The organism is uncultured Roseibium sp., assembly GCF_963675095.2.
GTDB lineage: Bacteria > Pseudomonadota > Alphaproteobacteria > Rhizobiales > Stappiaceae > Roseibium.
This window is the reverse complement of record NZ_CAXXSJ010000028.1, coordinates 1-55,906: the sequence shown is the minus strand read 5'-3', so window position 1 is coordinate 55,906 and position 55,906 is coordinate 1. Positions and strand designations below refer to the sequence as shown.

The following is a 55,906-nucleotide window of genomic DNA, read 5'->3' as shown; positions in this document are numbered from 1 at the left end:
TGACAGGTATGCCGTTGTAGCTTGCCTCCAGTGCCGGATTCGGCACCCTCGGATTTGGAGACTGGGACATCATGCAGGACAGGATTACCTTCTATTATTCACCGCAGACCCGCGCCCGCAGCGTCATGGTCCTTCTGGGCGAACTGAAAGCGCCGTACGATCTGCACATCCTGAACATGAAGGCCGGAGAGCAGCGGCAGCCGGAGTTTTTAGCCGTAAACCCGCTCGGCAAGGTGCCGACGATCCGTCACGGGGAGGCTGTCGTGACCGAGCAGGCCGCCATTCACATCTATCTGGGTGATCTCTTTCCGGAGGCCGGGCTGACACCTGCCATCGAAGATCCGCTGCGCGGTCCCTATCTGCGCTGGATGGTTTATTACCCGGCCTGTTTTGAACCGGCGGTGGTCGATCGGTTCATGAAACGGGAGCCGGCACCGGAGAGCCAGTCGCCCTATGGCACCTATGACCAGGTGATGGACGTCCTCCGCGACCAGCTTGCCAAGGGGCCTTACCTGCTGGGGGACAAGATGACCGTGGCGGATGTCCTGTGGGGGGCCGCGCTTTCCTGGACGCTGCAGTTCGGCATCGTGCCCGACTATCCCGAGTTCAAGGACTATGCCGCCCGCATGAGCGAGCGGCCGGCCTTCAAGCGCGCCGCGGAAAAGGATGCGGCGATCGCGGCCGAGCATGAGGCCGCGGTGGCGGGGAAAGGATGAGGGGATATAGCTTCTGTAGAATACAGAGCGTTTGAAACCCCTCATCCGGAGCTTCGCTCCGACCTCTCCCAATGGGAGAGGTAATTCGGCGTGTGACGCCTCTTCGTTAATTGAGCCCGACCATCAGTGTGGTTGGCGTTAGCCCAACGCCGCCCGGATCTTGTCCGCATTGGCGGCAAGCACGTCGTTGTCGGCCATCTCGCCGGTGTGCGGGCGCAGCTTGACGCCGTCGAAGCGGGGGATCACGTGGACGTGGGTGTGGAACACCACCTGGCCGCCGGCGGGTTCGGAAAACTGCTGGATAGTGGTGCCATCCGCGTTGAAGGCCTTGACCACTGCGGCGGCCATCTTCTTCACCGTTGCCATGACGGCGAAAAGGTCGTCCTCAGCAATGTCGAAGATGTTGCGCGAAGGCGCCTTGGGGATCACCAGAATATGGCCGTCGCCACGAGGCATGATGTCCATGATCACCGCGGTCTTGTCGTCCTCGTAGATCTTGTGGCTCGGCAGTTCGCCGCGCAGGATTTTCGCGAATACGTTCTGGTCGTCATAGGCAGGTGCAGACATTTCCGTCCCCAAATAAGAAAGCTTTGGATCGGAGACTATCGACTGGAACGGTTCTCCCGCAAGGGGCGATTGCCGCCGAGTCAGAGCGCTCACATATTGATTCAAGGAAAGTTCGGAAATCGATTCAACGCCGGGTTCACAAACTGATTCAACTTCCGCATTTGCCGGTTCATGTGGTGACGGAAACGCGAGTTAAAAGAATCGGTTGGACTCGGCGGTTGAAGACGTGATTCAGCTGCTGTCCGGCTGATCCCATTTCTCAAGTTCTTCAATACGGTATGAGTCCCAGCCCTAATAGCACTCGATGAAGTGGGTAATGGCGGTCAGCCGGGTCGCAATGGCTTCCGGGGAGAGTGGGGCTTTCGGGGCGGCGGTTTTTGGAGTGATACCGTTCTGATGGAGGAACAGCTTGGCCATCGATCCGCGCACGGCGAAGTTCACGTTCTGGGGGATGTCGCCGATGGCGTCGGCGACCCGCTGGGCGTCCAGTTTGGCGGCGACGACGCCGACCACATGGCCGTAGGCGTTCATGGCCGGGCCGCCGGAATTGCCCGGCTGCACGGGCGCGGAGATCTGCATCCGGGTGCTGTCGCCGCCGATGCCCTTCATTGCGGTGACCGATCCCCGGGTGACGTTCAGTCCGCTCAACAAGCCCGATAGGGGGTAACCGGCGACGGTGATGTCGGAATTGAGCGGCGCCGGCGATTCTGCAAACGTGGCGAAGTCTTCATTCCGGAGCGCTGGGACTTGCAGCAGCGCGAGGTCGAAGGTCTCGTCCGTTGCCATCAGGCTCGCTTTATGACCGTCGACCGTCAGCCTGCTGCAATCGCCGGCGACATGATTGTTGGTCAGCAGGTCGCCGTTGGCGGATACGGCAAAGCCGGTTCCGGAGGAGGCGGTTTTCGGGGCCGATCCTTTGGCGAGGGGCGGGGTATCTGTATCAGGCGTTGAAGCGCTTCCTTCATCGGGAAGGCGGGTGTCTGGATTGCCAATATCTTCTGCTGCTTGCTTTTTACGCTCTCGTTCCCTCAGGACCTGTCTGGCAGCATCTATTCCTTTGCGAAGATAACCGTCCCCGAGACGTAATTGGGGCATTTCCCTTGGTGTTATGCTTCCTGCGACCGCTGCAAGGGCGCCGGCATCGGAATCCAGTGACGAAACAATTATGGTCGTCCAAGAGCCGCCAATAAAATCTGAGCGAACATAAAACGTCACTTCCTTTTGATTTCTTGCAGATGTAATCCATAACTTTCTTTTTCGTACCGTATAAGGTTTTGTTCCTTTTTTTCGAGCATCTATAAGCAAGTCGTGAGACATATTTTTATATTTATGGTTCTCTCTGGTAATTCTGTATCTTAATGTGGTTTTTTCGTCGTTGAAGGCGTAGAAGCTTCCCTTCATTCCATCAAATTTTATATTCCTTTCAGGTATCAGAACGGAAATTTTGTATGTGTTCAGATACTCATAGTTCCAGTCTTTCTTTAAGAGGATGTTTTCCGTTATCCCTGCAATCCAAAAGGCGGGCAGGGCAAGAATTTTATTTTCAGGTGTCTTTGAAAAGTTCAATTTTTCAGAGAAGCGTTCGAGTGCTTCCTGGCTGCCGGGGCCCCAAACGCCATCGATTTGCCCCTTGTACAATTCTTTGAAGGCGAGGCCGGCTTGCAAAAACTTCTTTTCTTGAAACGTGAGTCGATCGGGGTCGAATTCCTCGTACAGTCCGGCTGCTTCCAGCTCGCTGTCGTCATATGCCGATGCCGGATGAAAGAGGCAGAGCAGGACAAAGGGCAGGAGCAAGAGCAGACGCATGGCTGGACCTGAGGTTCAATCGGGCTGGGTCTACTCTATTGTTATGGCGACGCTTTTGCCAAGATTCGTGCGCCGGTTTTGTTCTGGGAAAATGCAACTTTTCCTCCGGGAAGGTAAACGCGGAGGGCGGGTCAGTCCCCTAGTCCCCCTTACGGAACGGACCGTGCTCGGTGAGGGCCTCGTTCTCCCGTTCCACGGCTTCGCGCTCATGCTCCAGGTAATCGGCGACCGCGTCGCGCAGGCCCGGGTGGACGATCCAGTGGGCGGAGCGGGTGGTGACGGGGAGATAGCCGCGGGCGAGCTTGTGGGCACCCTGGGCGCCGGCTTCCACGCGCTTCAAGCCCTTCTCGATGGCGAAGTCGATGGCCTGGTAATAACAGAGCTCGAAATGCAGGAACGGGTGGTGTTCCGTGCAGCCCCAGTTGCGGCCGAACAGGGTGTCTGAGCCGATGAAGTTGAGGGCGCCGGCAATGTAGCGGCCCTCGCGCTTGGCCATGACCAGGAGGATGCGTTCCGCCAGGCGTTCGCTGACGAGGGAGAAGAACTCCCGGTTCAGATAGGGGCGGCCCCATTTGCGCGAGCCGGTGTCCTCATAGAAGCGGTAGAAGGCGTCCCAGTGGGCGTCGGTCAGATCGGCGCCGGTGACCCATTCGATTTCGATCCCGGCGCTGACTGCCTCGCGCCGTTCCTTCTTGATCGCTTTGCGTTTGCGCGAGGCAAGGTCGCTCAGGAAGTCGTCAAAGCTTCCGTAATCCCTGTTCTCCCAGTGGAACTGCTGGTCGGTACGCTGCAGGTAGCCCATCTCGCCGAGGGTATCCCACTCGTGCTTCGTCAGGAAGGTGATGTGTGCGGAGGAGGCGCCGCTGCGCTGGCAGACCTGCACCAGGCCGGAGGCAAGAGCCTGCAGGCCCGTCTGCCAGTCGATCCGAGGCGAAACGAAAAGTCGACGCCCGGTCGCCGGAGTGAAGGGGACGGAGATCTGGAGCTTAGGATAATACTCGCCGCCGGCCCGGTAAAACGCGTCGGCCCAGCCGTGGTCGAAGACATATTCGCCCTGGGAATGAGACTTCAGATAAGCAGGGGCTGCGCCCCATATTTCCCCTGTTGCGGACTGGAGAAGCAGGTGGCGGGGCAGCCATCCTGTTTCTCCGGTGGCACAGCCGGTCTCTTCAAGGCTTGAGAGAAACTCGTGTGAAATGAAGGGGTTGAAGGCGGTCTCTTCAGAAACTGATTCTTCCCGCTCAGAGAGCGATTCAAGGAGCTGATAATCCGATTCAAAGGCAGGATCGCGCGTGAGGCGACCGCCCGGCCCAAGCAGCCAGCCCGGATTGGCGACGCTGTTCCAGCCCTCCGCCGAGACATCTTCCATGCCGGAAAGAATGCGCAGCGTCGCGGCCTGTTCGTCCGCATGTTCCTGTTCGGACATGACCTCAACCCTGCTCGATGAGAATGCTCATACCTTAAGTGTAGGATCTCGATGCTGCACTGCAAGGGGTTTTGCATGTGGGGCCTTCGATAGCACCGGCAGATGAGGCCAGCGGAAAGGCAAGGTCCTGCCATTTGCGCCCCTCTCCCCCCTTGAGGGGGAGATGTCCGTGTCAACGGACAGAGGGGGGTATCAGCCTAGCGGGCATTTCAGAATCGGAGTGCGAAGCTACCGTCGCCACCCCCCTCTGTCACTTTTAGTGACATCTCCCCCTCAAGGGGGGAGAGGGGAGCAAGGCGGAAGGTTGTGCCTTATCGATAGTTAATTCGTCTTGCATGCTCAGGGCAATTCAGTCGTTTGGGCCGCGGGGCTTACCCTGCGTTGGGGTCGAAGCCCTCGAAGACGATCTGGTCGGCATAGCGGGCGGCGCGGTCGCGTTGGTCTCGGGTGCGCACGGTCCAGGTCATGACGGGCAGGCCCAGCACTTTGCGGCAAAAGGACGGAGCAGAAGCCGGCAGACTGCGAATGCCATAGGAGATGAAGTGAGGCCGGGTCCTGGGCAGATGCAGCATGTTGCTCAGAATGAAGCGTTCCATCCGCGTCATGCGCATATATTCGCCTTCCGGCCGCATGGCTTCCGAGACGATGCCACGCAGGACGTGAGGTCTGTGGGCTTTCGCAATGGAGAGCATGTCCGGGTCGAAGGACTTGATGGCGGCAGGCCCCTTGTAGGCCGCGACCTGGTCGACAACGTTTCGGACGAAATCCGCCTGGGCGCCCGGGCGCATCAGGGACTTAATCTCGATGACGAGCGGCACCTTGCCGTCCACGAGGTCGAACAGGTCCTGAAGCAGCCAGAGCCTGTCGCCGCCTTCCTTCATGGCGATGCCGGTAAGCGAGGCGGTTGGCCGTTCGATCACCCGGCCGTCTGCTTCCGTCAGCCGTTCGAGGGTGTAGTCGTGAAAGACCAGTGCATCGCCGTCCGCGGTTTCCTGGACATCGACTTCGATGGCAAAGTTCTTTTCGACCGCGGCCGAAATTGCTGACGGCGTGTTCTCGATGACGCCGGTCTCAACGTTATGATAGCCGCGATGCGCGATCGGGCGCACCATGATCTGGCCGACGTCTGTCATGATCTAGGCGATCTCGAAGACGGCTTCGATTTCGACCGCCGCACCGAAGGGCAGGGACGCAGCGCTGACGGCGGAGCGGGCGTGGCGCCCCTTGTCACCCATGGCCTGGACCAGAAAGTCCGACGCGCCGTTGATGACCTGCGGCTGCTGGGTGAAATCCGCGGTGGAATTGACGAAGCCGACGATCTTCACCAGGCGCGCGACCTTTTCCAAATCGCCGGTGGCCGCCTTTGCCTGGGCCAGGAGATTGATGGCGCAGAGTTTCGCCGCCGCCTTGCCTTCGCCAACGGAGATATCGTCGCCCAGCTTGCCTACATGTTCCAGACCGTCGGCGCCCATGGGTAACTGGCCGGAGACGAAGAGCTGGTTGCCCGATAGGACATAAGGCACGTAGTTGGCAGCCGGCGCGGCGGGGGAGGGCAGTTCGACACCGAGTTGGGCAAGGCGGGCTTCTGTGGTCTCAGACATGCGGACAGGTCTCCTTGAACGGATTGCCAGGATCGGGCTCGTGGCGTTTTTCTGGAACAAATACCCGTCGGTCGCAAGGGGTAATGGCTTCAGGCCGGCGAAGTCGACGCCGCGCGAATTTACCAGGAAAAGGAATTTGTAGCGGGAACAGTCTAGCGAAGCGGTCTGTAAGCGCATAATGTTCGTGCCTGGTATTCAGGGCAGGTGTGTGACCTGGTGGATTTGCAAGGGGAGATAGAGATGCAGCGCGTGACAGGATCTGTCCTGGCGAGAAGCGCGGTCTTGTGTGTGGCTGGCCTTGTCTCTCTTGTTTCTATCGGACAGGCGTTTGCTGCCGGACTTGTGCCCCATCGTGCTATCTATGACATGGAGCTGGACAGGGCGGCGGACGGCACCGGGATCTCCTCGCTCAACGGACGCATGGTCTATGAATTCAGCGGCAGTGCCTGCGAAGGCTACAGCGTGTCCTTCCGGTTCGTGACCGAATTTCAGGATGTTTCCGGAGGGTCTCAGGTGACGGACCTGCGCTCCTCGACCTATGAAAATCCGAAGGACGCGTCGTTCCAGTTCTTCAGCAAGACCTACGTCGACCAGAAGCTGGTCGAAAAAACCCGGGGGATGGCGCGGCAGGACGATGGCAAGAAGACCATCGAACTTCAGGAGCCGGGAGAGCGTGCGCTGACGATTTCCGGAAAGACCCTCTATCCGACCGAGCATCTGAGTAAGGTCATCGAGGCCGCACGCGCGGGCAAGAGCTTCCTCGGTGCCGATGTCTATGATGGCTCGGAAACGGGCGACAAGGTCTATGCGACGACCGCTGTGATCGGCGCGCTGATCACGGAGGATATACCGCTGAGCGACGACCCGTCGGCCGCCGTCTCGCGTATCAAGCAGGCTGAGGCCTGGCCGGTGACCATCGCGTATTTCGACCCTGCTCAGGAGCAAGATGGCGAGGGAACGCCAGTCTATCAGATGACGTTCCTGCTCTATGACAACGGCATCAGCCGGCAGCTCAAGATGGATTACGGCCAATTCAGCCTTCGCGGCAAGCTACGTCAGCTCGAGCTGCAAGAGGAAACCGGCTGTACCAACTAGGAGTCCCGCTCTCCGCTCTTGTCGCGCTTTGGCGGGCGAGCCGCATGAACGAGGCCGAGTTCGACACTGCTGCGGCCGAATTTTTCCCTGAGCGTGTCCATGGCGAGTTCCGCCTTTTTCCGGCGGCTGGCACCCTCGTCGAGCAGATCCTGGGGATCCGCCTGGCGGGGATCGGAGAAATCGCTGACGCCGATGCCGATCAGGCGGAACCGGCGGCCATCGGTTTCCTTCTTCAAAAGTTCCTCGCCGGCCCGGTAGATCCGGTCGGCCAGCTGGGTCGGATCGGAAAGCTGGCGGGCCCGGGTGATGATCCTGAAATCTTCCGTCTTCAGTTTCAGCGACACAGTGCGTCCGGCAAGATCCGCTTTCTTCAGCCTGCGGGAGACCTTTTCGGACAGGTCGCGCAGGATCGGGCGCAGGCTGTCGAGCTTTGAGATGTCGGAATTGAAGGTCGTTTCAGCGCTGACGCTTTTTGCGCCGCGATGGGGCGTCACCTTGCGGTCGTCCTCGCCTTGGCAGAGCTGGGCAAGGCGCAGGCCCATGGCACCGTAGCGGCGGGCGAGGTCCGTAGGCTCCATCAGCTGAAGCTGTCCGATGGTCCGGATCCCTTCCGAGGCGAGTTTCTGCTGGAACACCTTGCCCACGCCCCAGATCATGCTGACCGGTTTTTCCGCAAGAAAGGCCTTCGCCTCAGCTCGGCCGACGACGGAAAACCCGCGCGGCTTTTCCAGGTCGGAGGAGAGTTTGGCGAGGAACTTGTTCGGCGCGAGGCCCACGGAGGCGGAGATGCCGATGTCCTCCTCAAGGGCACGGACGAAGGCGGCAAGCGTTTCCGCGGCGGTTGCGTGGTGCAGACGTTCGGTGCCGGTCAGATCCAGGAACGCTTCGTCGATGGAAATCGGCTCGACCAGCGGCGTGAGCGCGCGCATGCGTTCGCGGATGTCCCGGCCGACGGCCTCGTATTTGCGCATGTTCGGCTTGATGACCACGGCATCCGGACAGGCTTCCATTGCCTTGAACATGGGCATGGCCGAGCGCACACCGTATATGCGGGCGATATAGCAGCAGGTAGAGACCACGCCCCGCTGACCGCCGCCAACGATTACAGGAAGGTCGCGCAGCTCCGGATTGTCGCGTTTTTCAACCGCTGCGTAGAAGGCGTCGCAGTCGATATGGGCAATGGTCAGCGTGTCGAGTTCCGGGTGGGAGACCAGGCGTGGGCTGCCGCAGCGCGGGCAGCGGTTGCGGGTGGCTGCAGGCCGCGCGCCGCAATCCCGGCAAAGCGCGTGCAACGGCTCCGCCCGGTTGGCCGTCTCCGATGGTATCGGTCCTTCGACCATTTCTTCATGCCCGCTGGTTTTCTCTTAATCCGGGACCAGAATACCGCCGATGAAGTCTCTTGTCCGGTTCCAATCGCCGGTCAGCAGATCAACATGGTCCGAGGGCTTTACCGCGGCTCGGAAAGTCTCGTCGGCGACGAACTGGATCTGGACTGCCGAAGGCAGGCTGGCGTTGACGGAGGCGTGGTTCACCGGGCTGTCGTCGATGAAGATCAGCGGGGACGGCCTACCTGCAGCCAGGGCCGCGACCGCGCCGCCCTTGGGACCGGAATTGGTCAGAACCGGGTAGGGAATGCCGAATCCCTGCAAAAGCTTTTCCCTTACCGGCTTGTTATGCGCGCCGGGCAGGTTGGTCAGGAGCAGGATGTCCCAGTCCGAATGAAGTTCCTTGAGTGCCCGGTCCGCACCTTCGACCATGCGCTGACGATGACTTTCCTCGTCGAAAAACGCATCGACGAGCTGGCGGACGGCTTCCTGGCTGATCGGTGTGTCCGATCCGATCGGTGCGATGTTGCCGGTGAACCGGTAACCGCCGGACAGGAACGTCAGATCTTTCGTACCGAGAAATGCGGTGAAATGGTCGGCCATATGCAGGATGACCTCGTCCACGTCGCAGACGATCAAGGGACGGCTTGCTTTCGGCAGGGCGTCTATCTGGGCGAGAACGTGGGCGGAGGGAGGCGTCGGCTCAGCCATAATCGGACGGATCTCCAATGAGGGCGAAGCGGGCAGCGGCGATCATGGTCGGGCGCAGGCCGGCGTTTTCGCAATAGGTGAGCAGCATGGCTTCGTCCGCCATATAGAACTCAAGGACGCCCGCGAGGAAGCCCGGTTCCTCCGCCGCATCGCGAATCGATTCCGGTCCGATGCCGGAAACCGCCAGAAATCTGCCGATCTGCTCCGGGTCCCGGCTCAGCTGAAGCAGGGCCTCTACGGCAATTTCCTGAGCGGATTCAAAGGTCATCTGTTTGCCGCGTTCGCCGAGCATCGTGTTTTTTTGCCTTTCCGAAACGATTCCACGTTAATAGAGACCCTAATGCGAAGCGACGACGCATTCCAGCTGCCAGGGGCGGCGGCAGGTACAACGACGGCTCCGTCCGTCACACAGGGACCGGCAGAAGCCGGGAAAAGGGCCGAGACATGGCGAAGACCGTGCTGATTGTGGAAGACAACGAGCTGAACATGAAGCTCTTTCATGACCTGCTCGAGGCGCACGGATATGAGACCTTGCAGACCCGGACGGGGATTGAGGCGCTCGAGCTTGCCAGGGCCCACCATCCTGACCTGATCCTGATGGACATCCAGCTGCCGGAAGTATCCGGGCTTGAGGTGACCAAATGGATCAAGGAGGACGAGGACCTCTGTGCCATTCCTGTGATCGCCGTGACCGCCTTTGCCATGAAAGGCGATGAGGAGCGCATCCGCCAGGGCGGTTGTGAGGCCTACATATCCAAGCCGATCTCCGTCGCCAAATTTCTGGAAACCGTGCGGTCCTATCTGGGCGAAGCATAAGCCGGCTTTTAAAACGAGTTGCTCGTAATTGGTTTAATTCAAAGATAGCTCCCTCAAAAAGTGCACTGCGGAAACTACGCCTATTCATGAAGCATTTTCGCCTGCTGACGCATGCGTTAAGGTTACGAATTTACTAACTTTGCAGGTCGTTTGTGCAAAATCTTGCAGGAGTGTTGATTTCCGGCACCACTCTTGTAGTGTGACGCCACGAAAGAACGATCTTCTTGCAAGATCTTTTACTGGTTTGTACAGCGCGTTGTTGTCGTGTGGTGTAACCACAGACCAGGGTTCCCTACGGAGTGCTCAGGTCCGCCGCATCTCCTGGGTCCGTGGGGCAGGCCGGCGGGAGAGCGGGGCGAAGAGTGGCCTCCTCGAACACCTGCTTTCCGCCGGCCACCTTATTTCGAACTTTCTCCTCTCGACGCATCCGAAGATTTACCGACTGCTGTCCTTTACGTTAGTAGGTTCAGGGTGAGCGGTGATTCGAGTTAATCTTTCAATTGGTTTCTGTTTTTTGAAACTAATTATATTCTTTTTGGGAAAAGCAATACAAATCAAGTCTATGGGTATGGATTGGTTGTTTTTCTCCTTCTGGGTCAAGATTTAGAATTCATAATAATTTAATTTTAATTTGGCTTCTTTTCCTCTGGGAGACTTCTCGAGGGGCAAGAGCTAATGACGCTGAATATCAAAAAACTGAGTATCACCACATCCATGGCTCTTGCCATTGCCGGGTTCCTGACCGTGGCGATGTTCGTGATCGGCTTTATCGTTTACGACGTGTCGAGCGATCAGGCGAAAAGCCGTGCGGTCGCCAAGCAGGACACCAACCTGCGCGTGGCGGCGACCATCTTCGAAGAACGGGTGGACGGGGCGAAGGTCGTCTGGGGCGCCGGCGGCAATGTGGAACGGATCGAACTCGACGCCATCCCCGAATTCACCTCCCATGACCTGATCGATACGGTCGGACGCATGACCGGCGAAACGGTTACCGTGTTCGCCTGGGATCCGGAGACGAAGGATTTCTGGCGCAAGACCACCAACATCATCAAGCCGGACGGCAATCGGGCGGTGGGGACGCCGCTCGGCCAAAACGGGGCCGTCTATCCGGTGGTCACAACCGGCAAGACCTTTCAAGGCCAGGCGACGATCCTCGGCAAGGACTATTACACGATCTATCAGCCGATCTTTTCGCCTGCCAATGACATCATCGGGATTCTCTACGCCGGTGTCGAAAAGGCCGAAGTCGAGGCAAACGTCTCCGAGATGATGACCAGTTTCACGCTTTTGGCGGCGCCGGTGGTGATTGTGGCGGTCCTGCTCAGCATGTTCATGGTCGCGCGGCTTTTGCGGCCGTTCTCCGAGTTGGCTCGTATCACCGGGCGTATCGCCGAAGACGACCTGTCCGTCGACATTCCCTTCGCCGAACGGACCGATCAGATCGGCCAGATGGCCCAGGCTGTGGAGACGCTGAAACGCCGGTCCATGGAACGGTTGGAACTGGAGAACAGCCAGAAGGCCAGCGAGCGGGAGACCGAGGATCGGCAGAACCGGGTCCAGGACCTGATTGCTTCCTTCCGCACCAGTGCCTCCGACCTCCTGGCTTCGGTTGCCGAAACGGCGACCAGCATGGATCAGACCGCAGGCCGGATGACGGATATCGCCCAGGAAAGCGCGAATCATGCGAGCGATACACTGAGCGTCTCCGACGAGGCAACGCGCAACGTGCAGACGGTTGCCAGTGCGGCGGAGGAACTGTCTGCTTCCATCGGCGAAATTTCCCGGCAGGTCTCAAAAACGACCGAGGTTGTCGCCCGGGCCACCGAGGGCACCCGGATGACCAACGAGAAGGTCGAGGGGCTCGCGGAATCCGCCGGCCGGATCGGTGAAGTCGTGACGCTGATCCAGGCGATTGCAGAGCAGACCAACCTGCTGGCGCTGAACGCAACCATCGAGGCGGCCCGCGCGGGCGAGGCCGGCAAGGGATTTGCGGTGGTCGCGGCGGAAGTGAAGGAACTCGCCACCCAGACCTCCAAGGCGACAGAGGAGATCGGCGCTCAGATCGCTGCCATTCAGGAGGCGACCAAGGACTCAGTCCAGGCGATCGGAGAAATCACCGAAATCATGGAAGAGGTGGATTCCTACACCTCCACCATCGCTGCAGCCGTCCAGGAGCAGGGCGCGGCGACCAACGAGATTTCCCAGAACGTGCTCAGAGCCTCGGAAGGCACCATGTCAGTGTCCTCCAACATGTCCAAACTGTCGGAAGCAGTCGACCAGACTTCGTCTTCCGCCAAGGACGTCCTTGCCGCATCCGGCGATCTGTCTGCCAGGACGGAACAGCTCAAGGAAGAGGTCAACCGCTTCCTGGAAGGCGTCGCCGCGGCCTGACCGTAGGGACTCGGTTTCGAAACCCGCCCATCCGGATGTTGGACGATATGTCCTGTATCCGGGTGGGTTTTTTCATTCCGGGAAGGCGATGGGGTGCGATATGGCAATAACGCCTTGCATCTTCCACTGATAGGACGTATGTCCGCACGCCCGATCCAATCCCTCTTGAACCAGAAGCCCCGACCGTTTTTGACCCAGGCCGCGCGTAATTGCGCGCCGTGGCGGGGCGACGTATTTGACCGGAGTGCCCCGCATGACGAAGACCATCGGCCTTGATTTCGGAACGTCCAACACGGTCTTCGTCGAAGCGGACGGGGGCAATGCCACACGGACCGTCGAGTTCGGCGCCGGCGCTGAGGCGGTTGCCTCGCTCGCGACGGTTCTCAGCTTTCTGGACCGCGGCGCGGCACGGCCGCCGCATCCGGAGGTCGGCCCCTGGGCCATCCGGCAGTTTCTGGAAAGCCTGGGGGATGTGCGTTTCATCCAGTCGCTGAAGTCGTTCGTTGCCAGTGCGACCTTCAAGGGCACCGGTATCTACGGCAATCCATTTGATTTCGAAGACCTAATGGCGACATTCCTGACCTGTGCGATGAAGCGTGCCGCCACGCGGGTTGTTCCGGAGGAAACCCGCCTGATCATCGGCCGTCCGGTGGCCTTTGCCGGCCATGCGCCGGACGAGGCGCTGGCCATGCGCCGTTACCGGGAAGCGCTCGCGCGTGTGGGTTTCCAGGACATCCGCTTTGTTCTGGAACCGGTCGCGGCGGCTTTTTCCTTTGCGCAGGGCCTGAACGAGGATGCGACCATCCTGGTGGCCGACCTCGGCGGCGGTACCACGGACTATTCGCTGATGCGGTTCCGGCGTGGCGGCGACGGGCTGACCGCCGACCCGCTTGGCCGGGGCGGGGTCGGGATCGCGGGCGATTCCTTCGACTACCGGATCATCGACAACGTCATCCTGCCGAGGATCGGCAAGGGCAGCAGCTACAAGAGCATGGGCAAGGAGCTGGAGATCCCGCCGAACCTGTTTTCCAACTTCGCCCGCTGGCACATGCTGTCGGTGTTCAAGACCTCCGACGACTACCGGGAAATGAAGAAGCTGCTTCGCTGGTGCCTGGAACCGGAGAAGATCGAACTGTTCATCGACCTGGTCGACGAGGACCAAGGCTATCCGCTCTATAAGGCCGTGTCGGAGACGAAGGCGCAGCTTTCGGCGGACATGCAGGCAGAACTGACCTTCGCCCCGCTGGGAGCCGATTTCAGGGCCACGGTCACAAGAGATGACTTTGACCTGTGGATCGCGCCGGAACTGGCGAAGATCGACCGGGCGCTCGATGCGGCCATCGACAACGCCGGGATCACCGACCGCGACATCGACCGGGTGTTCATGACCGGCGGCACCTCGTTCGTGCCCGCGGTCCGCAGGCAGTTCGAGCAGCGTTTTGGCGCCGAGCGGCTGTCGGGCGGCAATGAGCTTACCTCGGTCGCAACAGGCCTTGCCCTGATCGGCGCAAGGGAGGATGCGGATCACTGGGCAGTCGCCGCCTGAAGGCCTGACGCGGCACCGGAAAACGAAAAGACCCGCCGGCAACACCGGCGGGTCTTTTCATGAGAAGCGTAGGTCCGCTGTGAGCGGGGAAGCTTACTTGATCTTGGCTTCCTTGAATTCCACGTGCTTCTTGGCAATCGGGTCGTACTTCTTCATGACCATCTTTTCGGTCATGGTACGGGAGTTCTTCTTCGTGACATAGAAGAAGCCGGTGTCAGCCGTGGAGAGGAGCTTGATCTTGATTGTAGTCGCCTTGGCCATGGCCTTGGATCCTGTTTTGTTGGGTCGGGCAAACGGTACTCGTGGCCAGAGCGTCTGGCGTGCATCCTGCCCCTGTGTCTGAAATCAGCGCGCAAAGTACTCAAGACGGCGGCAAAGTCAAGCTTTGGCGAGCGCGCTGTTGCGGAAAATCCATGAACTGGAGCGCTGATGACGGCGCACGCTGACAAATGTCCTAGATGAAGTCCCGCTGGAAGCCGCCGCTGCGGAAAAAGTAGAAGGGAACCGGGGTTTCAGGCGCAAGCTTCGGGTCGCCTACGAGGCGTTCTTCGAGATCGCCGAGGATCCGCTTGGTAATCGCGGGGATTTCCTTTTCCCGGGCTTCGTCCAGGGTCAGCCATTCCACGTCTTCCAGCTCACCGGAGGGACCCATGCCGTTTTCCATCTGGGCGGCGATGGCATCGCCCCAGACAGCCAGGAAGCGGGCATCGAAGCGGCGGGGCCGTTGGGGCGGGGTGATGGCGCGGGCGACCATGCGGAACGGGGTGAGATCGAGTTCGATGCCGCGCTCCTCGAAAGCCTCGAAGCCCTTGCCGATTCTGGCTTTGGGGCCGTTTTCAACGCCATCCCGTTTCACGCCGATGAAAATCCCGGCTTCCTCGTAGGTTTCACGGACGGCGGCCAGGGCCAGCGCGCGGACGCGGGCCGCGCTCTTCGGGCCCTTCATCAGGGCCGACAGCTTTTCTTCCACCGCAGGCTCGTAAGACGATGCCACGTTCACGCGGGAATCACCCGGGTCGAGCCGGCCGCCGGGAAAGACGAACTTGCCGGGCATGAAGGCGTGCCCCATGTGACGCCGGCCCATCAACACGCGGAACGGGCCTGCCGCCGTCTTGTCGAGGATCAGGAGAGTGGAGGCGTCGCGGGGACGCATGTAGGGAAATTTCCCCGCCTGTTCATCCTTGGAGAGATTGATCTGGGGTTTAGCGTTCATCGGATGCCTGCTGCTGGGTCTGGCTCCGGCAGATCATCGCCTGCCTCGGGGTCGAACCCATGCATATAAAGGGCCCATTGCAGCCCGACAAGCGCGCCCTTGATCGGGCGCAGCATCCCGAGGGAGAGAATGAGCGTCAGCGGGACCCACAGGGACATGTGGATCCAGACTTCCGGATGATAAAGCACTTCCACCGCCAGCATGGCCGGAATGATGATGTGGCCGACGATCGTGATGGTGAAATAGGGCGGCGCATCATCGGCCCGGTGATGATGGATCTCCTCGCCACAGCTGTTGCAGGTGTGGACCGTGGTCAGAAAGCCGGAGAACAGCTTCCCCTTGCCGCAACAGGGGCAGCTGCTGCGAAGACCCCGCATGATGGCCTGCATCGGCTTTCTCGACGGCTTGGCCGGAGTTCCGGTTTCAGGATGCGGCAGTTCGGTCTTGTACTGAACGTTCATCGTTTTTTCTTTCCGCTTGGGCGTCCGGAGGAAGCTTTCGAATTCCTCGCTGCGGCGCGCTTGCGCGGGCTCCGGGGCGCCGCTCCGGGTTTCCGCCGGGATTTCTTCGCGGCGCGACCGCTACTGAGGATTTCGAAACGCAGGGCGCCTGCGAAGGGCGCCGCTTCAGCCAGTCTGACTGTGATCTGGTCTCCAAGCTGATAGGTTTCACCGGTCTTGTCACCGATCAAGGCGTGCGACCCTTCGTCATACCTGTAATAGTCGAGGCCGATGGTGGAGGCGGGCACGAAGCCATCGGCACCGCTGTCGGCCAGGCGCACGAACAAGCCGGACTTCACCACGCCTGCGATTCGGCCGGAAAATTCCGCGCCAATCTTGTCGGCCATCCACAGCGCGATCAGCCGGTCGATGGTGTCCCGTTCGGCCAGCATGGCACGCCGTTCGGCGCCGGAGATTTCAGCGCCGATGGCTTCCAGTTTCGCCTCGATGCCTTCCGGCAGACCGTCGTTGCCCAGGCCGAGCGCCCGGATCAGCCCGCGGTGGACGATCAGGTCCGCATAGCGGCGGATCGGCGAGGTGAAATGCGCATAACGGCGCAGATTCAGGCCGAAATGGCCGATGTTCTGCGGCGCGTATTCCGCTTGGGCCTGACTGCGCAGCACCACCTCGTTGACCAGATGTGCCTCCGGCGTGTCCTTGACCTTGGCCAGGATGCCGTTGAAGACGGAGGGTCTCAAGCCGCCGCTCGAAGGCAGCTTCATGTTGATGGTGGACAGGAACTCTTTCAGGTTTTCCAGCTTCTCCGGCGTCGACGCATCGTGGATCCGGTAGAGCAGGGGCGTCTTTTTCTTTTCCAGCGTCTCGGCGGCCGAAACGTTGGCGAGGATCATGAATTCCTCGATCAGCTTGTGGGCTTCCAGCCGCTCGGGCACGAAAACGTGATCGACCGTGCCGTCGTCCTTGAGTTTGATCTTGCGTTCCGGCAGGTCGAGTTCCAGCGGCTCTCGGGCCTCGCGCGCTGTCTTCAGGGCTGCATAGCCTTCCCACAGCGGTTTCAGCACGCCGTCGAGCAGGGTTTCGGTCTTGTCGTCCGTTACTCCGTCGATCGCCTTCTGGGCCTGGATATAGGACAGGCGGGCGGCGGAGCGCATCATCACCCGGTGGAACGTATGGGAGATCTTGCGGCCGCCCTTGTCGATGACCATGCGCACGGCAAGGGCCGGTCGGTCTTCCTTTTCGCGCAAGGAGCAGAGCACGTTGGAGATGCGCTCCGGCAGCATCGGAATCACCCGGTCGGGGAAATAGACCGAATTGCCGCGCATATGGGCCTCCCGGTCCAGCGCGGAGCCGGGGCGGACGTAATGGGCGACATCGGCAATGGCCACGTAAAGCACATGGCCGCCGTCGTTCTCGCCGCTGTCGTCGGGTTCGGCGAAGACGGCGTCGTCATGGTCCTTCGCGTCTGGCGGGTCGATGGTGACGAGCGGGATCTGCCGCCAGTCCTCGCGCTTGCCAAGTGTCTCGACGGGTTTCGCTTCCTCAGCTTCCTGTTCCACCGCGGCGGGGAAGACATGGCGGATGCCGTGGCTGTGCAGGGCGATCTCGGAGACCGCCTTTTCCGAATTCATGGAGCCGAAGCGTTCCACGATGCTGGCGCGCGGGGCGCCGTAGCGGCCGGTGCGGGTGACCTGAACGCTGACCAGATCGCCGTCCTCGGCGCCCTTCAGATCGCTCGGATCGATGTCCAGTTCGCGTTGTTTGCGGTCCACCGGTTCCAGATAGGGCGGGTGGGTGCCGGAGCGGGCGCGCATGATGCCGAGGATCGCGTCCTGGCGCTTTTCCAGAAGCTTGATGACCCGGCCGGTGTAATCGGCCTCTCCCTCGTCGGACTCCGTCAGGCGGATGAGGGCCCGGTCGCCGATGCCCGGCTGCGGACCCTTGCCGCGCCCTGTGAGCACCAGAACCTTCGGCGCGGGACCGGTGTCGTCGTCCCAGTCGACGGGCTCGCCCAGAAGCTCGCCATCCCGGTCGCGGGCAACCAGGCTGACCACAAACACGGGGGGCAGGTCGCCGGGGCGAAGCAGGCGTTTCTGGCGTTTTTCCAGGAGGCCTTCGTCGCTGAGTTCGCGCAGCATGCGCTTCAGTGGAATGCGGGCGCCGCCGATAATGCCGAAATGGCGCGCGATTTCGCGCTTGCCCGCCTTTCCGGGGTTATCTGCGATGAAGGCGAGGATATCCTCGCGCGACGGCATTTCCGCCGGTGCCTTGGCAGTCTTCCGGCGGGTTGGTTTTCTGGTTCCTATACGTTTCGCATTCAAGATGCGTCGTCCCACGGCACCTCTTCGGAGGAGGCGTCGACCTCTGCCTTTGCAGATGCCTTTTTAGTCGTGGTCTTCTTGGCGGCTGTTTTCTTGGCAGCCGGTTTCTTCGCAGCAGCCTTTTTCGGCGCGGCCTTTTTCTTGGTCCCGCCGCCCTTGCCGGCCTTGGCCGTGATCAGTTCCACAGCCTGTTCCATGGTCACCGTCATGGGATCGGTGCCCTTGGGCAGGGTGGCGTTGACCTTGCCGTGGTTGACGTAAGGCCCATAGCGTCCGTCGCGCACGGTGATCGGTCCGCCCTGTTCGGGATGTTCGCCGAGTTCCTTCAGCGCGGCCGGGGTGGCGCGTCCGCGTCCGCCCTTGGCGCGCTTTTCGGCCAAAGCATCGACGGCGCGGTTGATGCCGACGGAAAAGACCTCGTCCGGGGAGGAGAGGTTGGCATAGGTGCCCTCATGAAGCACGAAGGGTCCGTAACGGCCGATGCCTGCGGAGATCATCTTGCCGTCTTCCGGGTGCGGTCCGACCTCGCGCGGCAGGGACAGGAGCTGCAGCGCCTTGTCCAGGTCCATGTCCGGCGCCGACCAGCCCTTGGGCAGGGACGCGCGCTTCGGCTTGGCTTCTTCGCCAAGCTGGACATAAGGTCCGAAGCGGCCGGTGCGCAGCGAGACGTCGAGCCCGGTTTCGGGATCCTGGCCGAGGATCTTCGGCCCGTCGGCAGCTTCGTCGTCGCCGTCGGCCGACTTGGCGAGCTGGCGGGTGTAGTTGCACTCCGGATAGTTGGAGCAGCCGATAAAGGCGCCGAAGCGGCTGACCTTCAGCGACAGACGGCCGTCGGAACAGGACGGGCAGGCGCGCGGATCGGTGCCGTCACCCTTGTCCGGGAAGATATGGGGGGCCAGCAGGTCGTTGAGCGCATCGATGACCTGGGCGACACGGAGATCCTTGATCTCGTCGACGGCGCCGGAAAAGTCCTTCCAGAAGGCACGCAGCACGTCCAGCCAGGACAATTCGCCGGCGGAAATCTTGTCGAGTTGTTCTTCCAGGCTCGCGGTGAAATCATATTCGATATAGCGGTCGAAGAAGCTCTCCAGGAAGGCGGTGACGATCCGGCCCTTGTCCTGGGGAACGAGCTGCTTCTTTTCCAGTTCCACGTATTCGCGGTCGCGCAGGGTCTGCAGCGTGGAGGCATAGGTGGAGGGCCGGCCGATGCCGAGCTCTTCCATCTTCTTGACCAGGCTTGCTTCCGTGTAACGCGGCGGCGGCGTGGTGAAATGCTGGCTGGCCTCGATGGCCTCAGCCTTGCCGTCGACGGAGCCGAGCATCAGCGATGCACCGTCGTCGACGGCGGGCAGGCGCTTGGAATCCTCGTCCTCGTCGTCGTCGCGGCCTTCCTGATAAAGGGCGAAGAAGCCGTCGAAGCGGACGACGGAGCCGGTGGCGCGCAGGGCGGCCTTTTTACCGGAGCCGGAGGCGGTGATGTCGATGGTGGTGCGTTCCAGGACGGCGGATTCCATCTGGCTCGCCATGGTGCGCTTCCAGATCAGCTCATAGAGCTTGGCCTGATCGGGGTCGAGGAAACGGGCAACGTCCTTCGGCCGGCGGAACAGGTCGGTCGGGCGGATGGCCTCGTGGGCCTCCTGGGCGTTCTTGGCCTTGGTGGAATAGAAACGCGGCTTTTCGGGCACGTAATTGTCGCCGAAATCCTTGCCGATCACCTTGCGGGCGGCGGAGATCGCCTCGCCGGCGATCTGCACGCCGTCGGTACGCATATAGGTGATGAGACCGGAGGTCTCGCCACCGATGGCAATGCCTTCATAGAGACGCTGCGCCACCTGCATGGTGCGGGACGCGGCAAAGCCGAGCTTGCGCGAGGCTTCCTGCTGCAGGGTGGAGGTGGTGAAGGGCGGCGCCGGATTGCGCTTGGTCGGCTTGGAGGTGACGCTGTCCACGGAAAAGCCGGCGGAGGCCAGCATGGTCTTGATGGCGGTGGCTTCGCCTTCCGACTTGATGTCGAGGCGGCCGATCTTCTTGCCGTCGAAACCGGTGACGGAGGCCTGGAACGGGTCGCCGGAGGGTGTCTTCAGATTGGCGAGGATCGACCAGTATTCCTGGGGCTTGAAGACCTCGATCTCCATTTCCCGGTCGCAGATCAGGCGTAGCGCGACCGATTGCACACGGCCGGCGGAGCGGGCACCCGGCAGCTTGCGCCACAGGACCGGAGACAGGGTGAAGCCCACCAGATAGTCGAGCGCGCGGCGCGCCAGATAGGCGTCGACCAGCGGCGTGTCGAGTTCGCGCGGGTTGGCCATCGCCTCCAGGATCGCGGACTTGGTGATGGCATTGAAGACGACGCGCTGGACCTTTTTGTCCTTCAGGACGCGCTTCTTCTGCAGCACTTCCAGCACATGCCAGGAAATCGCCTCGCCTTCGCGGTCGGGGTCAGTCGCGAGAATCAGGCGGTCGGCGTCCTTGACCGCATTGGCGATCTCCGAAAGCCGCTTCTGGGACTTGGAATCCACCTGCCAGCTCATGGCGAAGTCTTCATCCGGCTTGACCGATCCGTCCTTCGGCGGCAGATCGCGCACGTGGCCGTAAGAGGCCAACACGTGATAATCCGAGCCGAGATATTTATTGATCGTCTTGGCCTTGGCCGGCGATTCCACAATGACGATGTTCATCGATACCCAAATGCTGACTGACGGGAACGGATGCGGAGCCCCGAGCCGCGTCCCGAAGAAATTCACAGTTTCAAGATGGCGACGATCACGGATCGCCGACCGCCTGTCAAATGGACCTTTGCGCGAGTGCGGTCAAGTGACCCTGCAAAAAGGCGAGTTATCCACCGGACCGCGAGCCGGATCCGGCAGTTCCGGAAACGACGTTTGACGTGTGCACGCCGAACCGGACAACCTGCCGCATTATAACCAGACCTGACACATTATCCATGACGTGGAATACGGACCATGCCGATGCCGGATGATTACCAGCGCGCCGGACAGATTTTCGAAAGCTTCCTGGAAGATGCGCGCATTGCGCTGGACCTCACCACGCGCAATCAGACCTATACGACCGTGCAGGGCGTGCTGCTTGCCTTCCGGCGCCGGCTGACCGTGGCGGAGGGCTTGCGCTTTGCCAACGAGCTGCCCGCCGTCCTGCGGGCGTTGTTCGTCAAGGACTGGGATATCGAGGTGCTGCCGGTTCCGTTTTCCAGCCGGGAAGACATGATGGAAGAGGTTCAAGCCCTACGCCGGCACCACAACTTTTCGCCCGCAAACGCCATTGACGGTGTTGCACGCGCGTTGCGGGCTCATGTGGACGAGAAGGCGTTCGATGCGATGCTTCAGAGCTTGCCGGAGGGAGCGGTGGCTTTCTGGGAGGTGGGGTATTAGGCTGGATGCACCCAGAGCGGAGCAACCATAGTTCGTAAGGCGTTTATGGATGGTGATTTAAAGTGGCCAGACCAAAAGTCGGCGATGTTCTGGAAATCGAAACCGATAACGGATATTACTACCTCCAGTATACGCACAAGCATCCGGATTTTCATAACCTGGTTAGAGTATACGACACTCTTTATCCTAAGCGTCCCGACAATATTTGTGATGTCCTTGATGGGCCAGAAGCCTTCTATTGCTTTACGGTGATTAGCTTTGGTTTGAAACGAAAGGTCGCTAGGACCGTCGGGAATTGTCTAATTCCTGATGGGAATAAGAATATCCCAATGTTCCGCGGTCGCTCCGTGATTGCTCCCGTTCTGAAAAGCCGGCGGAGGGGCATTTGTGGGATGCGGAGAAGGGGTGGAGCCGCATTGGACGCCTTACACCGGAAGCGCGACATTTGCCGGTACTCGGGGTTTGGCCATTTGAATGGATCGTCGACCGGGTTCAGGCCGGCTGGAGGCCTACGGATGATCCGCGCTGATTGCTGATCCTCATCCTAAAGCTCACTGCTCTTTCAATATCCGTCCGCTCAATAAACCAGCGACACCTTCTGTCCGCGATGACGCTCCAGGCGGCCGGCGAGTTCGAGTTCCAGGAGGATGACGTGGACCATGCGCGGCGGTTCGCCGAGGTCGCGGATCAGGTCGTCGACTTCGACCGGGGTGGGGCCGAGGGCCGTGAGGATGCGCTGGCGGATCTTGTCCGACGGCTCCTCGGGCGCCTTACCGCCGGGCTCCGAAAAGCCGGAGCCGAAGGGCAGGGTCGGTTCGCTGCGCCCGGAAAGGGCGTCGAGGATATCCTGGGCGCAGGTGATCAGGGCTGCGCCTTGCTGGATCAGCCGGTTGGCGCCTTCGGACCGGGCGTCCAGCGGCGAGCCGGGAACGGCGAAGATTTCCCGGTTTTGTTCCAGGGCGAAACGGGCGGTGTGCAGGGAGCCGGAGGCCTTTGCGGCTTCGATCACCACCACACCCAACGACAGGCCGGATATCAGCCGGTTGCGGCGGGGAAAATCGCGGCCGCGCGGCTTCCAGCCGAAGGGCATTTCGCTGATGGCCGTTCCGCCCGCGTCGAGAATGGCCTTGAGCAGCGGCCCGTGTTCGGGCGGGTAAAGATGGTCGATGCCACCGGCAAAGACGGCGACCGTGCCACCGGCCAAAGCGGCCTCATGGGCGGCGGCATCGATGCCGCGGGCGAGGCCGGAGGCGATGACATAGCCGTTGCCGGACAATTCTCTTGCGATGGTCGCTGCCAGCTTGCGTCCGGACAGGGAGGCGTTGCGGGCGCCGACGATGGCAAGTGTCTGCGGACGGCTCAGCGTTTCGCCGCTGCCCCTGACGGAAAGAAGCGGCGGCGGTCCGTCGATATGGCGCAGGTGAGGGTGGATAGCCCGGTTCACCCATGGCGACGAGGCGGGCGCCCGCGCTGTCATGGGCGGCGAGTTCACCCTCGGCTTCCTGTTCCGAACAGATGCGCAGGTTGCCTTTGCCGCCGCGCCGGGACAGGCCGGGAAGGCCTTCAAGGGCGGCCTTGGCGGAGCCGAAATGATTGATCAGGTCGCGGAAGGTGCGCGGGCCGACGTTTTCGGAGCGGATCAGCCGAAGCCATGACAGGCGCTGCGCCTCGTCGAGACGTGGCATCAGGTCCGGCTTCGGATCGACGGTCATGCCTCAGCGTCGCCGCCGGATTCAGCTTTGGATTTAAACGAGATCCGGGATTCCTCGCCCATCATCAGCCGATGGATGTTTTCGTTGTGCTTCAGCCACAGGAGCAGGGTCATGGCCAGGAACATTTCCGCTATCTGGAACTGGCCGACACTGTAGAGCAGGAACGGGGTCGCCAGACTTGCCATCAGGGCGGAGAGCGAGGAGTAGCGGAACAGGTAGGCCATGGCGAGCCAGATGCCGGCGAAGGCGAAGAAGGCCGGCCAGTAGATGCCGAGCAGGATGCCGAGATAGGTGGCGACACCCTTGCCGCCCTTGAACTTCAGCCAGATGGGGAACAGGTGGCCGAGAAAGGCGCCGAGACCTGCGATCAGCGCCATTTCGACGCCGTAGAAATAGCGGGTGATCAGAACGGCGACGGTGCCCTTCAGCGCATCGCCGAGCAGGGTGGCTGCGGCGAGCGACTTGCGCCCGGTCCTGAGCACATTGGTCGAGCCGATGTTGCCGGAGCCGATGTTGCGGATGTCGCCGAGACCGGCCATACGCGTGATCACCAGGCCGAAGGGGATCGAGCCGAGCAGGTAGCCGAAAGCCAGGGCTGCGAGGTAATAGGGCCAGGCTAGGCCCCAGCTGATCGGATCGGGCAACTGATTGCTCCCCCACGTAAATCGTTTGTTTTGTCAATCGTAAGTGTAGACAGTCTGCACTTCAACGCCTGTGTCATTAGCACAGACATGCCACCTTGCTCATTGGATAACTTGGAAGTCGTCTGTGCCTTTTATGCATTTATTGTGAACTCCGATCGCCAACTGACCGTCGTTTCGAATTGCTCTCGTCACTGGAGTGCGTCGGGGCGGTTTCTGTTAAGCACCCCCGTCAGCAGGAAGGCGGATAGGGCCCCAATCAAACAGATGAACAAACCGTAGATCGCGGAATACGGTTCTAGCGACCAACCGAATGCGACAATGACTACCATGAAGGTGAAGACAATCAGATGCGTTGTGACGGACAAGATTGATAGAACTCTCACTGACGCAATTTTCCGATGGTTCCACCATTTCCAACCCAGCCGGGCGATTAATATCCAAGCTAGCGTCCACCAGACAATCAACAACAGGAACCTTAGGGGATGATCTGCCGTCAAGGCGGCCTCGATGAGAAGCCTCTCGGACAGACTGGGAACGCGCATCCTGAAGCCTTTGCTCACGTTTGGGTCTGGAAAGTCTGATAGCCGGCTCTGATCGAAATACTGTTGCCCTGCGTCCAATCCTTCACAACGGGCTCATAGATAACAACTTGGATCTGGTCATATACGGTGCATTGTTGTGGTGCCGGAGCGTTACAGCGAATGGACAATGAGCCAGACGTTACCGGTGTTGCCGCAAGCAAATGCCCATCATCATCCATTACCACCGCCTGCTGCGGACGGTCAAAGAATACACTGTCAGCTGTTACGATCTCATAGGTAACGGTGCCAAAGACGGGATCAACCGTCGACCTCGATTGGGAGAAATCGAGGGCATTCGCAGTTGTAGTGGCGAAAACGGACGAAAGGGCAAGCAGCGCGAATAGAAGTCTCGCAATCGTGCTCATGCATTTGACCTAGAGTTGCTCTATCTCAAGCGTGCACCTAAGCGTACGTGTAGACGGGCCGGCCCGCAACGATGGTGTGCAGCACCCGGCCGGAAAAGCGCGCATCCTCGAAGGGCGAGTTCTTGGAGCGGGAGCGGATCGCGCTCTTTTCCAGAACCCATGGACGGTCCGGATCGAAGACGACCACGTCAGCCGGTGCGCCGGTGGTCAGCCGTCCGGTCTCCAGGCCGAGCCGGTCGGCGGGACGGCTGGTCATGGAGGCGAGCAGGGGCAGAAGCTCGATATCGCCGGAATGGTAGAGCCTCAAAGCCGCGGCGAGCAGGGTTTCCAGACCGATGGCGCCGTCCTCGGCTTCCGCCCAGGGATGGCGCTTGGTTTCCACGTCCTGGGGATCGTGGTTGGAGACGATGATGTCGATGGTGCCGTCGGCAAGGGCGGCGATCATCGCCTGGCGGTCATCCTCGTTGCGCAGGGGCGGCGACATCTTGAAGAAGGTCCGGTAGGGGCCGATGTCGTTCTCGTTCTGGGTCAAATGGTTGATCGAGATGCCGGCGGTGACGTTGAGGCCCCGGTCCTTGCCGATGCGGATCGCCTCGGCGCTATCGGAGGTGGAAATCAGGTTGGCGTGGTATTTCCCCTTCGCCATGCCGACCAGGCGCAGATCACGCTCGATCATGATCACCTCGGCCTCGCGCGGGATGCCGGAGAGCCCCTTCCAGCTGGCATTGAGGCCTGCGTTCATGGAGCCGCCGGCGAGGTCCGGATCTTCCGTGTGATGCACGATGAGGGCGTCGAAATCGCGGGCGTAGGTGAGGATCCGGCGCATGGTCTGGGCGTTGCGCACCGACTTGTGTCCGTTGGAGAACGCGATCGCGCCGGCTTCCTGGAGAAGGCCGATCTCGGTCATTTCCTGGCCTTCGAGGTCCTTGGTCAGGGCAGCCATCGGATGCACGTTGATGCTGGCGGTGTCGCGGGCGCGGCGCAGGATGAAGTCGACCAGGGCCGGATCGTCGATCACCGGATCGGTTTCCGGCATGGTGCAAATCGTGGTGACGCCACCGGCGGCTGCCGCGTCGCTGGCGCTGGCGAGCGTCTCGCGGTGTTCGGCGCCCGGTTCGCCGACGGAGACGCACATGTCGATCAGCCCGGGGGCTGCGATCGCGCCCCGCGCAGTCGATGATCTCCGCGCCGTAGGGCGCGCCCTGATTGGCGGCTTCGGGGCCGGCTGCGAGGATGGTGCCGTCGGCGATGATCACCGAGCCCGGTGCGTCGAGATCCCTTGCGGGATCGATCACCCTGGCGTTGGGAGAGAACCAGCGGTTTGGGAGTGTCTGATGCCACGGTCTTTGTCCTACTGGTTCGGCAGATGGGCGGCGAGGGCTTCGAGTACGGCCATGCGCACGGCGACCCCCATTTCCACCTGCTCGCGAATGAGGCTCTGCGGCCCGTCGGCCACGGCCGGATCGATTTCCACGCCCCGGTTCATGGGGCCGGGGTGCATAACCAGCGCATCTTCTCGGGCATAGCTCAGCTTTTCCGCATCCAGCCCGTAGTAGCGGTAATATTCGCGTACCGACGGGATGAAGGAGCCACTCATACGCTCCCGCTGCAGGCGCAGCATCATGACGATGTCGACGCCCTTCAGGCCTTCGCGCATGTCGCGGAAGACTTCCACGCCCATTTGCTCGATACCGCTTGGCAGCAGGGTGGACGGAGCGATCACGCGGACGCGCGCGCCCAGTGCGTTGAGCAGGATGATGTTCGAACGGGCGACCCGGGAATGGACGATATCGCCGCAGATCGCCACCGGTCAGCCGGGCGATCTTGCCCTTGTGGCGGCGGATGGTCAGCGCGTCGAGCAGCGCCTGGGTCGGGTGCTCGTGGGGGCCGTCGCCGGCGTTGACCACCGAACAGTCGACCTTGCGCGCCAGGAGATGCACGGCGCCGGCGGCATGGTGGCGGACCACCAGCAGATCCGGGTGCATGGCGTTCAGGGTGGCCGCCGTGTCGATCAGCGTCTCGCCCTTCTTCACCGAGGAGGAGGAGACCGCCATGTTCATCACGTCGGCGCCGAGGCGCTTGCCGGCAAGCTCGAAGGAGGACTGGGTCCGGGTCGAGGCCTCGAAAAACAGGTTGATCTGGGTCCGGCCACTCAGGACGGACTTTTTCTTTTCCACCTGGCGGTTGAGCTCGACGGCGGCTTCCGCCCGGTCCAGAAGCCCAAGGATATCCTGAGGCTGGAGCCCTTCGATGCCGAGCAGATGTCGGTGGGGGAAAAGGTCAGCCTGCATGTGTTTCGCTCCCTGATTTTTTCGCTTGGTTCAGGCTGCGAAAACCACCAGGGGGCACACCACGGAGCGTGTGGGAATTGTGGGCTGTCTCGATGGGGATCTGTCGCGCTCATCGAGATCATGCCTATAGGCGGAATCGAATTCGCTTACAAGCATTCGCTGAGTGACATGCTACCCTGTCCACACGTGTTCGCGAATCGCGGGGTGGGAGAGACGTTCATGGCGATCCAGGAACCTGGAAACCCGTCGGGGGAAGACGGCGGCAGCCTGCCGGAATTCGCGACCCATGACGTCTTCAATCAGGCGCCCGACTATGGCGGGGCCAATCTGGCCGCGACCGATCCGGTCCTGATCGCTGCCCAGGGCGAGGCGTTGGAGGAAACCGCCAGGAGCGACTTCCTGACCCACGGCGCCGTTTGCGGTATGCGGGAAATTCTCGACCTGGGCCGTCTCGCCAACGAGCACAAGCCGGAGCTCGTCACCCATGACAAGCACGGAAGGCGCGCCGACCGGGTCGATTTCCATCCCGCCTATCACGCCCTGATGCGCCGCTCGGTGGAGGCCGGGCTGCATTGCGCCGTGTTGGAAGAGGAAAAGCTCTGGGCGCAGACGCTGAGGGCGGGGAAGTACTTCCTGACCTTCCCAGGTGGAGACCGGACATTGCTGCCCGAATCACCATGACCAATGCGGCGGGTGCCGTCCTGAAGCAGCAGCCGGACCGGTTCGGCGATTGGCTTTTGAAGCTGAAGACACGGGACTATGACGCCCGCCTGTTGCCGCTGGACCAGAAGCCCGGCGTGACCATCGGCATGGGCATGACGGAAAAGCAGGGCGGCACGGACCTAAGGGCGATCACCTCGTCGGCCGAGGCCGGCAACGACGGTACCCACCGGATCACCGGGCACAAGTGGTTTTTTCTCCGCGCCCATGTGCGATGCCTTCCTTGTGCTGGCAAAGACATCCGCCGGACCGACCTGTTTCCTGGTGCCCCGGGTGCTGCCGGACGGGCGGCTCAACGGGCTGCATTTCCAAAGGCTGAAGACCAAGCTCGGCAACCACGCCAACGCCTCCTCGGAAGTGGAATTCCATCGCGCCACCGGTTTCCTGGTCGGCGAGGAGGGGCGGGGGATCGCCACGATCCTGGAAATGGTGGTGCCGACGCGCATCGACTGCGCTCTGGGCTCGGCGGCGCAGATGCGCGCGAGCCTGTCCCGCGCCGTCCATCATTGCCGACACCGGGAGGTGTTCGGCAAAAAACTGATCGGCCAGCCGCTGATGACGCGGGTGCTGGCCGACATGGCGCTGGACGTGGCAGCGGCTACCGCACTGGCCTTCCGGCTCGTGCGGGCTGCCGACCGGAGGGCAACGAGCGAGCGCGACGCGGCCTATGTGCGGCTGATGACGCCGGCAATCAAATACTGGATCTGCAAGTCGGCACCGCCGCTCACCTACGAGGCCATGGAGTGCCTCGGCGGCAACGGCTATGTGGAGGACTTCGACATGGCGCGGATCTATCGGGACGCGCCGGTCAACGCGATCTGGGAAGGCTCCGGCAACGTGATGGCGCTCGACGTGCTGCGCGCGCTGCAAAAGTCGCCGGAGGCGCTGGAAGTGGTCCTTGCCGAATTCACCGAGGCGCTGGGCAGTGGCGGGAAATCCTCGTGCGATGTGATTGCCGCAGCCGCCAAAGCCGCCGTGGAGGACCCGGCCAACGGGCGTATCCTCACCGAACAGCTTGCCCTGACGGCCGCCGCAGCCGCGCTGAAGCAGATCGTGCCCCAGGGCATCTGCGACGCCTTCATCGAAAGCCGGCTCGCCGGCCAGTGGCGCGCAACTTACGGCATGCTCTCCCCGCGCCACAACGCCCGGGCGCTGGTGGATTGGCTCTATCCGGAAGGGTAGGGGTGCGGACGAGGTGAGAATGCCTCACACCAGCAGATACAGCATCAGCGGGATGGTGACGATTCCGGCGACGGTCTGCAGAGTGAGAATTTCCGCCATCAGCTTGGCGTCGCCACCCATTTGCCTGGCAAGCACATAGGAACTGCCGGCGGAGGGAACGCTTGCGACGATGATGATGGCTGCGAGCGCCGGCCCGGTGACGCCGAAAACCCAGGCGAAGCCTGCGACCACCAGCGGCATGCCGATCAGCCGGATCAGGGTTCCGCTCGTCAGGGCCGGGCCGGGACGGCGCAAAGCGGCAAGATCGAGACCCGCTCCGACACAGACGATGCCGACCGGCAGGGCGGCGCTGCCGAGAATGGTCAGCGTCGATTGCAGGATGGACGGGATCGGCAGGCTGGAGAGATTCATGCCAAGTCCGGCCAGGATGGAAACGATGAACGGGTTGGTGTAGAGGTCGCGCAGGATCTTTGCCGTTGTTGGCGCCTCGCCGCCGGTATAGCGCGACAGCACCAGCACGCACATGGCATTCAGGATCGGGATCATGAACACCATGGCGACGGCGACCAGCGCGACGCCGTCGGACCCGATGACCTCGGCGGCAACCGCCAGTGCGATGAAGCCGTTCCAGCGCAACACGCCCTGGAAGATGGACGTGAACCGCGGCCCGGTGATGCCCCATACGCTCAGGAACACCGGCCGGAGCGCCAGCATGATCGCGGCCATGATGAAGACCGATGCAAACAGGGTCCCGCCCATGGGCAAGGTCGGCAGACTGGAAAAATCGACCAGCGCGGTGGTCTTGAACAAGATCGCGGGAAACAGCACGAAATAGGTGAGCCGCTCTATGCCGTGCCACTGGTCGCCGGTAATGAGCCCGATCCGCGCGACGAGATAACCGGCCGCGATCACCAGAATGACGGGCAGCAGGGCGTGGATTGTCACCAGCATCTAGGCCGATCCCATATGTCCGAGGCGGTCGAGAAACCCTTGCAGGATGTAGGCGGCGGCCATCTTGTCGACGACTTCAGCGCGGCGCGCCCGGCTGGAATCGGCTTCGAGCAGGGTGCGGGTCACGGCGGCTGTCGACAGGCGTTCGTCCCACATCGTCATGGGCAGGTTCGTCTTCTGCGCCAGATTGCGGGCGAAGGCGCGGGTAGCCTGGGCGCGGGGGCCTTCAGTGCCATCCATGTTGAGCGGCAGGCCGAGGACGATGCCGCCGACCTGTTGTTCTGTGCAGATCTGAAGCAAACGTTCGGCGTCGATGGTGAACTTCTTGCGCCGGATGGTTTCCATCGGGCTCGCGATACCTCGGCCGAGATCGGAAAGCGCCAGGCCGATGGTCTTGGTGCCCAGATCGAGGCCGATCAGGCGGCCGGAAGGCGGCAGGGCTGCCAGGAAATCATCGAGGAGAAGAGTCGGATCGGATGCCATCGTCCGGCTTTATCAGCAGTCACGGACCTGTGCCAGCCCGGAAAACTTCAAACGGCTTCCTTCAGCCGTTCGTGATAGGCCTGCACGGCGTTGTCCGACTGGTGTTCCAGCCAGTCGACCAGTGTATCGATCGGCATGCTGGCTGCGAAGTAGTAGCCCTGCAGGCAATTGGCGCCGATCCGGGTGGCGAATTCCGCCTGCTGCAGGGTCTCGACGCCTTCGGCGACGGTTCTGCAGCCGAGTTCACCCGCCATCGTCATGATGGCTTCCAGGATGGAGCGGGTACGGCTGTCTTCGAAGGCGCCGACAATGATGGAGCGGTCGATCTTGAGAAAGTCGACCGATAATTGCGCCAGCCGGGCGATGTTGGAATAGCCCTTACCGAAATCGTCGATGGAAACCGTGTAACCGCGCTCGTGCAGTTCGCGGAAGGCGTTCACCGCACGGTCTTCGGACACGAAAAGAGCATCCTCGGTCACCTCGATCTCAAGGCGGGAGGGATCGAAGTCGAGGCGTTCGCGGATCGCGTCGATGGAAGAGACGAAGTCGGGGGCGACGAAGTGCCTGGAACCGATGTTGACCGACATGAAAAGGTCGCAGCCGGTGCCGGCAAGGCGTTCGTAGTCGGTCATGGCCCGTTCGACCGCCCATTCGCCCAGACGCGACATGGCGGGGGAATCGCTGACGGCGGGAATCCAGATCCCGGGCAGCAGGCGGCCGTGCTGGGGGTGGTCCCAGCGCACCAGGGCCTCCACGCCGCAAACCTTTTGACGGCGGGCACAGATCTTGGGTTGGTATTCGAGAACCAACTCGTCGTTTTCGATGGCGGTGATCAGGTTGCGGCGCATTTCCGCGACCGACTGGGTGCCGATGCCGGGGTTGTAGACCTCCGACTTGTTCTTGCCGCTCACCTTGGCATGGTACATGGCGATGTCGGCGCGTTTGATCAGTTCCTCAAGATCCGTTCCATGGCAGGGGAAACGGACGCATCCGATGCTGGCGCTGGAGTTGGAAATGAAGGGAAGCTCCGGAACGGGCGTCGTCAGTTCGGTCCTGAGGGTGTCGAGGAACGCCACGATGGCCTCTTCCTCATGGAGCCCCGGCACGATGATGACGAATTCGTCGCCGCCGATGCGCGCGATGAGCGGATCGCCGTTTTGACCGGCGAGCGCCCGTTCTGCCTGAAGAATGTTGGTCGCGACGGTGAGTTTTCGGGCGCAGGCTTTCAGGAAGACATCGCCAATGTCCCGGCCGTGGATGTCATTGATCTCTTTGAAATTGTCGAGATCGACGAGGATCAGGACACCGCCTGAGGTTGACTTGCCCATACCTTCCAGACCTGCCTCTTCCAGGATGGGGGCAGCGAGCGCCTGCAGGCGCAGCCGGTTGGGCAGGCCGGTCACGGCGTCGGTATAAGCGAGGGCCTCGATCCGCTTGCCCGCCTTGCTCACTCGGCGAACCATGACGTTGTAGCTGTTGCGAAAGTCGATGATCTCGGTGAAGGGGATCATGCCGATGTCGGTGCCGACGGTATTGAGTTGCCGGTGCCGGGCATTCTGTTTCATCTTCTCGACCAGCTTTTCAAGCGGAGCGGAAATGGAGCGCGCCAGCACGAGGCCGAGCAAAAGTGTAATCCCGAGGCCGGCCGCGATGGCCAGCAAGACGGACTGCTGGTTGGCGTAGACCTTGTCGTAGATTTCGGCGACCGGCTGCGGAACCATGACGCCCCAGCCCGGACCGGGGACGGAGGTCAGGCCGGCGATCATGTCGCCCTTCATGGCCGGGGAGTAGAAGAGTTCGATACCGGTATCGCCGTTCATCATCCGCTCGACTGCGGAAACCTTGGCGATGTTCTTGCGGCTTGCAATCCAGTCCGCCAGCGGGTGAGCGAGGACGCTGCCGAACTGGTCGACAATCGCGGCGTGCCCCTTGATGCCAAAGGCGATGCTCTGGCCGAGCGATACGAAATAGCGGGTGCTGATCTGGCCGACCGACAGATAGGAGCCATGGTCCCTGACCATGAAGATGACATTCCGGTCGGCCGCATCGGCGCGCACGCCGGTGAAAGTGGTGCGGTCGAGCAGGGCGATCGACTTCAGGTCGGAGAAGAGACCTTCCGGCAGATTGGATTTTTCGCCACTGGGATCGACTTCGAGTTTTTCCAGGATCCGCCCGTCCCGGCTGTCGACGTTCAGGATGCACAGCATGTCGAGTCGACGCAGCAGCCGGGTCATGCCGGGCATTTCTGTTCCGGATGACAGGGAAGAGCTGACGGATTCGAATGCAGCGACCACGTCCTGATGATAGCGCTCTAACGCGAAACCGAGATTGCGCGCGATCAGAAGGTGCCGGTCCTTGACGTCTGCAAATTCCCGATCAACGCCGTCACGGTAGGACCACGCGCAGAAGATCAGCGACGGTACGAGCGTTGCAATCAGGAACGACAAAATCAGAAAGCTTCTGATTTTCATCCAGCGGACCCCTCTTCCGTAACTTACGGATTGAAAAGCCATTATGATGCGTGTGCCTCCTGATTTCCTTAACTCAGGCGGGAGATTTCTGTTCTGTTGAACAAAGAGTGAAGTGGGTCTGGGCAATTTGACCGGTTCAGAGTGCGCAGGGGTCTGCTAAATTTTCCATCGTCATGATCCCGACCAAATTAATTGACTAATTTTCATTGGATTTTCCCGGTCCGGATCGGCGATGGTGCGGACCGGTCAATACGTTATGGAGGTTCCTGGAGATGAAACTAACCTGGTACGGTCATTCCGCGTTCAAGATGGAAATTGCGGGCGCATCGATCCTGATCGACCCATTCCTCACCGGAAACCCGAAGTTTCCCGAAAGCCTGACCGTGGATCAGGTCGCAGAAGGCGTGACCCATGTACTTCTGACCCACGGGCACGATGATCACATCGGCGACAGCCTCGACATTTGCAAGAAGACGGGCGCGCAACTGACCGCCAATTACGAGATCTGCATGTGGGCCAACGGCAAGGGTGTGGAGAACATCAACCCGATGAATTCCGGCGGCTTCCTCGATGTTGGACCGTTCAAGGTCGGCCTGACCGTGGCGCACCATTCGTCGGCCTCCGCGGCAGACGGCGACGGGTTCAAATACATGGGCAATCCGCACGGCCTGATCGTGGCGGCGCCGAACGAGCCGGTGCTCTATCACATGGGCGACACGGACATCTTTTCAGACATGGCCCTGGTCAACGAGATCTACGGACCCAAGGTCGGCATCGTGCCGGTCGGTGACCGCTTCACCATGGGCGGCAAGAGTGCAGCACTTGCCTGCACCCGCTTTTTCGATTTCGACACGATCATTCCCTGCCACTACGGCACCTTCCCGATCCTGGACCAGAACGCCGACACCTTTATCGAGGCGCTGGGCGCTTCTGCCTCCAAGGTGAAACTGCCGATGCCGGGCGACACGATCGAGGCCTGACGGCGCGTCTTGAAGTGCCATCATGACGGCTCGTTCCCTTTCAGGCGGGGGGCGAGCCGTTCTTTTCATTAAATGACGTTATGAAAGCAGTTTGAGCGTGGCTGAGCGGTTGGCAGATATTATCGATCGGGTGCAGACCATCCTCGCGACGGGCCGCTTTCTGGCAGCCCATGACGAGGCGATCTCGGGCCTGCAGCAGTATCCATCCGATCCGGCGCTGAGCTATAACGCCGTTCTGGCGATCGCGCGGGCCGGGGCGACGGAACGGGCGATGGAGCTTTACCGGGAGCTCGATCTGCCGGGGCTTCCCGTCGAAGACCCGAAGCTGAAGCTCGATATCGGTGCGCTCTGGGGACGCCTCCACAAGGACCTGGGCCTGCAGACGCGAGGCGAAGCGGCGCGAGACCATTTTCAGGCGTCCGCCGATGCCTATTGGGAGGTGTTCCGACAGACGGGCGACGCCTATCCGGCCATCAACGCGGCGGCACTCTACTGCTGGATCGGGGAGATGGAGAAGGCGGAAGACCTCGCCTCCCGATGCGTCAGCGCATGCGAAGGCATGACTGACTACTACTCGCTCGCAACCCTAGCCGAGGCTTATCTCATCCTGAGGTGTCCGGCCCGGGCGACGGCGGCGCTCGCCCGGGCCGCGGACCTCGGGGCCGGCCGGGCCGAAATGGCGACCACGCGGCGGCAGCTGAAAAAGACCTGTCAGGTTCTCGGACTGGACGAGGATCTTCTATCGCCGCTGACACGCGGTCCGATCGTCCGTTATCTCGGTCACATGCCCTGGCCGGATCTCGATGGTCCGGCTGAGGCCCTTCTGAAGCAACGGATCGGGGATTTTGTAACCCAAAAGAAGGTGGAGACGGCTTATGGCGCGCTTGCCGCCGGTGTCGATATTCTTGCGGCGGAAGTGATGCTTGCGGCCGGTGTCGAACTCCATGTCATTTTGCCGCTCGACGTCGATGAATTTCTGGCTGCTTCGGTACTGCCGTTTGGCGGCCTGTGGCGGGAACGGTTCGAGGCCTGTCTGGCGGCTGCCAAAAGCGTCGCGTTTTCCGCATCCGGCGGACAACCCGCGGATGGCGCCAGTTTCCGCTATTGCAGCGCCTTTACCCGGGGCGTAGCCGCCCTGCAGGCGCAGGCCACCGACGCCGAACTGCATCAGCTCGCCGTCTGGAACGGGACCCCCGTCAGGAAGCCAGGCGGAACGCTGGACGATATTCTCATCTGGCAGGGCCGGTCACGGCCGCAGACGATCCTCACCACGAAAGGAGACCCCGTTCGGCCCGGAGACTTGCCTAATGTGCCGCCTATTGCCGGCGATGCCGACCGTGAGATCCGGGCTGTCCTGTTCGCGGATTTCGCCGGTTTCAGCAAGTTGAAGGAAGCCGATATCGGTCCGTTTTTATCCCGAAGCCTGGCGGTCGTCGCCGATGTGGCTGCACGGCATGAGGCCGGAATCCTTTGCCGCAACACCTGGGGCGACGGCATCTTCCTCGTTCTCGATACGGTGGAAACGGCGGCGCGGCTGGCCCGGGACATCCTGGACGCGCTGTCCGGTCCGGGAGAGGCGGAAGCAGGGCGTCTGCCGATCCGGATCGGCTTGCACGTGGCCCCGATGTCGCGCATCGCGGATCCGCTGACAGGCAGGACCACCTATGTCGGTGCGGAGATCTCAAAGGCGTCGCGGATCGAGCCGATCGTGCCGGCAAACAGCATTTACGCAACCGAGGCCTGCGCGGGCGCGCTTGCCCTTTCCGGCGACCGGACGGTGCAGAGCGAATACATGGGCATGGTGGAACTTGCCAAGTCGGCGGGGATGATGCCGATCTTCCGGCTGAAGGCTGTCGCTGGTTGAGCGGACAAGCTCTCCGAAATGCTTCAAGACCTGGAAAAGCAAAAAGGCCGGGTTGCGACCCGGCCTTTCTGTTCACCTAGGTGATATTTGCCTGGAAATCCCTGATCGGGATCCCGCACTGGCTTCAGACGAGCTGCAGGTTGTCCGCAGCCGACTTGCCGGAGCGCTTGTCCTGGACGACTTCGAAGCTCAGCTTCTGGCCTTCCGTGATCGGCGGAATGCCGGCGCGCTCGACAGCGGTGACATGGACGAACACGTCCTGGCCGCCGTCGTCCGGCTGAATGAAGCCGAAGCCTTTGGTGGAATTGAAGAACTTCACGGTACCGATGGGCATAACGATTTCCTTTCAATCGGTCATGAGAGTTTACACTCCCGCGTTTCGCGCGAGCGTGCGGTTAGGTCGACGTTGATAGGGAAGATCGTTTCGGGCGGTGTGAGCCGCATTGTCACAAAGTTCGTCAAACAATATCGATAGAGCGGTTATCTAGGTCATGATCATGTTGGAAACAAGGCATTTCTGAAAATTTTCGGTTTATATTTTGGAAAAGCTTTCCCGGGAAAGAAAAATTGCAAGTTTTCGCGGGCGTTCCGGCAAGGGGCGGTTATCCCTGACCCCAAGCTCGAGGGGCTGCATGCCTTCGCCCGGGATTTGATGATCACCCGGGGCCGTGGCGGGAAGAAACACGAGCTGCGGTCTCCGGGCAAGGTCTGCCCGGAAATCGGGTGGATGGCAGGCCGGCCTGGCCGGGACCTTCAGCTGAAGATCCCGACAATGGTCGGTCTACTCGGCACGTCTCCCGGTTTCGTTCAGCTCCGCATCGAGCTCGATGTCGAATTGCTGGCCGCCCTTGCAGATCACGTCGTCAAGCTCATAGCCGTCTTCGGTGACCTCGATATCGTCGGGCGCCATCTGGCACTCCATGGCGGCGAGCTTCGCCATGATCGCGGCTTCCGTCTCGGCGTCCACTTCGCCATCGGCGGCAAGCGCGCCGGTGGAAAAGGCCAGCACAGCGGCAAGGGTAAGGATCGTTGCCTTCATCGGAGGATCTCCCGTTATTGAATGTTGCCAATCATTGGATATTGAAGGTGACTTTTTGAGCGTCGCCGCTGGAACCGGGAATGCGCAGCACATGGCTTCCGGGCTTGATGGCGATGAAAGACAGTTCCGCCGTGCCGGCGGCATCGAACTCGATGCTGTCGATGGCCATCGGCCGAACTTCGATCTTGTTGATGACGATCTCGTTCATCCAGATGGCGCGAAAGAAATCGGCACCCGAAACAGCGAGTTCTGCCGACCCGTCGGCGGTGATCTCGAGCTTGTAATAGGCTCCGGACTGGAGGGTGTAACTGCCGTCCTTGGAAAGCGGCTGACCGGAGGCCAGGGTCAGTTCAATGGGCTCCCCCCGATTGCAGGCGGCCAGAAGCCCGGCGAAGCCAAGATCGTTGCAGAGCGGGGCGGCTGCCGCCGGGCCTGCGAAAATCGCCATAACCACGGCCGCGAGTGTGCGTTTCATCTAAGTCTTCCTCCCTATCGATTATTATTCCGGCGTCACCACGACGCCCCAGGGCTGTTGGCCCACCTGAATGGACTTGATCGCTTCCTGGGCGTCGACGTCTATGACCGTGACGTCGTTGGAATTGCCGTTGGTCGTGATCAGGAATTTCTCGTCGGGGGTGAAGGCCAGTTGCCAGACGCGCTGGCCGACAACGATGTATTTCTCCACCGCGTAGGTCTCCGCGTTCACCACGGCGACCCGGTTCGCCGGCCCGAGCGCCACGAAGAGCCATTTACCGTCCGACGTGATCCTGGCGCCCACCGGCTGCAGCCACTCATGCAGTACACCGGGGACTTCGAAGCCGATCTTGTGAACCAGGGTCGGTGTGCCGTCGGCGGCGATGTCAATGACGCTGACCGTGCCGCCAATCTCGGAGGTGACGAACAGCTTGGTCCCGTCGGCGGAATATTGCGCGTAGCGCGGACGTTGGTCGACCAGCACGTTGTGCTTGATCCGGTAATCGTCGGTGGAGATGAAATGCGCCATGTTCGTCGTTTCCGACGTGTTGACGACCCATTTCGCGTCCGGGCTGATGCCCATGCCTTCCGGTTCGACGCCGACCGGCACCTCGGCCAGGACCATATGGCTCTGCGTGTCGGTCACGGTGACCAGGTTGTCGTCCTCGTTGGCGATGTAAAGCGGGTTGCCCGAGGGGTGGATCACGAAAAGCTCCGGGTCGGGACCGGAGGGGAGGGTGTAGAGCTCGCGATAGGTTTCGGTGTCGAAAACCCGCACGGCGTCATCGTCGGAGGCGCAGACGTACAACAGCGCGCCGTCCGGGCTGATGGTGATCCCGCGCGGACGGTTGCCGGCCGGAAATTCTTCCAGCACCTCCCAGGACGCGCTGTCGATCACGGTGACGGAATTGCCTTTCTCGTTGCTCACGAAAACCTTGCCGGCAAAAGCAGGTGGGGCGGCCAGAACGGCGAGACAGACAGCGGCGAAGAAACGTCCGGTCATCGGGCACTCCCTATTCAAATGTGGTGCAGCGGGATTCCGGTGCGTCGATCCCCAGGGTGTCGAGCGGCGAGGTCTGATGCAGGAAGCCTTCCTGCGGAGAGACGCTGACGGTCATGCGACCATTCGACAGCAGGATCGGCTGGCGCGTCTGTCCGTTCCAGGGGCGTACGGTCACGGGGACGCCCTTGAACGCGGCCAGCTCGAAGGTGTCGGAGAGGATGTAGTCCTTCAATGCGGCCGCATCTGCCTTGCCGGTTCGCGTGACGGCCTCGCCCACGATCCGGAGCGCAAGCCAGGTCTGGTAATCCGCGTCCTCCATGTGCCGGCCGGCAAGCTGCTCGAACCGGCGCTGGAGCTGTGTCGCCCCCCAGCTTTCGTGGGTCGGATCCCAGGTAACCGGCCGCAGTCCGGCCGATCCGGCGACCGGCGCGGCATCCCAGGTGTGGTAGGGCAGATATTCGCCGAAGACGTCACTCGCGTCCGCGGCAACGACGACGTCATGTTCAGCCGCGCCCTGGGTGAAGGTCGGGATCTGACGCTGGACCAGCACGTGTCCGGAATCGGATACCCTCGAGCCGCCGGTATCCACGAACGTGCGTTCTTCCACGATCCGGGCGCCGAATTTCTCCGCCGAGACACGGTAGGCTTCGGTCAGGCTGACGTCCTGCGGATTGGATCCCCCGATCAGATACCAGCGGGTCCAGCGCTTCCACACCAGGAACTGGGCGACCGCGTCGGTGCGCATGGCGTCGCTAGGTGCGGCATGAAGAACATTCGCACGGCAGTTTTCCGACCGCAGCGACGTGTCGCCGGCCCATGCATTGAGCAAAAGAACGCCTTCCGGCGCCGCATCGGACAGGGCCAGGAGATTGTCGGCTCCGGCCAGGACGACGATCAGCCGGTAGCCGTCGTCCACCAGTACCTGAAAATCGGCGAGGGCGTTTTCCGGCGTCGTGGCCACGGTCTGCGTTTCGAAGGTATGCCCGAGGAAACTGCCGGTGGTGCTGTTGTCTTCGGTGGCCAGCATGGCACCTGCGAACCCTCGGTCTTCCTTGGGAAGGTCCAGCCGGGAAAGGGGAAGGAGCGAGGGGGTGTCAACCCGAAGGACAGCGGCCCGAATATCTGATGCCGAGGCCGGGAGCATGGCCGCGAACACCAGGAGGTGGGATAGAACAAGCCCCTGTCCCAGGCTCAAGAGCCTGCGTCCCGGTGTGTTCCGCTTCAAAGATGACCTGTCGATTGTCCCGGCTCCTTCCCATCTTTCGGTTCGAAGCGTAGCATCGGTCCCACGCACCGTGCTTCCCAAAAGGCCTTGGGAATATTCGGCAAATCAGATGCCAATTGTTCCCGAAGATCCGTTCTTTCGTCGACGGATCCCGTTCCCGGCGCTACCATCCCTTGTCAAGATTGAGGAGGAAGTCGTGTTCGCACGGATGCATCTGCGGCATCAGGTCGTGCTTTGCATAGGCCTGGTTCACCTGATCGCACTGATCCTGACGACGGCCCTTCTCGTGCTCAACGCACGGGATGCGGTTCGGCTGGAGGTCGAGTCGGGGGCGAAAAGCGCAAGGGCGCTGGTGTTGGCGACCCTCGGTTACGCTCTTCAGGAAACGGCGCCTTCCGAAGTTCTGCCGAGACTTGCGGAAACTCTGGTCGCGCCGCGGCATGTGAGTATCGCCCTGGTCGATGGGCGCCGTGGCCTTCTGCCGTTGCGCCAGGTCGGTGAGGCGGGGCAAGTGAATGCAGTTCCGGATTGGTTCGTGCGGCTGACGGTACCCGGCTTCAGAGAAATCCGGATACCGGTCCAGTCGAACGGCAACCGCTATGGGTATGTCTCGATCACCATGGCACCGGGAGACGAGATCGCCGAGGTCTGGCACGATGTCGCCGGCATCTTCTGGATCGTCTCCGTCTCGGCGCTGGTGTCGGCGTTGATCCTGGCCTGGCTCGTCAACCGGACGCTCCGGCCTCTCGATGCCCTTCGCGCGGCTCTTGCCCGGCTCCGGGAGGGCAGACATTCTGCCAGGCTCGGTCGCAGCACCAGCGCCGATCTGGCACCCATATATCAGGGGTTTGACGACCTGTCCGAAGCGCTTGAGACCGCCGAAGCGGATCGCACCCGGTTGAATCGCCGCATCGTGGAACTCGGCGATGCCGAGCGGCGCACCATCGCCATGGAATTGCATGACGAGTTCGGGCCTTGCCTGTTCGGTCTGAAGGTCAAGGCGTCCGCGGTCGTTCGGGCCGCGGAACGACTGGAAGATCAGGACCTTGCGCAGGACGGGTCGGCCATCCAGTCGATCGTCGCACAGATTCAGGCCTCCAACAGCCGCCTGCTGACGACACTCAGGCCGATGGCCATCGGCCAACTGCCGCTTGTCGATGCGCTCCTGGATCTTTTTCAGGCGTTCCGCAAGACCCATCCGGATATCGACTGGCAGGTCGATCTTCAGCAAGCCCTGCCCGACACGCCGGAGATCGTCGACCTCACGGTCTACCGGTTTTTTCAGGAGGGGGTGACGAATGCACTTCGCCACGGTCAGCCCGGACGCATCACCGCCTCCCTGTCCCGGGAGCAGGAAACGGATGCCGGTCCGGTCCTGCGTCTCATCGTTGAAGACAACGGTTTGGGTATGGACGGCGGCATGACCGGCGGACGAGGTCTGGCTGCCATGCGCGACCGGATCGATGCCGTCGGCGGTCAATTGAACATCGGTCCGGCCGAGGGCGGGGGGACACGGCTGGAATCCAGCGTGCCGCTGTTGTCTCTGCCGGAAAACGCTTTGGAACTGCGGGCAGCCTCATGAAATCTGCACTTGTCATAGACGATCATCCGGTCACTCATCTGGGCTGCGGCCAGTTGTTGCGCGAGCTGGACTACGATCCGGTGCTGGAAGCACTCACCGACCGGGACGCGCTGTCCCTTGCCGAGGTGTATCTTCCCGGCCTGATCGTACTCGATCTCGGCATGCCCGGCGTAGGAGGCCTGAACCTGATTGCGCCCTTGCTGCGCCGGATTCCGAAAGCTCGCATTCTGATCTTTTCGATGAACGAACAGGCCGCTTTCGTTTCCAAGGCGCTTGCCGCGGGTGCTTCCGGGTATCTGAGCAAGAATTCGGGGCCGGAGGATTTTCTCGACGCGGTCCGGAGCCTGGAAGCGGGCAAGGCCTATCTGCCCCATGACATGGCCATGTCGTTGGCAACTGCGAAGATTGGCGGCCATGCCGACCCCCTGTCCATGCTCACGGAACGCGAGCACCAGGTCCTGCGTCTGCTTGGGCAGGGTCTGGATCTCCAGTCGATCGCGGACGACCTGCGGGTCAGCTACAAGACGGCAGCCAACGCATCCTCCGCGATCAAGAAAAAGATTGGCGCCAAAAGCACGACGGAACTGATCCGCTACGCCATATCCGCAGGCGTGGTCAGTTAGGCTGTAGGGATGACCGCCATGGCTGGAAGCGGCCGACCGGAATTCAACGTAAATGCCGGTAAAAGGCGTTCGCTGCTGACAGAAGGCTGTCAGGAGAGGTGTGGAAGTGTGTCCTTGCAGGATCGCGTCTCCTGCGGTCTAGTCAGAAGGACATTCCCCATGAAATTCGCTTCCACCCGCCTGATCGCGGGCGACATCAAAGCTATGGTCGGCTTCTACGAGCTGGTGACCGGCCAGACGGCCGACTGGCTCGCGCCCCAGTTCGCCGAAATCGTCACACCGTCCGCGGCCCTTGCCGTCGGCAGCGCCGACACTGTGGCGCTGTTCAAGGAAGGCAGCGCGGAACCGGCGGCCAACCGCAGCGCGATCCTGGAATTCATGGTCGACGACGTGGATGCCGCCTTCGAGCGGATCAAGGACAGCGCTGAAGTGGTGCATGCGCCCAAGAACCTGCCCTGGGGCAACCGCTCCGCCCAGTTTCGCGACCCGGAAGGCACCATCGTGGCGCTTTACACGCCGGTCACGAATGCAGCCAAGGCGCGGTTTGCGGGGCGGTGAGAGATGGCGAAGCGGGTGCAGGCGTAATTTGTGGGGTCGAAGGCCTGCACCCGGTATTGTCGCCTCAGGCGTTTGTCATGTAGGCGGATGTGACCACCTGTCCCCCCAGCCCCCGTTGCTGGGGGTGAGGCCTGGTCTCAAGGGTCCTGAGCAAGAGACTTTCGTCCTCTACGTCGGCCAGTTCATGGGTCCAGACGCGGAAACCGGTGAGTTCGTAGTTGCCGAAGGAGGTTATCATCGCGACATCGGACGCATCGTGCCCCCTCACCATCAGGATCCGGCCAATTCTGGGGACGTTGTAGCGGGCGTCGCAGGTGTGCCATTCGCCTTCCATGAACACCTCGAACCAGGCGCAAAAATCGTCGAAACCCGCATCGGGAACGCCGACGTCGCCCAGATAGCCGCTGGCATAGCGCGCGGGAATGTTCATGGCTCGGCACAGACTGATCGCCAGGTGGGCGAAGTCCCTGCAAACGCCCGTCTTTTCTGCGAGTACGTTTCCAGCGGTCTTGTCCGGACGGCCGAATTTGTAGTTGAAGGTGACATGGCTGTGAACGAAGTCGCAGATCGTCTGAACCCGCGGCCATCCCGCTTCGGTCCAGCCGAACTGTTTCCAGGCAAAATCGCCCAGGAGGTCGGAATCGCAATATCGGCTGGCCACCAGATAGGTCAGCGTCTCGTTCGGAAGATCCTGCAACCGGGTCTGCCGCAGGCCCGGTTGGACCCTGTCCGGCAATCCGTCCACTTCCACGATCGAATCCGACCAGAAGGTGGAGACGCCGGCCGGTGCGGTCGCGCGGGTCACGCGGTTGCCGAACAGGTCGGTGTATTCCGACAGGTCGGTCACGCTGGAATTGCGGACATAATCCGACCCGATCATTCTTCCGGCAAAGGTACTGTGTACCGACAGGGCCAGCAGCATCGGGACCGGGACAGGGCAGGTGACGGTGATTTCGAATCCAATCCGTATGAGCAAGATGGATTGTCCTTGTGTGCGAGGGGATTAGCGTCCAAGCTGAAGAGCTTCCAAAGCCACGGACAATCGGCGGCGACAAAGGTTCAAATGACAAATGCCATTCGCGTCGTACACACTACACGATATCGCTACAGCCAACCGGTAAAATTCGGTCCGCACCGGCTATTGCTGAGACCAAGGGACGGACACGACCTGCGGCTTGTCTCGTCGGCGATTGCCATCTCACCGGAACCCTGCTTGCGCTGGCACTTCGACACGTTCGGAAATTCCGTTGCCATAGCGGAATTTTCCCTGCCCGCCGATATGCTGGAAATCAGAAGCGAGCTTCTGATCAGGCGGTTCTCGCACGAAGATTTTCTTGTTTCGCCCGACCGGACCGGAAGCGCCTATCCATTTGTCTACTCCAGCGAGGACCTGATTGACCTCGCGCCGTTCATTGCGCTCGAAAATCCGCGGGAACGCTCAAAACTGGCAGCCTGGCTGGGGGGAGACGCCGGCAAGGCACCGGGTGAGGTGTTCGCTTTTCTCCGAAACCTCTCAGATTCCATCAATGACAGGCTGTCTTATATCCGCCGCGAACGAATGGGTACGCAAAGTGCCGCGACGACCATCGACTCGGGAACGGGCAGTTGCCGCGATTTCGCCTTTCTGTTCATGGAGGCCGCGCGTCATTTCGGTTTCGCCGCCAGATTCGTTACTGGTTACCTGCATACCGCGGCGGACGACGATCACGAGCACACCGGAGGCGGATCGACCCACGCCTGGGCGGAAGTCTACCTGCCGGAGGAAGGCTGGGTGGAGTTCGATCCAACCAATCGCATTATCGGCAGCCCGGACCTGATCCGCGTTGCGGTCACCCGGACACCGTATCAGGCGATACCTGTCAGCGGCACATATGATCAGCGGTTCGGCACGCTCTACCACGGAATGGAGGTCGATGTGCGGGTCGCGAGTGAGCCCTACAACCCCTTTGGCGTCCTTTAGGACGCCAAATGAGCTCTAAATTGCAGCCGTTCGCGCCTGCCGGAAGGAAACGAGCCGTCGGGCGTTTTCATCCCAAAGGACAAGTTTTACGCATTTGAGGCTCTGCACCAGGGTGATGCGACTTACATTGCGCAGTTCCGGGTGATCCCGCAGCACCTCCGGCAGGCGGTAGAACGGAATCTTGGCAGCCAGGTGATGAATGTGATGGATGCCGATGTTGCCGGTGATCCAGCGCAGCAGGAAGGGGAGGTCGTAATGTGAGCTGCCGTGCAACGCGGCGTGCTGGAAGTTCCAGTCTTCGGCCTCGGACCAGTGTGTGTCCTCGAACTGATGCTGGATGAAGAACAGCCAGACCCCAGCACTGGCCGCCATCCAGGTGATCGGAAGCTGTACCAGTAGAAACGGGCCGATGCCGACGAGCCAGATCATGACCGCGACCGGAAGGGCGATGCCGAGATTGGTGGCGATGGTCGAGATCCAGGGCTGGGCTCCGGAGCGCATCAGGCCGACCGGCAGCCGGTACTGGCAGACGAACAGCCACGCCGGGCCAAGACCGAACAGGATCAATGGATGGCGGTAGAGCCAGTAGCGTGCCCGGCCCAGCCAGGGCAGAGCCCGATATTCGCGTACCGTCAACGTTTCCACATCGCCGACCCCACGCCGGTCCAGGTTGCCTGCCGATGCGTGGTGAATGGCATGGGTGCGGCGCCAGTAGTCGTAGGGTGTGAGCGTGAGCACGCCGATGATCCGGCCGATCCAGTCATTGAGGCTGCGCCGGGCGAACAGGGCCCCGTGCCCGCAATCGTGCTGCAGGATGAACAGGCGGACCAGAAAGCCGGCGGCGGGAATGGTGAACAGGAGCCCCCACCAGTGATCATGGACGACCGCGATCGCGGCCAGGGCCCAAAGGACTGTAAACGACAGGACCGTCGCGGCTATCTCGACCGCACTTCTGAGCGGGCTCGGCTTTCTGTAGTGCGCGAGAACCTGCGCCCAGGAGGGGTCCTTGCCGACTATCGCGGTGTGCGTGGCAGTTGTTGTCTTCAAATGGTTTCCAACCGTGTTTGCGGTTCGGGGTCAGGAGCCGGAGCGTTTGCTGTCGTCGGCAGCGCGGCCTTTGGCCGATGCGGGTTCCGGTTCGCGCGCCAGCATTTCCATACGGGCCGCCTTGAGCCGCGCTGTCTTGGTCTTGCGGATTTCGGCTTCAGTCCGCGCGATTTCCTTGGAAACGCGTATGGTGATTTGGGCCCTGGTTTCCGCGGTCAGCCTGGTTGACCCTAGGCGGGACCCCTTGATCGTGGCAGCGGTCATGGCTTCTTTCCTTTGGCTCGGTTGGAAGTTAAAAAAGGCCGGGCAACAACCCGGCCTTTCCACTCACCTTGATGGCTTGCACCAATACATCCGTGGTCAGGAACCAGGGGAAGGGCGTCAGGCGATTTGCAGGTTGTCAGCGGAGGATTTGCCCGAGCGGCTGTCCTTGACGACGTCGAAGCTCAACTTCTGGCCTTCCGCGATGGCGGGGATGCCGGCGCGCTCGACAGCGGTCACATGGACGAATACGTCCGGGCTGCCGTCGTCCGGTTGAATGAAGCCGAAGCCTTTGGTGGAATTGAAGAACTTTACGGTTCCGATTGTCATAACGATTACCTTTCAATCGATCATGAGAGCATGCACTTTACGGATGAGCGTGCGGTTGGGTCGACGTTGATAAGGAAGATCGTTTCGAACGGCAGTCGCCGCGTGGTCACAAAGTTCGTCAAACAATATCGATGCGTTTGTACTTAATTCAGAATAATGTTGAAAACAAGTCTCGTCCGAGAATAATCAATTTTTCTTTGAGAAAAACTTTCGGAAGTGAAGAAAATATCTTAATTCCCGGATGTTTTTCATCGTTTTAACCTCATTTAATGAGGCTGTGATCCCGTCACCATAGCCACCCGTTCAATACGATGCAGGTGATTATCGTGAAGCTGACGAGCAAGGCCGTCATGCCAGGCACGCCGGATTCGTCACAGCGGCGGAAGTAAGGGCGGAGGGAAGGCACGGCGGTTTCCTTTGCCGGGACGAAGCTGGAACCTTCAACGGCCGGGACCCGTCCCACAGGCTGCCGGTCCCTCTTCCTGCGCCGGAAATCGACCCGATGCAAGTCATAAATATGTTTTTAGAAAAGAAATATCTTTAATTGCAGCAATGGATTTGGAATCATTCAAATTTTCAATTTTATATTCCTTGAATTTCTTTGATATAGACCTTATATAAGGATAATAATAATCATAAATATTTTAAATGCCCTCGGCTGTATCGAGTATTATATTCAATTCAGCCTAAGAGAATACATGTCGCATGGCCCTAACGTTGTCCGGTTATCCGATCCGGACCGGGCGTGCCCCCCCCATCTCTTTCTTTTTCCGCCGGTATCTGACGGCGCGTCGTGGGTATTCGGCTTCGACCGTTCAAGCGGGGCCGGACGCACAGGGGAGGAGACCCAGACCTCGAAGTAAGGCGGTCGTCCGCGGTCTATCCCCGATCCGCCGTTCCGTGATCGACCAAATCGAAGGAACCGGCGCGACGGGAAGCGCCGCCGCATCAGGGTCAACTCGTTCAGACAAGCAAAGGAAAGCAAGATCATGTCCAGAAATCTCAATACAGTCTCACGGGAGGAAGCGACCCGCCGCTTCTCGGTCGGACAGATGGTCCGCATGAAGAGCGGCCGTCCCATGAACGACACCCGGTCCGCCGACACTTATCACATTACCGCGGTGCTCCCGCCGGCGGGAGGAAGGCCGCAGTACCGTATCCGCAACCGGGCGGAAAGCCACGAACGCATGGCGACCCATGACCGGCTGGAGCCGGTTATGCTGTCGGAGGACGCCCGAAACGACGCCCTCCTCATCGCAAAGACGTTCGGCCCGCGCTGACGGTCTCCGCAGCCCGCATCTTTGCCGGCCCGGCATTGCCGGTTGCGCGCAATACCTGCGTTTGGGCTGTCTTGCGCATGAGCGAAACGAGGCTTTCGCGATGTTGGTGGCGACCGGTCTGACGGGAAATCGAATGAACGGCGAAGGCTGCAAGTCTTTGCCTGTATTATTACTCTATACGGAATTTTATTCCGCTCTTTCGAGAAACAGGGGGATTTTTCACCACTTGCGTGTTACAAGGACAGACCGGCACGCAATCTTGCCTGCCTGTTCCCAACACTGATTGGATCTCATCATGCAATTTCCCGAATGGACGAAACCTGCGCTCGTGGGCGCGGGAGCGGGCGCTGTTGCCCTGGCGATAGTCGGATTCGGCTGGGGCGGATGGATGACCGGTAGTTCCGCGATGGAAATGTCGAAAAAGCAGTCCATGGCCGCCGCCGTCACCGCGCTGACGCCTTATTGCGTCCGGAAATCGAAAGACGATCCGAATTCGGCCGACCTCATGGCGAAAATCGAGGAAGCCAGCGGCTATAAAAAGCGCAGCATGGTCGAGGAAACCGGCTGGGCAACGCCGCTTGGCGCGGAAAAGCCCGATCGAGCACTCGCGGAAGCCTGTCTTTCCGCATTGACCGGAAACACCTGACCGACCGCCGGCGCGCCCGAAGCTGCGCCGACCAGATAGTGAAGCCGCGGTCTCCGCGTCTTCATGGCTCCGCGCCTTCCCGGACCTCCGCCCTCGCAAGGCCTGTCAGTCCGGGTTCTGTCTGCTTCCCTGCCGACTCCTTTCCTCCGAGCCTTGCGGGATCCCGTTGCCGAAACCGGCCGGGGCAAGGAAACTCCCTTCGACACCGTAACCGCTCTGAAAACCGGCACCCGGCCTGATCCGATGTCTCGGGAGACCTGAGTTCTGCATACGGGAAAGATCTCTCAACAAGGCAATTGCTGCTGACAGAAGGCTGTCGGGAGGGGTGTGGGATTGTGTCCTTCCAAGATCGCGTCTCCTGCGGTCAAGGCAGAAGGACAACGCCCCAATGAAATTCGCTTCCACCCGCCTGATCGCGGGCGACATCAAAGCTATGGTCGACTTCTATGAGTTGGTGACCGGGCTGACGGCCGACTGGCTTGCGCCCCAGTTCGCGGAAATCGTCACGCCCTCGGCGGCCCTTGCGGTCGGCAGCGCCGAGACCGTGGCCCTGTTTCGGGAAGGCAGAGCGGAACCGGCCGCCAACCGCAGCGCGATCCTGGAATTCATGGTCGACGACGTGGATGCCGCGTTCGAGAGGATCAAGGACAACGCCGAGGTGGTGCATGCGCCCAAAAACCTGCCCTGGGGCAACCGCTCCGCCCAGTTTCGCGACCCGGAAGGCACCATCGTGGCGCTTTACACGCCGGTGACCGAGGCGGCGAAGGCGCGGTTTGCCGGGCGGTGAGTGGGGATGAGACAGGCTTGTTGTCCGCACGTTAAGGTGAGATGACGACGGCAGGCCGTCGTCAGTGGGGAGGTCCTTTTCGTGTTCCCAATCGCCCCATTCTGTGCGTGACACGCCTTCGGTCACAAGCGCTGTGTTACCGCCAATAGGCGGCGAGGAACACTTACTTTCAGGCCTCGATCGATAATCTGCGGGGAACAGCCTTCGGCCCGTAGCGGACCCGGAGAGCCGGCGATATGATCCCGCACCGCGGTAACATGCTTTGGAGAAGCCGGTTGTGAGCAGATTTTGGAGCCCGTTCGTTCGGGATCTCGTCCCCTACGTTCCAGGCGAACAGCCGAAGGACAAGGTGTTTATCAAACTCAACACCAACGAAAACCCCTACGGTCCTTCGCCGCATGCCCTGGAAGTGATCCGAGATGCGGCCGGCGACGATCTGCGGCGCTATCCGGACCCGATGGCCACGGACCTCAGGGCCGCCATTTCGGAAGGCCTCGGCCTGACTGAGGATCACGTCTTTATCGGCAACGGGTCGGACGAGGTCCTTGCCCATGCCTTCAACGGCTTCTTCCGGGACAAGGGGCCGGTGCTGTTTCCCGACGTGACCTATAGCTTTTATCCGACCTATTGCCGGCTGTTCGAGCTGGCCTCGCACCATGTCCCGCTCGACGAGGACTTCCGCCTCGATCCGGAAGACTATCGCGGCAGCTGCGGCGGGATCGTGATTGCGAACCCCAATGCCCCGACCGGCATCGCGATCGGGCTGGACGAGATCGCGCATGTCCTGTCCCGCAACCCGGATAGGGTCGTTCTGGTCGACGAGGCCTATGTGGATTTCGGTTCGGAGAGCGCCGTCTCGCTGGTGCCGGAGCACGACAACCTGCTCGTCGTACAGACCTTTTCCAAGTCGCGCAGCCTTGCCGGAATGCGGGTCGGTTTCGCTGTCGGCCAGCCTCATCTGATCGAGGGGCTGCTGCGGGTCAAGGACAGCTTCAATTCCTATCCCCTCGACCAACTGGCGCTTGCCGGTGCCAAGGCCGCCTGGCACGATCGGAATTGGTTCGAAGAGACCCGGAAGCTGGTGATGACCGACAGGGATGCGACTGCCGACGCCTTAAGCGGACAGGGCTTTCGGGTTCTGCCTTCGAAGACGAATTTCCTGTTTGCCTCCCACCCGGACATCAGCGGAGCGGCCCTTCTGGAAGCCCTGCGCAACGAAGGCATCCTCGTTCGCCATTTCCGTGGGACACGGACCGGCAACTGGCTGCGGATCTCTGTCGGCACCAAGGAGGAATGCGGCAGGCTCGTGGAGGCGACCGGCTCTATCCTCAGCCGGGCAACCGCGTGACGAACGCTCTTTCACGCCGCCTCGCTCAGTCCGTTTCGCGTGCGCTGTCCAGAAAGCCGACGATGGCCGGCACAAGGTCCTTATGCAGGGGAAGGGTGGGGTCGGTGTAGGTTGCCAGCGGTTTCCCGTCGACGTCCGCCTTCAGCAGATGTGTGCTGCCGGGAAGGGTCACCCGCTCGGCCTGAGGCATGGCATTGCCCAGAAGATCCGTGTCCTGCGGGCGGACCTGGAGATCCGCATTGCCCTGAAGGATGAGCGCGGGGCCGTGCCAGTCGCGCGCGACCGAGACCGGATCGTAGGAGAACAGGTCGATCATGTAGCGCTGTAGCCCGGGTGCAAAAAGCGGTTGCAGAGCCGGTGTCATCGGCGCGGGATCGCGGCGTCGTCCGGCTTCCAGATCGGCGACGATGGCCCTGATTTCCGGCATCAGCGGCGCGTTCGCCGGGTTGGCCTGCAATTGCTCGATCAGCAAGTGCCCGGCCGGACGCCCGGATGTCGCCATCAGGATCAGACCGCAGAGGCTTTCGGGCGCGTTCCGCGCGGCCACCAGCGCGACCAGCCCGCCTTCGGAGTGGCCCGCGATCCAGACGCAAGGGGCAAGGCCGGCGGCCCGTTCGACCCAGCGCCGGACATCCTCGGCATAGGCGGCGATGGTGACGTCGTTCGGGTCAGTTATGGCGGAAGCACTTCCATAAAGCCCGCGCTTGTCGATCCGCAGCGATGCGATGCCATTCGCCGCCAGGCCCTCGGCGAGCATCTTGTAGGTATCGGACGCCAGGCCCATTGGGGCGGAATTCCCATCCCGGTCCGTCGGCCCCGATCCGGGGACAAGAACGACAGCATGGGCGGCGCCCGGAACGGCAATCGCCTCGGCCTCAAGCGGCCCCCGTGGTCCTTGTATCTGAACAGGTTCCGCCATCGCCAAAGCCGGGAATAGAAAGAGAATTATGCAAAGCAGACGCATCATTTCCTCTGGATGCAGGGGCGTAGCATAGGAAAGGGGAGGGCCGGCGGCAACGGCGGCAAATGCTGCTTGTCCGCCCGCCTGATCAAGGGCCGCAAATACAAGCTGCGCATCCGGCTTTATGACAGTCGGGTAGAAGGCGATACGGTGGTGATGATGTGGTGAGGTGCCGCAAGACAGTCCTGCTCGTGTGTTGTGCCGATATCCTATAATTCCTCGATCTAAGGGTGATTTATAAGTGAGCTGCAGCGGGGGGCGGTTCTCCGAACGAATGAACGGCTTATGCGGGGCAGCTATCGGCCCATTCCGGACTTTCACGCGACCTGCCGGTGCCGCGATGCGGCGTCCCGAAAGCGGCCGTCGGAGACGTCGCGCAGCATCAGTCAGTTCGCGAAGGTCAACAACGCGGGACGAAGCTGATATTCACGAAATCAGAGGCGCTGGCCGTAATCGGCGCATGGAAGGCATTAGCTTCGCCCCGAATTCGGCGGTTGTATGCGGAAAGACCAGTTCAGATCAGAGCGCCGAAGGCGTCAATTTGCTTCGAGAGTGCGAACAACGCTTTCTGCGGTGATCGCTGGTCCTTGGGTTAGCTTGTTCATCGGTTGTATGATCGATGCGATGGTTGAGCTCCGGGTTTCGGCGGCCAAGTCTCTACGCTGACAATAAAATCGACTTGCTTGGTGTTCTGGTGAGCCCGGTAGTCCAGGCTGTAATAGACACGAATGCTGGTGGACTTGAGAGTTCGTCCGCTCAGTCCACTGAAGAGCACGCGGATTCGTATGTCGCCATTGAAGTTGAAATAGTCAGCGACGTGTTTGACGGTCGCAAGGAAACTGTTGGCGTAGGCAACTGATGCGCGATCCAAATGTGCTGACCTCTCTCCCACGTGATTGATGACCTGCCCTCTACGGCGCTCTTTATCCATTCGGTGTCTTCCCAGTAAGAGATGACTTCTGTTCCGCTCAAGCACTCGCTTAGCCGCCATATCGCACGGTGATCGAAGTCTGTGGTATTCACGTGAACTTCGAGACCGTCATGATCCGCAACTTCTATGACAAAAGGGCGATAGGGCGAATTGTAATTGTTTTCGAAGAAGGTATAGCGCCCGCGCGCGTCGTGCGGACGATTGCGTAAGCACTCAGTCAACTGATCGGTTGTGACCGGCTCGGCGTCAACCAGCTGGAAACCATAGGCTATAAAGCAATTCGTGAGATCAATCTCATACGGATGGTCCTGAGCCTCAGCCTTCCACCTTGCAACCATGTGCTCAAAGTCCGCGTCAAATACATTTTGTTCCTCGGCTTCCAGTGCAGGTCGAGGTTGCTCAATCATCGTCGATAATGCACCCAGCAATGACGTCTTGTCAGCCAGCACGCAACGTCTGATCACGTCCTGCCATTCATCCGGCGTCTCTATAGGCGCGGAAAACAGGACCTGCCTTGCGAATGTAGTGGACGCCCTTCGCGACGCCTTGTGTGCGACCGCGGTCGTCGTTCGGTCCATTCTTCTTTCCACAAACCGGTGACGTACCGCACGATGGAACCCAGATGACCGGAACAGCGAAATCTATTCCATCAGGTTGCTGCATGCTAACGGTGCAGTGTGGCGAAGGTTGAAGGTACGTTGCCGCGATTTGGTTAATCTGATCTTGGTCGACATCGGAAATATCTTCAGGGATTTCATCTGGGTAGGATCCGTCATCTTCGCGCCCCAGCACGATCCACCCACCTCCATGGTTTGCCAGAGCGCAAATCTCCTTCGCGAGCTTCGCTTTGCCGACCTTATCGTTCAACGGAAGGGCGCGCTTGAACTCGACGTCCAAGTCTTCGTTTGGAAATTCGAGGGCTTGGCTGAAATCTAGCGGAAATTCGATTGGCATGATTGTTTCTGACGCGCTGGTTGCTTGTATCAGTTCAAGAATATGGAGAGACCGGGCATTGAACTGCGCTGTCCTCACCCAGAGGTTCTATCAAGCTTTGTTCTTTTGCAATGTTCGCCTCCTGCACATCACGGACGTTCGTGCCAGACGCGGCGCAGGTCGGCTCTCCGCCCTTCATGTCGATCCGCCAGGTTCCGGACCGGATCTCCGGGTGAATGTCCGCTTCCGCGGCCGATCAGGGATGCCCTCGCGACTGCGGCGAAGGTCTCCAATCCGCCCAAAGAATCCTCCGGCCGGTCAGACATCAACCCATCACCCATTCCCTCGCCGCAACCCGTCCACCAGCACATCCACCAGCCGTGTCACCGATGTCCGCCAGCCGGGGCGGTCGTGGGGCGTGGCAGAGGCCGACGAGGGCGCGCAGGAGGTCTTCCGGCGTGATGTCGGCGCGGATGTCGCCCGCTTGCGAAGCGCGGGAGAGGAGGGCGGTGGCGGCGGTGGTCAGGCGCTTCGACGAATAGGCGAACAGGTCCTGCTTGCCGTCGGTGGCGAGCGCGAGCGTCGCCATCATGCCCTTCTTGGTGGCGACCACCTCGACGCCTTCGCGCAGCCACTGGCGCAGGGCCTCCACCGGTTCGGTTTCCTCCGAGAGGCGCTCGGCCAGATCGCCGAGGCGGTCGATGTCGCCCCGGTAGACCGCCTCGAACAGGGCGTCGCGGGTGGGGAAATGGCGGTAGAGCGTGCCGATGCCGACCCGGCCTTGCGGGCAACGCCTTCCAGGCTCGCGCCCGGGCGCCGGCGGTGAACACCTCCCGGGCGGCCTGCAGCAGCAGCCCGCGGTTGCGCTTGGAATCCGCGCGGGTGTTTGCGGGTTGCCTTGGCCGGTTTCTGCTCCATTTCCCTTCGTATACTCCGTCGTTCTTACATGAATTTTCGTTCGGGTCTTGCAAAACGGAGGGTGCCTCCGTATAGTAACACCGTACGCCGAAGCTGTGTTACCCCAAACCGCCTGACGACGGCCCTTTTTAAACGACATCCTCAAACCGTTTCTCCGACTGACCGCACAGCGTCACCGACGGCGTCGACTTTTGTCCAACATTCGAGCCATGCGGCTCATCAGCTCTTGTCTTTAGCTCTCGCCACGAACGGAGCCATCCATGACCTATACCATCCATCTGACCCTGAACGGAACGCCGCGCGAGATTTCGCTCGAGGATCCCAGGGTCACCCTGCTCGATCTCCTGCGCGAACGCATCGGCCTGACCGGCGCCAAGAAAGGCTGCGACCGGGGCCAGTGCGGCGCCTGCACCGTGCTCGTCGACGGCCGGCGGATCAATTCCTGCCTGCGCTGGCCGTCAGCCTCGACGGCGCTGAGATCACCACCATTGAAGGATTGGCAGAAGGCGACAGCCTGCACCCGGTGCAGGAAGCCTTCATCGCCCATGACGGCCTGCAATGCGGCTTCTGCACGCCGGGCCAGATCATGAGCGCCGTCGGCCTGATTTCCGAAGGCCAGAGACGGACGGAGATCCGGAGCGGTGTATGCGAATGCATGAGCGGGAATCTCTGCCGCTGCGGCGCCTATGCGGGCATCACCGAGGCGGTGCTCGATGCCCGACAACAGATAACCGAAACCGAAGACCGGGCCGAAAAGAGGAGTGCACGCGCATGAATTCCTTCGACTATATCCGTCCCGCCACTGTGGCCGAGGCCATTGCGGCTGCCGCCGAGCCGGGCTCTGCGTTCCTTGCCGCTGGCACCAATCTTCTGGACATGATGAAGACCGGGGCCCTGCGTCCGGACCGGCTGGTGGACCTGAGCCATCTGCCGAGGCTTTCCGACGTGGAGTGGCTCTCTGACGGCGGCGTGCGCATCGGCGCGCTGGTGCGCAATGCGGATCTTGCCCACGATCCCGTGTTCGCGTCCCGCTTTCCGGCGGTGGCCGAGGCGTTGCTTTCAGGCGCTTCCGCGCAGCTCAGGAACGCGGCGACCGTCGGCGGCAACCTGATGCAGCGCACCCGCTGCCGCCACTTCGCCGATCCGGCAAGCGCCTGCAACCGGCGGGTTCCGGGCTCCGGCTGCGATGCCATCGGCGGGGAGACGCGCAGCTGCGCCATCCTCGGCCATTCGGAGGGCCTGCGTCGCTACCCATCCGTCCGACTTCTGCGTGCCGCTGGCCGCCCTCGACGCGGTGGTGGAGATCGCCGGGCCGACCGGAACGCGGGAGGTGCCGCTGGAGGAATTCCATCTGCTGCCGGGCGACCGGCCGATGGTGGAGACCATGTTGGAACCGGGCGACCTGATCACCGGTCTGCGTCTGCCGGCGGAGGCGGTGCGTTTCAGCGCCCATTCCCGTTACCTGAAGCTGCGTGACCGGACGTCCTATGCCTTCGCTCTGGTTTCGGCGGCGGCCTGCCTCACCATCGAGGCGGGGGAAATCACCGAAGCAAGGATCGCCCTCGGCGGGGTCGCGGCCAAGCCCTGGCGGGCGAAGGCGGCGGAACGGGTGCTGATCGGCGCGGCGCCGGGTCCGGAACCCTTCTGGCGGGCGGCCGAAGCCGCGCTCGCGGACGCCACACCGTTAAGCGGTCCTGACGGCGACAACGCCTTCAAGATCGGGCTTGCCGGGCGGATCGTCACCCGCGCCCTGAAAGCCGCCGCCGCCGGAACCCCGGCGCGCGTTCCGGCTCTGCCCGGTTCCGTCCATGTTGCCAATGGAGATCCTGCCCATGCCTGAGATCACACCGCTTCCGACCGCCATGCCCGCGCGCATGGGGTCCAATTCCGGCCAGCCGGTGAACCGCCGCGACGGCATTCTGAAAGTCACCGGCCGCGCGCCCTATGCCGCCGACGCCCGGCGCGAAGGACTGCTGCACGCGGTCTTCGCTGCAGCCACCATCGGCCGTGGCCGGGTGGACCAGTCTCAACGTGGAGGCGGCCAGGGCCCATCCGGGCGTGGTGGAGGTGCTGACACCTGCCAACCGGCCGCCGCTTGCGCTCAATCCCGACGACAAGCCCGGCGTCTTTTCCTTCCGCGTCGAGGTGCTGCAGGACGACACCGTCCGCTATGCGGGCCAGCCGATCGCGCTGGTCGTCGCCGAAACGCTGGAGGCGGCGGACGGAGGGTGCGGCGCTGCTGGCCCCGACCTACGAGGCGGAGCCGGTCGTGGCCGGGCTCGATCACGAGGCCTTCGTGCCCGAAAGCGTCGGCATCGGCATGCCTGCGAGCATGGCCAAGGGCGATGTGGAGGCCGGGCTTGCCTCCGCAGTCC

At 61.4% G+C, this 55,906-nt stretch carries 49 protein-coding genes and 6 pseudogenes; 21 read left to right on the top strand and 34 right to left on the bottom strand.

Annotation, left to right across the window (positions count from 1 at the left end; genetic code table 11):
• Window positions 1-71 precede the first annotated feature (71 nt).
• Window positions 72-716: a glutathione S-transferase family protein gene (locus tag ABIN98_RS09780; protein ID WP_346909564.1), complete on the top strand. Its 645-nt coding sequence runs from the start codon at window positions 72-74 to the stop codon at window positions 714-716.
• A 138-nt stretch (window positions 717-854) separates the two neighbouring features.
• Here the strand turns inward: ABIN98_RS09780 and ABIN98_RS09775 are convergent, their stop codons facing one another.
• The 5 genes from ABIN98_RS09775 to ABIN98_RS09755 all read right to left on the bottom strand — a co-directional run bounded on the left by ABIN98_RS09775 (window position 855) and on the right by ABIN98_RS09755 (window position 6,116).
• The gene (locus ABIN98_RS09775) at window positions 855-1,283 is read right to left on the bottom strand and encodes an HIT family protein (RefSeq protein ID WP_346909562.1); all 429 of its coding nucleotides are present in this window, start codon (window positions 1,281-1,283) and stop codon (window positions 855-857) included.
• A 291-nt stretch (window positions 1,284-1,574) separates the two neighbouring features.
• Complete coding sequence (locus ABIN98_RS09770) at window positions 1,575-3,089, bottom strand: serine protease (protein ID WP_346909560.1); 1,515 nt, start codon at window positions 3,087-3,089, stop codon at window positions 1,575-1,577.
• Window positions 3,090-3,228: 139 nt separating this feature from the next.
• Window positions 3,229-4,515 carry a GNAT family N-acetyltransferase gene (locus tag ABIN98_RS09765; RefSeq protein ID WP_346909558.1) on the bottom strand — a complete coding sequence of 429 codons (1,287 nt, stop codon included), beginning with the start codon at window positions 4,513-4,515 and terminating at the stop codon, window positions 3,229-3,231.
• Between the two features lie 371 nt (window positions 4,516-4,886).
• Window positions 4,887-5,648, bottom strand: coding sequence for a glycerophosphodiester phosphodiesterase family protein (locus ABIN98_RS09760; RefSeq protein ID WP_346909556.1), 762 nt, complete (start codon window positions 5,646-5,648; stop codon window positions 4,887-4,889).
• Between the two features lie 3 nt (window positions 5,649-5,651).
• On the bottom strand, window positions 5,652-6,116 hold the full coding sequence (locus ABIN98_RS09755; RefSeq protein WP_346909554.1) for a RidA family protein: 465 nt from the start codon (window positions 6,114-6,116) through the stop codon (window positions 5,652-5,654).
• 240 nt (window positions 6,117-6,356) lie between these two features.
• Here ABIN98_RS09755 and ABIN98_RS09750 point away from each other — a divergent pair, with 240 nt between their 5' ends.
• Complete coding sequence (locus tag ABIN98_RS09750; protein WP_346909552.1) at window positions 6,357-7,211, top strand: cell envelope integrity EipB family protein; 855 nt, start codon at window positions 6,357-6,359, stop codon at window positions 7,209-7,211.
• On the opposite strand, the gene ABIN98_RS09745 is transcribed toward ABIN98_RS09750, so the two are convergent.
• From ABIN98_RS09745 to ABIN98_RS09735, 3 genes are read right to left on the bottom strand one after another with little or no spacing between them, the layout of a single operon-like run.
• Window positions 7,208-8,551: a DNA polymerase IV gene (locus ABIN98_RS09745; RefSeq protein ID WP_346909551.1), complete on the bottom strand. Its 1,344-nt coding sequence runs from the start codon at window positions 8,549-8,551 to the stop codon at window positions 7,208-7,210. The two genes, ABIN98_RS09750 and ABIN98_RS09745, sit on opposite strands and share 4 nt — an antisense overlap.
• Before the next feature lie 24 nt (window positions 8,552-8,575).
• Window positions 8,576-9,247, bottom strand: a complete 672-nt coding sequence (locus tag ABIN98_RS09740; protein WP_346909549.1) for a hypothetical protein — start codon at window positions 9,245-9,247, stop codon at window positions 8,576-8,578.
• Window positions 9,240-9,515: a DUF3572 domain-containing protein gene (locus ABIN98_RS09735; RefSeq protein ID WP_346909547.1), complete on the bottom strand. Its 276-nt coding sequence runs from the start codon at window positions 9,513-9,515 to the stop codon at window positions 9,240-9,242. The genes ABIN98_RS09740 and ABIN98_RS09735 overlap by 8 nt, the downstream gene beginning before the upstream one ends.
• 176 nt (window positions 9,516-9,691) lie before the next feature.
• On the opposite strand from ABIN98_RS09735, the gene ABIN98_RS09730 reads away from it, so the two are divergent.
• From ABIN98_RS09730 to ABIN98_RS09720, 3 genes are all read left to right on the top strand, one after another.
• On the top strand, window positions 9,692-10,063 hold the full coding sequence (locus tag ABIN98_RS09730) for a response regulator (RefSeq protein WP_346909545.1): 372 nt from the start codon (window positions 9,692-9,694) through the stop codon (window positions 10,061-10,063).
• A gap of 675 nt (window positions 10,064-10,738) precedes the next feature.
• Window positions 10,739-12,454, top strand: coding sequence for a methyl-accepting chemotaxis protein (locus ABIN98_RS09725; protein ID WP_346909543.1), 1,716 nt, complete (start codon window positions 10,739-10,741; stop codon window positions 12,452-12,454).
• Window positions 12,455-12,707: 253 nt separating this feature from the next.
• Window positions 12,708-14,000 (top strand): Hsp70 family protein, encoded by a 1,293-nt coding sequence (locus tag ABIN98_RS09720; RefSeq protein ID WP_346909541.1) that lies wholly within the window; start codon window positions 12,708-12,710, stop codon window positions 13,998-14,000.
• A 93-nt stretch (window positions 14,001-14,093) separates the two neighbouring features.
• On the opposite strand, the gene rpmG is transcribed toward ABIN98_RS09720, so the two are convergent.
• From rpmG to topA, 5 genes are all read right to left on the bottom strand, one after another.
• Entirely contained in the window at window positions 14,094-14,261 is a 168-nt protein-coding gene (gene rpmG, locus ABIN98_RS09715) for a 50S ribosomal protein L33 (protein WP_190290594.1), read from the bottom strand.
• A gap of 193 nt (window positions 14,262-14,454) precedes the next feature.
• The gene (locus tag ABIN98_RS09710; RefSeq protein WP_346909539.1) at window positions 14,455-15,213 is read right to left on the bottom strand and encodes an NUDIX hydrolase; all 759 of its coding nucleotides are present in this window, start codon (window positions 15,211-15,213) and stop codon (window positions 14,455-14,457) included.
• Window positions 15,210-15,674, bottom strand: a complete 465-nt coding sequence (locus tag ABIN98_RS09705) for a DUF983 domain-containing protein (RefSeq protein WP_346909537.1) — start codon at window positions 15,672-15,674, stop codon at window positions 15,210-15,212. The genes ABIN98_RS09710 and ABIN98_RS09705 overlap by 4 nt, the downstream gene beginning before the upstream one ends.
• Window positions 15,671-17,926, bottom strand: coding sequence for a ribonuclease R (gene rnr / locus ABIN98_RS09700; RefSeq protein ID WP_346909535.1), 2,256 nt, complete (start codon window positions 17,924-17,926; stop codon window positions 15,671-15,673). The genes ABIN98_RS09705 and rnr overlap by 4 nt, the downstream gene beginning before the upstream one ends.
• 62 nt (window positions 17,927-17,988) lie before the next feature.
• Complete coding sequence (gene topA / locus ABIN98_RS09695; RefSeq protein ID WP_346909533.1) at window positions 17,989-20,670, bottom strand: type I DNA topoisomerase; 2,682 nt, start codon at window positions 20,668-20,670, stop codon at window positions 17,989-17,991.
• Window positions 20,671-20,955: 285 nt separating this feature from the next.
• Here topA and ABIN98_RS09690 point away from each other — a divergent pair, with 285 nt between their 5' ends.
• On the top strand, window positions 20,956-21,381 hold the full coding sequence (locus ABIN98_RS09690) for a DUF2267 domain-containing protein (protein ID WP_346909531.1): 426 nt from the start codon (window positions 20,956-20,958) through the stop codon (window positions 21,379-21,381).
• Window positions 21,382-21,958: 577 nt separating this feature from the next.
• On the opposite strand, the pseudogene dprA reads toward ABIN98_RS09690, so the two are convergent.
• From dprA to ABIN98_RS09665, 5 genes and pseudogenes are all read right to left on the bottom strand, one after another.
• A pseudogene (dprA, locus tag ABIN98_RS09685) lies at window positions 21,959-23,093 on the bottom strand (DNA-processing protein DprA).
• Complete coding sequence (gene plsY, locus ABIN98_RS09680) at window positions 23,090-23,737, bottom strand: glycerol-3-phosphate 1-O-acyltransferase PlsY (RefSeq protein ID WP_346909529.1); 648 nt, start codon at window positions 23,735-23,737, stop codon at window positions 23,090-23,092. Before plsY ends, dprA begins: the two are co-directional and overlap by 4 nt.
• Before the next feature lie 556 nt (window positions 23,738-24,293).
• The gene (locus ABIN98_RS09675; RefSeq protein WP_346909527.1) at window positions 24,294-24,683 is read right to left on the bottom strand and encodes a hypothetical protein; all 390 of its coding nucleotides are present in this window, start codon (window positions 24,681-24,683) and stop codon (window positions 24,294-24,296) included.
• A 37-nt stretch (window positions 24,684-24,720) separates the two neighbouring features.
• A pseudogene (locus ABIN98_RS09670) lies at window positions 24,721-26,024 on the bottom strand (dihydroorotase).
• 10 nt (window positions 26,025-26,034) lie between these two features.
• Window positions 26,035-26,974 (bottom strand): annotated as a pseudogene (locus ABIN98_RS09665) (aspartate carbamoyltransferase catalytic subunit).
• 219 nt (window positions 26,975-27,193) lie between these two features.
• On the opposite strand from ABIN98_RS09665, the pseudogene ABIN98_RS09660 reads away from it, so the two are divergent.
• Window positions 27,194-28,876 (top strand): annotated as a pseudogene (locus tag ABIN98_RS09660) (acyl-CoA dehydrogenase family protein).
• 24 nt (window positions 28,877-28,900) lie between these two features.
• Here the strand turns inward: ABIN98_RS09660 and ABIN98_RS09655 are convergent.
• From ABIN98_RS09655 to ABIN98_RS09645, 3 genes are read right to left on the bottom strand one after another with little or no spacing between them, the layout of a single operon-like run.
• Entirely contained in the window at window positions 28,901-29,827 is a 927-nt protein-coding gene (locus ABIN98_RS09655) for an AEC family transporter (protein WP_346909523.1), read from the bottom strand.
• Window positions 29,828-30,310: a Holliday junction resolvase RuvX gene (gene ruvX / locus ABIN98_RS09650; RefSeq protein ID WP_346909522.1), complete on the bottom strand. Its 483-nt coding sequence runs from the start codon at window positions 30,308-30,310 to the stop codon at window positions 29,828-29,830.
• 47 nt (window positions 30,311-30,357) lie between these two features.
• Window positions 30,358-32,781: an EAL domain-containing protein gene (locus tag ABIN98_RS09645; protein ID WP_346909520.1), complete on the bottom strand. Its 2,424-nt coding sequence runs from the start codon at window positions 32,779-32,781 to the stop codon at window positions 30,358-30,360.
• Between the two features lie 272 nt (window positions 32,782-33,053).
• On the opposite strand from ABIN98_RS09645, the gene ABIN98_RS09640 reads away from it, so the two are divergent.
• Both ABIN98_RS09640 and ABIN98_RS09635 read left to right on the top strand, forming a co-directional pair.
• On the top strand, window positions 33,054-33,761 hold the full coding sequence (locus tag ABIN98_RS09640) for a metal-dependent hydrolase (RefSeq protein ID WP_346909518.1): 708 nt from the start codon (window positions 33,054-33,056) through the stop codon (window positions 33,759-33,761).
• Between the two features lie 97 nt (window positions 33,762-33,858).
• Window positions 33,859-35,625, top strand: coding sequence for an adenylate/guanylate cyclase domain-containing protein (locus ABIN98_RS09635; RefSeq protein ID WP_346909514.1), 1,767 nt, complete (start codon window positions 33,859-33,861; stop codon window positions 35,623-35,625).
• A 124-nt stretch (window positions 35,626-35,749) separates the two neighbouring features.
• On the opposite strand, the gene ABIN98_RS09630 is transcribed toward ABIN98_RS09635, so the two are convergent.
• From ABIN98_RS09630 to ABIN98_RS09610, 5 genes are all read right to left on the bottom strand, one after another.
• On the bottom strand, window positions 35,750-35,959 hold the full coding sequence (locus ABIN98_RS09630) for a cold-shock protein (RefSeq protein ID WP_346909512.1): 210 nt from the start codon (window positions 35,957-35,959) through the stop codon (window positions 35,750-35,752).
• A 447-nt stretch (window positions 35,960-36,406) separates the two neighbouring features.
• The gene (locus tag ABIN98_RS09625; RefSeq protein WP_346909510.1) at window positions 36,407-36,664 is read right to left on the bottom strand and encodes a PepSY domain-containing protein; all 258 of its coding nucleotides are present in this window, start codon (window positions 36,662-36,664) and stop codon (window positions 36,407-36,409) included.
• Between the two features lie 31 nt (window positions 36,665-36,695).
• Window positions 36,696-37,139, bottom strand: coding sequence for a hypothetical protein (locus ABIN98_RS09620; RefSeq protein ID WP_346909508.1), 444 nt, complete (start codon window positions 37,137-37,139; stop codon window positions 36,696-36,698).
• Between the two features lie 24 nt (window positions 37,140-37,163).
• A complete protein-coding gene (locus tag ABIN98_RS09615; RefSeq protein ID WP_346909506.1) occupies window positions 37,164-38,141 on the bottom strand; it encodes a YVTN family beta-propeller repeat protein in 978 nt (325 codons plus the stop codon).
• Between the two features lie 10 nt (window positions 38,142-38,151).
• On the bottom strand, window positions 38,152-39,285 hold the full coding sequence (locus ABIN98_RS09610) for an ABC transporter substrate-binding protein (protein ID WP_346909954.1): 1,134 nt from the start codon (window positions 39,283-39,285) through the stop codon (window positions 38,152-38,154).
• A 277-nt stretch (window positions 39,286-39,562) separates the two neighbouring features.
• Here ABIN98_RS09610 and ABIN98_RS09605 point away from each other — a divergent pair, with 277 nt between their 5' ends.
• The 3 genes from ABIN98_RS09605 to ABIN98_RS09595 all read left to right on the top strand — a co-directional run bounded on the left by ABIN98_RS09605 (window position 39,563) and on the right by ABIN98_RS09595 (window position 42,129).
• On the top strand, window positions 39,563-40,948 hold the full coding sequence (locus tag ABIN98_RS09605) for a histidine kinase (protein ID WP_346909504.1): 1,386 nt from the start codon (window positions 39,563-39,565) through the stop codon (window positions 40,946-40,948).
• Window positions 40,945-41,571, top strand: coding sequence for a response regulator transcription factor (locus ABIN98_RS09600; RefSeq protein ID WP_346909502.1), 627 nt, complete (start codon window positions 40,945-40,947; stop codon window positions 41,569-41,571). Before ABIN98_RS09605 ends, ABIN98_RS09600 begins: the two co-directional genes overlap by 4 nt.
• A gap of 159 nt (window positions 41,572-41,730) precedes the next feature.
• A complete protein-coding gene (locus ABIN98_RS09595; RefSeq protein ID WP_346909500.1) occupies window positions 41,731-42,129 on the top strand; it encodes a VOC family protein in 399 nt (132 codons plus the stop codon).
• Between the two features lie 64 nt (window positions 42,130-42,193).
• Here ABIN98_RS09595 and ABIN98_RS09590 read toward each other — a convergent pair whose 3' ends face one another.
• A complete protein-coding gene (locus ABIN98_RS09590; RefSeq protein WP_346909498.1) occupies window positions 42,194-43,105 on the bottom strand; it encodes a transglutaminase family protein in 912 nt (303 codons plus the stop codon).
• A gap of 87 nt (window positions 43,106-43,192) precedes the next feature.
• Here ABIN98_RS09590 and ABIN98_RS09585 point away from each other — a divergent pair, with 87 nt between their 5' ends.
• The gene (locus ABIN98_RS09585) at window positions 43,193-44,089 is read left to right on the top strand and encodes a transglutaminase family protein (protein WP_346909497.1); all 897 of its coding nucleotides are present in this window, start codon (window positions 43,193-43,195) and stop codon (window positions 44,087-44,089) included.
• Between the two features lie 15 nt (window positions 44,090-44,104).
• Here the strand turns inward: ABIN98_RS09585 and ABIN98_RS09580 are convergent, their stop codons facing one another.
• The 3 genes from ABIN98_RS09580 to ABIN98_RS09570 form a co-directional block, all read right to left on the bottom strand.
• Window positions 44,105-45,136 (bottom strand): fatty acid desaturase, encoded by a 1,032-nt coding sequence (locus tag ABIN98_RS09580; protein WP_346909495.1) that lies wholly within the window; start codon window positions 45,134-45,136, stop codon window positions 44,105-44,107.
• Window positions 45,137-45,166: 30 nt separating this feature from the next.
• A complete protein-coding gene (locus ABIN98_RS09575) occupies window positions 45,167-45,400 on the bottom strand; it encodes a hypothetical protein (protein ID WP_346909493.1) in 234 nt (77 codons plus the stop codon).
• Between the two features lie 117 nt (window positions 45,401-45,517).
• Window positions 45,518-45,727, bottom strand: coding sequence for a cold-shock protein (locus tag ABIN98_RS09570; RefSeq protein ID WP_346909491.1), 210 nt, complete (start codon window positions 45,725-45,727; stop codon window positions 45,518-45,520).
• 989 nt (window positions 45,728-46,716) lie between these two features.
• Here ABIN98_RS09570 and ABIN98_RS09565 point away from each other — a divergent pair.
• The 4 genes from ABIN98_RS09565 (at window position 46,717) to hisC (ending at window position 49,788) form a co-directional block, all read left to right on the top strand.
• Complete coding sequence (locus tag ABIN98_RS09565) at window positions 46,717-47,007, top strand: hypothetical protein (protein WP_346909489.1); 291 nt, start codon at window positions 46,717-46,719, stop codon at window positions 47,005-47,007.
• Between the two features lie 295 nt (window positions 47,008-47,302).
• Window positions 47,303-47,653, top strand: coding sequence for a hypothetical protein (locus ABIN98_RS09560; protein ID WP_346909487.1), 351 nt, complete (start codon window positions 47,303-47,305; stop codon window positions 47,651-47,653).
• A 388-nt stretch (window positions 47,654-48,041) separates the two neighbouring features.
• Complete coding sequence (locus tag ABIN98_RS09555; protein WP_346909485.1) at window positions 48,042-48,440, top strand: VOC family protein; 399 nt, start codon at window positions 48,042-48,044, stop codon at window positions 48,438-48,440.
• A gap of 277 nt (window positions 48,441-48,717) precedes the next feature.
• A complete protein-coding gene (gene hisC, locus ABIN98_RS09550; protein WP_346909483.1) occupies window positions 48,718-49,788 on the top strand; it encodes a histidinol-phosphate transaminase in 1,071 nt (356 codons plus the stop codon).
• 25 nt (window positions 49,789-49,813) lie between these two features.
• On the opposite strand, the gene ABIN98_RS09545 is transcribed toward hisC, so the two are convergent.
• From ABIN98_RS09545 to ABIN98_RS09530, 4 genes are all read right to left on the bottom strand, one after another.
• Entirely contained in the window at window positions 49,814-50,707 is an 894-nt protein-coding gene (locus ABIN98_RS09545) for an alpha/beta fold hydrolase (RefSeq protein WP_346909481.1), read from the bottom strand.
• Window positions 50,708-51,505: 798 nt separating this feature from the next.
• Window positions 51,506-52,129 (bottom strand): hypothetical protein, encoded by a 624-nt coding sequence (locus ABIN98_RS09540; protein ID WP_346909479.1) that lies wholly within the window; start codon window positions 52,127-52,129, stop codon window positions 51,506-51,508.
• A gap of 25 nt (window positions 52,130-52,154) precedes the next feature.
• Window positions 52,155-52,634: an ATP-binding protein gene (locus tag ABIN98_RS09535; RefSeq protein WP_346909477.1), complete on the bottom strand. Its 480-nt coding sequence runs from the start codon at window positions 52,632-52,634 to the stop codon at window positions 52,155-52,157.
• 304 nt (window positions 52,635-52,938) lie between these two features.
• Window positions 52,939-53,670: a TetR/AcrR family transcriptional regulator gene (locus tag ABIN98_RS09530; protein ID WP_394701476.1), complete on the bottom strand. Its 732-nt coding sequence runs from the start codon at window positions 53,668-53,670 to the stop codon at window positions 52,939-52,941.
• A gap of 121 nt (window positions 53,671-53,791) precedes the next feature.
• Here ABIN98_RS09530 and ABIN98_RS09525 point away from each other — a divergent pair, with 121 nt between their 5' ends.
• The 4 genes and pseudogenes from ABIN98_RS09525 to ABIN98_RS09510 form a co-directional block, all read left to right on the top strand.
• Window positions 53,792-54,121 (top strand): 2Fe-2S iron-sulfur cluster-binding protein, encoded by a 330-nt coding sequence (locus tag ABIN98_RS09525; RefSeq protein ID WP_346909475.1) that lies wholly within the window; start codon window positions 53,792-53,794, stop codon window positions 54,119-54,121.
• A complete protein-coding gene (locus tag ABIN98_RS09520) occupies window positions 54,055-54,306 on the top strand; it encodes a 2Fe-2S iron-sulfur cluster-binding protein (protein WP_346909473.1) in 252 nt (83 codons plus the stop codon). Before ABIN98_RS09525 ends, ABIN98_RS09520 begins: the two co-directional genes overlap by 67 nt.
• Window positions 54,303-55,371 (top strand): annotated as a pseudogene (locus ABIN98_RS09515) (FAD binding domain-containing protein). Before ABIN98_RS09520 ends, ABIN98_RS09515 begins: the two are co-directional and overlap by 4 nt.
• Window positions 55,364-55,906: pseudogene (locus ABIN98_RS09510) on the top strand (xanthine dehydrogenase family protein molybdopterin-binding subunit); the annotation flags it as partial. The pseudogenes ABIN98_RS09515 and ABIN98_RS09510, both read left to right, overlap by 8 nt.

Excerpts from the sequence above, each read along its gene's own strand:
- ABIN98_RS09780 (WP_346909564.1), top strand. The coding sequence starts at position 72 with ATGCAGGACAGGATTACCTTCTATTATTCACCGCAGACCCGCGCCCGC.
- ABIN98_RS09775 (WP_346909562.1), bottom strand. The coding sequence starts at position 1,283 with ATGTCTGCACCTGCCTATGACGACCAGAACGTATTCGCGAAAATCCTG.
- ABIN98_RS09770 (WP_346909560.1), bottom strand. The coding sequence starts at position 3,089 with ATGCGTCTGCTCTTGCTCCTGCCCTTTGTCCTGCTCTGCCTCTTTCAT.
- ABIN98_RS09765 (WP_346909558.1), bottom strand. The coding sequence starts at position 4,515 with ATGTCCGAACAGGAACATGCGGACGAACAGGCCGCGACGCTGCGCATT.
- ABIN98_RS09760 (WP_346909556.1), bottom strand. The coding sequence starts at position 5,648 with ATGACAGACGTCGGCCAGATCATGGTGCGCCCGATCGCGCATCGCGGC.
- ABIN98_RS09755 (WP_346909554.1), bottom strand. The coding sequence starts at position 6,116 with ATGTCTGAGACCACAGAAGCCCGCCTTGCCCAACTCGGTGTCGAACTG.
- ABIN98_RS09750 (WP_346909552.1), top strand. The coding sequence starts at position 6,357 with ATGCAGCGCGTGACAGGATCTGTCCTGGCGAGAAGCGCGGTCTTGTGT.
- ABIN98_RS09745 (WP_346909551.1), bottom strand. The coding sequence starts at position 8,551 with ATGGTCGAAGGACCGATACCATCGGAGACGGCCAACCGGGCGGAGCCG.
- ABIN98_RS09740 (WP_346909549.1), bottom strand. The coding sequence starts at position 9,247 with ATGGCTGAGCCGACGCCTCCCTCCGCCCACGTTCTCGCCCAGATAGAC.
- ABIN98_RS09735 (WP_346909547.1), bottom strand. The coding sequence starts at position 9,515 with ATGACCTTTGAATCCGCTCAGGAAATTGCCGTAGAGGCCCTGCTTCAG.
- ABIN98_RS09730 (WP_346909545.1), top strand. The coding sequence starts at position 9,692 with ATGGCGAAGACCGTGCTGATTGTGGAAGACAACGAGCTGAACATGAAG.
- ABIN98_RS09725 (WP_346909543.1), top strand. The coding sequence starts at position 10,739 with ATGACGCTGAATATCAAAAAACTGAGTATCACCACATCCATGGCTCTT.
- ABIN98_RS09720 (WP_346909541.1), top strand. The coding sequence starts at position 12,708 with ATGACGAAGACCATCGGCCTTGATTTCGGAACGTCCAACACGGTCTTC.
- rpmG (WP_190290594.1), bottom strand. The coding sequence starts at position 14,261 with ATGGCCAAGGCGACTACAATCAAGATCAAGCTCCTCTCCACGGCTGAC.
- ABIN98_RS09710 (WP_346909539.1), bottom strand. The coding sequence starts at position 15,213 with ATGAACGCTAAACCCCAGATCAATCTCTCCAAGGATGAACAGGCGGGG.
- ABIN98_RS09705 (WP_346909537.1), bottom strand. The coding sequence starts at position 15,674 with ATGAACGTTCAGTACAAGACCGAACTGCCGCATCCTGAAACCGGAACT.
- rnr (WP_346909535.1), bottom strand. The coding sequence starts at position 17,926 with ATGCCGTCGCGCGAGGATATCCTCGCCTTCATCGCAGATAACCCCGGA.
- topA (WP_346909533.1), bottom strand. The coding sequence starts at position 20,670 with ATGAACATCGTCATTGTGGAATCGCCGGCCAAGGCCAAGACGATCAAT.
- ABIN98_RS09690 (WP_346909531.1), top strand. The coding sequence starts at position 20,956 with ATGCCGATGCCGGATGATTACCAGCGCGCCGGACAGATTTTCGAAAGC.
- ABIN98_RS09675 (WP_346909527.1), bottom strand. The coding sequence starts at position 24,683 with ATGAGCACGATTGCGAGACTTCTATTCGCGCTGCTTGCCCTTTCGTCC.
- ABIN98_RS09655 (WP_346909523.1), bottom strand. The coding sequence starts at position 29,827 with ATGCTGGTGACAATCCACGCCCTGCTGCCCGTCATTCTGGTGATCGCG.
- ruvX (WP_346909522.1), bottom strand. The coding sequence starts at position 30,310 with ATGGCATCCGATCCGACTCTTCTCCTCGATGATTTCCTGGCAGCCCTG.
- ABIN98_RS09645 (WP_346909520.1), bottom strand. The coding sequence starts at position 32,781 with ATGAAAATCAGAAGCTTTCTGATTTTGTCGTTCCTGATTGCAACGCTC.
- ABIN98_RS09640 (WP_346909518.1), top strand. The coding sequence starts at position 33,054 with ATGAAACTAACCTGGTACGGTCATTCCGCGTTCAAGATGGAAATTGCG.
- ABIN98_RS09630 (WP_346909512.1), bottom strand. The coding sequence starts at position 35,959 with ATGCCCATCGGTACCGTGAAGTTCTTCAATTCCACCAAAGGCTTCGGC.
- ABIN98_RS09625 (WP_346909510.1), bottom strand. The coding sequence starts at position 36,664 with ATGAAGGCAACGATCCTTACCCTTGCCGCTGTGCTGGCCTTTTCCACC.
- ABIN98_RS09620 (WP_346909508.1), bottom strand. The coding sequence starts at position 37,139 with ATGAAACGCACACTCGCGGCCGTGGTTATGGCGATTTTCGCAGGCCCG.
- ABIN98_RS09615 (WP_346909506.1), bottom strand. The coding sequence starts at position 38,141 with ATGACCGGACGTTTCTTCGCCGCTGTCTGTCTCGCCGTTCTGGCCGCC.
- ABIN98_RS09610 (WP_346909954.1), bottom strand. The coding sequence starts at position 39,285 with ATGCTCCCGGCCTCGGCATCAGATATTCGGGCCGCTGTCCTTCGGGTT.
- ABIN98_RS09600 (WP_346909502.1), top strand. The coding sequence starts at position 40,945 with ATGAAATCTGCACTTGTCATAGACGATCATCCGGTCACTCATCTGGGC.
- ABIN98_RS09595 (WP_346909500.1), top strand. The coding sequence starts at position 41,731 with ATGAAATTCGCTTCCACCCGCCTGATCGCGGGCGACATCAAAGCTATG.
- ABIN98_RS09585 (WP_346909497.1), top strand. The coding sequence starts at position 43,193 with ATGACAAATGCCATTCGCGTCGTACACACTACACGATATCGCTACAGC.
- ABIN98_RS09575 (WP_346909493.1), bottom strand. The coding sequence starts at position 45,400 with ATGACCGCTGCCACGATCAAGGGGTCCCGCCTAGGGTCAACCAGGCTG.
- ABIN98_RS09570 (WP_346909491.1), bottom strand. The coding sequence starts at position 45,727 with ATGACAATCGGAACCGTAAAGTTCTTCAATTCCACCAAAGGCTTCGGC.
- ABIN98_RS09565 (WP_346909489.1), top strand. The coding sequence starts at position 46,717 with ATGTCCAGAAATCTCAATACAGTCTCACGGGAGGAAGCGACCCGCCGC.
- ABIN98_RS09560 (WP_346909487.1), top strand. The coding sequence starts at position 47,303 with ATGCAATTTCCCGAATGGACGAAACCTGCGCTCGTGGGCGCGGGAGCG.
- ABIN98_RS09555 (WP_346909485.1), top strand. The coding sequence starts at position 48,042 with ATGAAATTCGCTTCCACCCGCCTGATCGCGGGCGACATCAAAGCTATG.
- ABIN98_RS09545 (WP_346909481.1), bottom strand. The coding sequence starts at position 50,707 with ATGGCGGAACCTGTTCAGATACAAGGACCACGGGGGCCGCTTGAGGCC.
- ABIN98_RS09535 (WP_346909477.1), bottom strand. The coding sequence starts at position 52,634 with ATGCCAATCGAATTTCCGCTAGATTTCAGCCAAGCCCTCGAATTTCCA.
- ABIN98_RS09530 (WP_394701476.1), bottom strand. The coding sequence starts at position 53,670 with ATGTCGTTTAAAAAGGGCCGTCGTCAGGCGGTTTGGGGTAACACAGCT.
- ABIN98_RS09525 (WP_346909475.1), top strand. The coding sequence starts at position 53,792 with ATGACCTATACCATCCATCTGACCCTGAACGGAACGCCGCGCGAGATT.